The sequence below is a fragment of the Pseudoglutamicibacter albus genome (genome assembly GCF_022346425.1).
GTDB lineage: Bacteria > Actinomycetota > Actinomycetes > Actinomycetales > Micrococcaceae > Pseudoglutamicibacter > Pseudoglutamicibacter albus.
In genome coordinates this window covers 1-56,961 of the sequence record NZ_JAKRCW010000011.1, presented here as the reverse complement: position 1 = coordinate 56,961, position 56,961 = coordinate 1, and the positions used below count along the sequence as shown (strand labels likewise).

The following is a 56,961-nucleotide window of genomic DNA, read 5'->3' as shown; positions in this document are numbered from 1 at the left end:
GATACTTGCGAAGGATGAATCGCTATGTCCCTGACCCACACCATCGACCAGGCAACCCTGCGTTCGGCATTCGACCGTTTCCCTGTAGGCGTAGTAGCTCTCTGCTCCCGCGTGGGAGGCCACCACGAAGGCATGGTCTCCTCGAGCTTTGCGGTCGGCATCTCATATGAGCCAGCGCTCGTATCCTTCTCAGTTCGCAACGAATCCCGCACATGGCAGCGCCTCAAGCACGGCTATCGGCTTGGCGTCTCGATTCTGGCCGATGAACACCGCGAGGTCTGCTATCAGCTCGCCTCCCGCGACGCATCCAAGCGTTTCAGCGGCCTCGACGTCACGCTAGCTGACTCCGGTGCTTTGTTCCTGGACCGCGCCGCCCTGTGGCTTGAGACCTCGATCTATGACACGGTCCCGGCAGGCGACCACACCATCGTGCTGTTGAAGGTCCACGCTGTATCTCACGGCGAGGAACACGGAGAGCCGATCGTGCTGCACGGCAAGACGTTCCGCGACCTTGCGCAGCTTCCAGACCGCGCACTCGTAACCGCCTAAAGCCTGCTGTTTGGAAGGCGCTGATCATAGGACAAACGCGGGCAGTTAATCTAGGTTGGCTTAGAGCTGAGCAAAAAAGCAGTGCTATCTGAGTCCCGATCTGCGTATATTGAGGCCATGGAGAAGAAACATGTAGCCCTCACGTCCGTAGCAACCCTCGCGCTGGTTCTTGCCGCTTGCGGTGCTCCAACGGAGGACAAAACCTCCGAATCCACCCAGGACGCCCAGCAGACCCAAACTCAGCAGACTGAGACTCAGCAGGCGCAGAACACTGACGCCGATGACGCTGACGATGCTGATGGTAAGGACTCTGCAGACAACAACGCGCAAGCCCCAACCAAGGGTGGTAGCCAACAGAACGCTCTCAAGGCGATCGAGACCGCTGAAAAGGAAGTTGGCGGCAAGGTCGTTGACCTCGACTGGGATGACGATAAGAGCGGCTGGAGCGTAGATGTTGTCAAGGGCAATAAGAGTCACGAGCTCGAGGTAGCCGCTGACGGATCCAAGGTCACCAACCAGGATGAAGTCGAAGACGTAGACAGCGATGACCGCCGCGAATATGACGCGATCAAGGTAGAAATCGCTAAGGCGATCGAGACCGCGCTCAAGGACACCCCAGGCACCCTCGATGACGTCAGCGTTGACGAGGAGCAAGGCCAGATCATGTGGGAAGTTGATATCTACCCAGAGGGTGGCGGCGCCGACGTGACGGTCTATGTGGACGTCAAGAGCGGACAGGTCCTCAAGAAGGACAAATAAGCACGCAAAAGCATAAGCAATAGTGCAAGGTAGTTTGTGGGGCGGGCCCTTTCGGGCTCGCCCCATGTGCATGTAGCCCCATTTGTGGGGGCGGTCAACCTTCCGCGAGGGTGAGTTGGCGAACCTTCAACCTCTACTCGGGCGAGTCTGTGGGTAACTAGCCCAAACCTGTGGATAACTTAGCGTTTCAGGCATGTATCGCGTGGATATCCCTCTTGTCAACATGACACGTGTGCTTGAAGGTTGGGGAAAAGTTTTTAGAGCATCTTCATAATCCACAAGAAAAAACCGCGGAATCTCGCGGGATACAGCTAATTTTAAGCAAAATCACAGCGCTGTTTTCCCCAGGTTATCCACAGAAGTAGTGGATAACCACCGGTGTGTTCCACAATAGTCCACACACTATCGACAGGGGCTGTGGATAACTCGGGTTGTGTTGTGTTTATTTCGCCCTACACTGAGCCTGAGAACAGTACAGGTTGAAGGAGCACAGTGGATCAGTACAGCGACGCCGACTACAGCGATGCAGGCGCATCTTCCTCGGGTGCGTCCTCACTTGCTGAGCGCGTCCCGCCTCAGGATGTAGCGGCTGAACAGTCGGTTTTGGGTGGCATGTTGCTCTCCCAGGACGCGATCGCCGACTGTGTAGAGATTCTGCGCTCATCGGACTTCTATAAGCCCGCGCACTCGATCATTTTTGACGCGATCACCGATCTTTACGGCCGCGGGGAACCGGCTGATGCGGTGACCGTCTCGAGCCACCTGACCAAGAGCGGTGAGCTCAACCGTGCCGGAGGCGCGGCCTATCTGCACGAGCTGATCCAATCCGTTCCGACGGCCGCGAACGCGAGTTTCTACGCCGAGATCGTGAGGGAGCGCGCCATCCTGCGCCGCCTCGTCTACGCGGGCGACCGCATCACGCAGATGGCCTTCGCAGCCGACGGTGAGGTCGACGCGATCGTCAACGACGCCCAGTCCGAGGTCATGCAGGTTGCTGAACGGCGCACTGCGGAAGACTATGTGCTGCTCTCAGAGATCATGGAGTCCACGGTCGATGAGATCGAGGCCGCAGGGCAGATGACCGGCGACGAAATCACCGGTGTGCCTTCGGGCTTCTATGAGCTCGACGAGCTGACGCAGGGGTTCCAGGGTGGCCAGATGATCGTGGTCGCGGCCCGCCCCGCAGTCGGTAAGTCGACCTTCGCGCTGGATATCGCCCGTTCCGCGGCGATCAAAAACGGCATGACCACCGTGTTCTTCTCGCTAGAAATGGGCCGCACCGAGATCGCGATGCGCATGCTCTCAGCTGAGACCGCCGTCGGACTTCAAAACCTGCGTAAAGGTGACTTACGCGACGAGGACTGGACCAAGATCGCCCGCACCCTCCCACAACTGAATAACGCGCCGTTCTTCATCGACGATTCACCGAACATGACGCTCATGGAGATCCGCGCGAAATGCCGCCGCCTCAAGCAGCAACATAACCTCAAGCTCGTGGTGCTGGACTACCTGCAGCTCATGTCATCAGGTAAACGCGTTGAATCGCGCCAACAAGAGGTCGCTGAGTTCTCGCGTGCGCTCAAACTGTTGGCTAAAGAGCTCGATGTTCCGGTCATCGCGCTCTCGCAGCTCAACCGTGGCTCCGAACAGCGCACCGATAAGCGCCCACAGGTCTCCGACCTGCGTGAATCCGGTTCGATTGAGCAGGATGCCGACATGGTGATCCTGCTGCACCGCGAAGACATCTACGACAAAGAATCCCCACGCGCAGGTGAAGCCGACGTAATCGTGGCTAAGCACAGAAACGGCCCGACCAAGACGATCGTGGTCGCGTTCCAGGGCCATTACTCGCGCTTCAACAACATGGCCTATGAATCCGCCGACGCCGGCATCTAGCAACGCGCTAGAGCGGGAGACATCAGCGCATCAGCGGGCTGACTTTAGAGCGGGGTGACCTCGCGGCGTTCCGGCCGCTTCTGGTTGCCCTCCTGCACCTTCTTCTGGCTTTGGCCCTGATCGCCTTTCTGGGTCTTGTTGCCAGGGGTGCCGTCTTTGCGTTTCTGGTTCTTCTTCCGTGTTGGCCGCCATTTGACGCGGCGGCGAGGCTCGATGCCTGGCATCTTCTTGGACATTGGCGAACGGCCGCGTGGGCGCTCACCGAGTTTGATGAAGACGACTCCGGCGAGGATCGCCGCACCACCCACGAACTGGATGCTCGCCAGCGTCTCACCGAGTAGCCACCACGCCACGACGGCCGCGAAGAGGACCTCGGTGAGGTTCACGAACGAACCCACGCCGGCACCCATGAGCCGCAGGCCCACAACACCGAGGACGTAGGCGGCGACGGTGAAGACGATGATGATGCTGTGGGCGATGTACCAGGGTGCACTCCATTGGCCGAGCGCAACGAGGTCCGTGGTTGCTTTCCACGGGAGCAAACCGAGTGCTATGAACGGGACCGTGCCGATAGCGCCCACCGCGAAACCCAGCCCCGTCAGGGCGGTGGAGGGGATCCGGACCGAGTCGTTCGCAGAAATCATGAAGTACACGGCCAGGCACACCGCTGAGGCCAGCCCCATGACCACGCCGAGCGCGTCAAGGGAACCGGAGCCTTCGCCGATGACCGAGCCCACATCGAGCACCGCAACCAGGCCGATCATCGAGATCGCAAGCCCAAAGAACGTGAGCCCGGAAGGGCGGGCCTTGGTGCGGGCCCACAACCAGAAAACGATCATCATGGGTGCGGTCATCTCAAGCAGGATCGCGATCGTAACATTCAAACGTTCCACCGCGACAAAATACGTAGCTTGAACGCCGGTCATCGAGAACAGGCCGAACGCGACTACAAGCCGCCAGTGCGCACGCACTTCACCCCATTTACCGCGCAACTGAATCAGCGTGGGAACTAGGAGGAAGAGCGCGCAACCGGTCAAACGCACCAACGTGACTGATCCCGGCGACCAGCCGGAACCGTAGAGCGCTTTCCCCACCGGTCCAGGAAGAGCGAATGCAAAGGACGACGCCAAAGCAAAGAGAAGACCGATAAGGAATTTCGGTTGCATAAACACCTCCTAGTGGATGGACGAGCTATAAGTCAGCCTAGAAAATTTATTGCGATCACTGGCAAATTGCGCAAAGGTAGGCAAGGCTAGTGTCTCACTAGAAGCTTGACGATACGTAGGGGCTAGCAATGACTAATAAAACGAAGGCTGTACGACGCGCATTAGCAATGATTGCTGTGCCACCGCTGCTTGCAGCCTCGCTCGTGGCTTGCGGCGATAAGAGCGACGGCAACGAGACGAGCCAACAGGGCGCCTCGAGCGAACAGTCTCAGAGCCAGCAGTCTCAGAGCACTGAGTCCCAGAGCAGTGAGGCGTCAACACCGCAGAACTCGCCGGAACCGCAGGATTCACAAGGCAGTGGATCGGCATCCGGAGCGTCGCCTGCAAGCCCGAAGTTCATGGAGTTCATGAAAGACAATGTGAGCTCCGACTATAGGGTCGTGGATCTTAGCTCGAGGGTGTCGAAACCGGACGTGGGTGCCGGCGCAGCCGCGGATCAATGCCCAGCCACGGTCTATGGCGCAGCGGACCTCGTCAAGTATGGCGCTCAGGTCGTCACTGCTGTGCAGTCGGGCCCAAAGCAGAAGGCCGTCACCGTGCTCATGTTTGGATCGGCTGATAAGGCGAATGCTGCCCTCGATCAGGTCAACTCGGAACTGGATAAGCCGGAATGTAAGGAAACCCCGATCAACGGTAAATCGATCAAGATTGAACCGCTCAAGGATACGCACGGCTTTGATAAGGCCGCGGGGATGACCCTGGATGTCCAGGGTGAAGACATCGACAACCTGTTCGCAACGAAGGGTCAATTCATGGTGATCATGATCGGAGACCTCGACGAGGTAGTTGCTGACGGAAAGAAGGTTTACGACGCGCTCCCAACGCCATAAATCAGTCGGCGTGGGTGAGCTTTAGTAGCCCAGAAAATTTGTTGCGATCGGGAACGATCTACGCAAAGCTAAGCACAGCTAGTGTCCCACTAGACTCCACAAAAATTCTCTGACATGTAGGGATTCTCAAGTGCTCAACAAAACAAAGACCGCGCGGCGTACTCTGGCAATTCTCGCTGTGCCTTCGCTACTCGCGGCGTCGCTAGTCGGCTGCTCCAGCAACGATGGCGGCGACAAGAAGCCAGCCGAAGAGGCCACGCAGGCCGCGCCACAGAACTCGGAAACCCCAACGGAGAGCGCAACCCCGTCGACGTCGGGAAGCTCTGAGAAGACCCCAGACGGCATTGCGGACGTACAGGATGCCGACCGTGACTTCATTCAGCTCGTGAAGAAGAACGTCGGCAAGGACTACCAAGTCGCAGACCTCAAGCCCTACTTGCAGAAGCCTGACCTGGGTAACAGCAAAGCCGGCGAGGAATGCCCAGTTTCCGCCTTCGGTGTAGCAGAGCTCGTTGAAGACGGCTCCCAGATTGTGACTGCCCTGAAGCAACAGTCCTCATCCGAGTCTGGGGTAGCGATGCAGGGCATCAACGTGATGAAATACACTTCCGGTGAGCAGGCGGAGAACGTTCTGGAGCGGGTCCGGAAGGAAAATGAGAACTCGGCCTGCAGCAAGATCGAGATCCAGGGCCAGACCGTGACCAACAAACCGATCGAGGACAAGTTCGGCTTCGACGAGACTGCAGGGTTCGCCACCAACTTCGCAGGTAGGAACGTCGAATACGTCTACGCAGTCAAGGGCGACTACGTCGTATCGATGGTTGGCGACGTTAAGAAGACTGCGGCTGACGCTAAGAAGGTCTATGACGCGCTCCCATAACGGACACAGCGCTTCGCGCCAACGGCCTGTTCACACCCGGTATCCGGTAGATGTGGACAGGCCGTTGGCTTCCCGTACGCCCAAGCGGCGGCGACGCTCGCTCGCGGTAGCGGCGTTCGGGACGGTCGTCGAGTGGTACGACTTCTCGATTTTCTTCTATGTATCCACTTCGCTGACCCGCACGTTCTTCCACGGGGATACCTCCTCGCTCCTGCTCACCCTCGGTGTTGGCGCGGCAGGGTTCCTCTTCCGCCCGCTGGGAGCCATGGTTTTCGGGCACCTGGGGGAGCGCATCGGGCGTAAACAAGCCCTTGTGATCTCCGCGATGCTGATGGCGGTAGCGATGTTCGGCATCGCGGCCCTGCCCGGCTATGACGTGCTCGGGGTGTGGGCAGGCATCCTGCTGGTGGCTCTGCGATGCCTCGCGGGATTCTCGGTGGGCGCTGAATACACCGGGATCATGGTGTACCTCATGGAGTCCGCGAAACAGAACCGGCGCGGGGTCGCCGCGAGCTGGGCAGCAGCGAACTCTGAACTCGGCTCCCTCCTTGCCGTGGGTGGGGCGGCGTTGCTAGCGCAGTGGCTCACCGCTGACCAGATGGATAGCTGGGGGTGGCGGATCCTGTTTGTGGTGGGCGGGCTCTTGGCAGCCGTCATGATTCCGTTGCGGCGGTTCATGGATGAGACCCAGACGTTCGAAAAACTCCAGGAAGCCGGGGTTACACAGCGGCGCAAAGGATCGCCGCTCATCGATGTTTTGAAGCACCAACCTAAAGCGGTGCTGGTCGCTTTCCTGTTTTCCTCGATCGGCTCGGTCACATATTTCCTCAACATCACCAACATCCCCACCTATCTTGAGTCCACGGCGGAGGTTTCGAATCAGCTCGCGTTGAACCTCGGTGCTATTGCGATGGTTGCAGCGATTATCGCGACCCCGTTCATAGGCCTGCTTTCAGATAGGTTTGGGCGCCGCACGATGATGCTCACGCTCGGGCTCGTGCTTGTGGTCACGACGTTGCCGGCATATCTGCTGCTGGCTGGCTCCGGCAACGCAGGTGCAGCTACAGGTGTTGCCTTGCTTGCGGTACCGGCGGCGGGATGGTCCGCGGTCGCGGCGGCAGCGATCCCAGAACAGTTCAGTGCGCTGGGGCGTTTCGCAGGGATGGCGATCGGCTACAACATCGCTGCCGCGGTTTTCGGTGGGTTCTCTCCGATGATCGCTACAGCGTTGATCGAGGCGACCGGCAACCTGTATGCCCCGGCGTACTATGCCACGGCGGTCGTGGTGCTGTTCGGTGCCGTGTTGCTGTGGCTCATGCGGGATATGGCGGGTAAATCGCTGGAGGAAGTGGACCGCGATCCCGCGCTCAAAAAGCCCAGATAGATACCCATGTAGACATTGTTGAACAATCTGGGGCACTATAGGTGGGTAACCCAACCCGAGTGAGCCGAACCGAGTGAACAACCCACCAACCAGCGAGCCATCGCCGAGCGATCTGCCAGCGAGCGATCCCGCACAGCGCAGCCTCGCGGACAGCACAGCCGACAACCGCATCGAGATGGAGCGCGTCTCCGTCGAATACGATGACCGGCGGGTCCTTGACGATGTTTCGCTCACCTTGGATGAGCAGCGGATCGCGATCATCGGGCTCAACGGCTCCGGTAAATCCACGCTCGTGCGCCTCATCAACGGCCTCGTGATGCCCACCTACGGCCGAGTCACGGTGGGTGGGGCGTGCACGATGAAAGAAACCAAGCGGGTGCGCCGCAAAGTCGGTTTCGTGTTCCAGAATCCCGCGAACCAGATCATCATGCCCACCGTGGGCGAAGACATGCTGTTCGGGTTGAAGAACATCGGAATCCCTCGGGGTGAGCGCGTTGAGAGAGCCCGCGACACGCTTGCTGAACTGGGGATGGGGGAGTTCTACGAGCGTGAAACGCATGCGCTCTCTGGCGGCGAGCAGCAGATGATCGCGTTGGCTTCGGTTCTTACAATGCGCCCCGAAACCATCATTTTGGATGAACCGACCACGATGCTGGACCTACTGAACCGGCACCGGATGCGTTCGGTGATCGCCGGCCTTAGCCAGCGCAGCATCGTGGTGACGCACGATCTGGAGCTTGCCGCGGATGCGCAACGGGTTCTGGTGGTGCATGAGGGCCGGATCGTTAAGGATGGGACGCCCGCTGACAGCATTGCGGCCTACCGCAGGATGTGTGAGCTGTGAACAGTTCCTATTCCTTGATCCAGACGGGCGCGGCACCGCACAACCCCGGAGTGCTGGAGCGGCTCCCGGCCGGGTTCAAATTCGCGGCACTGTTCGTTTTGAGCATCGTGACCTACCTGATCCCGTGGATGAGCGTGCAGCTGGGCCTGCTGATCGCAGCGTTCGTGATCGCGTTGCTGCCGCGGGTCCCGTTGATGCGCCTCGTGAAGTCGCTGCTGTTTTCGGTGGTCATTGTGGGGCTCGTGGTGGCGATCATGGCGTGGCAACAGGACCTCGCCCGCGGCGTGCATTTCGGTATGCGGCTGTTGACGCTGGTTTTGCTCGCGTTCGCTGTGACCGCATCGACCACGTTCCCGCAGATGCTGCGGGTCTTCGAGAAGATCGTGTCTCCGCTGCGGTGGGTTGGGGTCAACACGGAGAACATTTCGATGGCGATGGCGTTGACCATCCGCTTTGTCCCGCACCTGATGGGGATGTACCAGGAGGTCCGCGAAGCGCAGATCGCCCGCGGCCTGGAACGCAGACCGCTCGCGCTGATTGTTCCCATGATTTTCCGCACGTTGAAAACATCTGAACAGGTGGCTCAAGCCCTTGATGCCCGCTCGTTCAACACCCGAGAGAGGAACCGCTAACCGATGATGACCACTGCAACAGGTGAGCCTGTACGTAACGCTCGCCGCTCTAACCCGACGCTGGATCTGGTTTTGGTGGCGATGTTCGCCGCGCTGACCGCTGTTTTGGGTCTCATGCCGCCGATTACGGTCGGTATTTTGCCTGTCCCGATCACGTTGCAGACCCTCGCGGTCATGCTCGCAGGCGCGCTCTTAGGCCCTTGGCGCGGCGCGCTTTCGCAGGTCCTGCTGATCGCACTGGTCGCAGCTGGCCTGCCGCTGCTGGCCGGTGGCCGCGGCGGTATGGGTGCCCTATTGGGCCCGACGGGCGGCTACATTTTCGGTTGGGTCCTCGGCGCGCTCGTGATCGGTTTGATCACGGTATCGTTCTATGACCGTGCCCGGGCCGCTTGGATCAACGCCGTGATCCTGTTCGCGGCATGCATCGTAGGTGGCGTGCTGGTCGTCTACCTGATGGGTTCGGGGTGGCTCAGCATGACCACCGGCATGGACATCGGTACCGCTCTGAAAGGCAACGTCGTGTTCATCCCGGGTGATACCGCTAAAGCCGTGATTGCCACCGCAGTAGCGCTTCTGGTGCACCGCTCCTATCGCGGCCTCCTCGCCAAATAGAGAGGCAGGGCCCGGCCGGGCGGAAGGTCTGGCGGCGCAAGCCAGGCCGGTGAGTCCGGCGCGGGCAACCCTGCTTCTTGCCTCGCCGCCGCCAGTGCAAGAATTGCTGTATGCCTGAATTCTCGTTGCCAAACTATGCCGAACCGTTCGCCCAGGTTGTGATCGATAACCTCACAACCGAGTTCCCCTACGCCGCGCATCACGTGCAACGCGACTCAGCGGACCTGTTGCAGCCCCGGCAGATGCATCCCGCGTTCGCGAACTCGTTCGACTGGCATTCAAGCGTGCACATGCACTGGCTTGGCACGCAGCTCATCGAGCATGTGGAGGCGGAGGCCTCCGGCCGCATCGTGGATGTGCTGCAACAGCATCTCAGCGCCGACAACATGCGCGCTGAGGCCGAATATGTGGCCGCGAACCCCTCGTGGGAGCGCCCTTACGGGTGGGCGTGGGCCGCGCAACTGGTCGATGCGCTCCATGACAGTCGCGTGCCGGAGGTCAACGCGCTCGCCGAGGGCGCCCGGCCGCTACTGGATGCGGTCATGGACGCGGTGCGGGCGTGGCTGCCAGCGATGCCGGAGCCGGTCCGCCACGGCGTGCACTCGAATACGTCGTTCGGTTTGCGGCGGCTCCTGTTGGTTGCCCGGAGGCGCGGCTATGCGGATGTCGCGGACCTGATTGTCGAGCATGCTCGGCGTTTCTACAGCGCAGATACCCGGTGGCCGTTCTCTTTCGAACGTTCTGGGCACGACTTCCTCTCCTCCGGGATGTGCGAAGCCGACCTCATGTGCGAGGTACTGGCGCCGAACACAGCCGACCTTGCCGGCTGGTTGCCTGGGTTCATGGCGGAGCTTGCTGAGGACGCCCGCTCGCTTGCTGCCGGCTCGCTTGAAGCCGGTAAGGGTAAGTTGCCGCGGGTTCTGCAGGCGGTCGCGCCGATCGATGCGAGCGACGGTCACCAATCCCACCTGGACGGGCTAGGGCTCACGCTCGCCGCATCGGGCCTGCGCGTGGCGCGGGCGCTGGATGCCCTCGATGCCGAACCCGAGCTAGCGGACACGTTGCGTACCGCCGCCCCGCGGCTCATGCGCAACGGCCTGTCCGCGGCAACCACGGACGAGTTCATGGCCTCCCACTGGCTCGCAACCTTCGGGTGGGAGGCCCTCACCGAGCTGAGTCGGTGAGTAACCCGTTGGCGCGCAGGCTCGCGGCAAGCTCATCGTTGCTTGGTTCCACGAGGTGCGTGCCTACCGCGTAGCACCGCTGTGCTTACGGCGCAGGGCCAGGGTGAGTGCTCCGCCTACCAGCATCGCAGCGGCGGCGAACATCATCCACGAGTTCACATCAGCACCCGTTCGAGCCAGGTCACCGCCACCGGTGTTGGCACCGGCATCCGTGGAACCGCTACCCGGGGTGGTTACGGCAGCGTTATCTGGAACCGGAGTGCTAGGTGCTGGCGAGGATGGTGCTTCAGTGGTTGGGGATGCGCTCGGCTGCTCGGATGGTGCCGGGCTCGATGGCGCCTCGCTCGGTTCATCCGACGGAGCATCCTCGCTCGGTTGCTCGCTCGGCGCGTCTTCGCTCGGTGCTTCCTCTACTGGTGGCTGCTCGGTTGGGCATTTCGTGGTGAGGGTGCCTTCGCGCAACGAGACGTCGTCGGTGTTGTTGTCGTCAGCGTAGAACACCGGGAGCGCGCCGTCTTTGCACTGGCTCATGTCAGCGATCGCGAAGCCTTCGTTAGCGTAGTTCTGGGTTTCGCTTGGACGGTTCAGAACCTGGCTCACAGCGAGCCTTACCGCCGCATCGTCAGCGGACTGTGTGGTGGCCGAGCGAGCGCTCACCTTCTTGACAGCGTTTGTGTTCGTTGCAGCGTCAGTCTCGCTTGCGGTGTCAGCGCCCGCTTCCGGGGTGAGGACGGCGATGCGGCCTTCGCATGCGTCATCGCAGATAGCCCACAGTTGGCTGCGGTGCGCATCGAAGAGGACTCCGGCGACCACGTCGAGGCCGGTTTCGATGTCAGCGATCCGCTGGAAGCCGCCGTCTTCGTTCAGGACGTAGAGGTAGACGTGGCCCGTGCCTTCGATGCCGACCGCGAACACACCGCCGTGGTGGGCGGGGTAAGCGGATGGGTCGTATGGCTTGCCAGTGGAATCGTCGTGGATCTTGTTCTCAACGAGCCAGGAGTCCGGAACCCAGGTGAGGCCTTCGATGCCGGAGTTAGCGCCCAGGCCCGGGAAGTCGGGTGCGAGGTTCCACTCTTTCGCGGCTTTCAGCTCACCGTCGGCATCGTCGATGGATGGCGTGGTGAACGCGAGCACTGACGGGCGGGAGGTGCCCTTCTTGGAGTTGTCGCGTTCGGTGCCCACGAAGATGCTGTTCGGGGCGCCGGCTGCGCGGGTCACGGCCTCGGCATCCGGGGTTCCGGTGCCGTCAGCGTACTTGAGGGTGAACGTCTGCAGTTCAGCCCCGCGGTTAGCTTCGGTGCCGTCCAGGCGCAGCAGCGTTCCGTTGCCGTTTTCGGCAACCCACAGGTATGGCTTGTCGCTACCGAACGCGCCGGCCGCTTCCCAGAACAGGCCGGACCAGTCGCCGCGGGCCTCATCGGCATCGTGCAGTGGCTTGACGGTCTGCCCGCCCGGCCACGCCGACGGGCTCAGCGGGGCAGGGGTGGATGGGTCCGATGGGTCAGCCGACTCGCTTGGCTCTGCCGGGGGTTCTTCGCACTGGTTCGCGGCACCCTTGGTGGATGCGAAGGTATCGATCATCTCGCCGGTGAAGTCTGGGCAGCGGCCGTAGGTGATCGCGGCGTGGCTGGTCCAGCTGTAGGTCAGGACAGGGTCTTTCGCGATCGCGTCCTCGACCGATTCACCCTCAGCGGGTGGGGCGTAGAGGTTCACGGAATCGTCTTTACCGAGCCCGAAATCAAACCCTGGGGTGGAACCCTGCGCTTGGTCAAGCACAAAGAATCCGTTGCTTGGGACCACGGAGCCTTCCGGCAGAACATAGGTGTGGCCGGCCTTCGTGGGTTCATTATCGGTGAAGATGTAGCCGGTGAGGTCCACAGCTTGGCCGCTCGGGTTGCCGAACTCAACCCAGTCCGTGTCATCCCCGTTGGACTCAACCTCATTGACAACCACGGCAAGCTCAGCGGCTTCAGCCGCACCTGTTTCCGGGGCGGCAGACTCTGCTGCCGCGGATTCCGACGCTGGGGCTTCCGGCGCGGCGGTTGCGTACGCAGGGGAGAAGCCGCCGCTGAGTGAGAGCGTGAGGGTGGTTGCCAGAGCCGTTGCGAACGATGCCGCGGTCAGCTTCCGCGCGAACGCCCGCTTTCTGGTGAATGCTTCAGAGGTGTGAGACGTAGCCATGCCACCCAGGATGCTGTAGCGGCGGAAACTGCGGGTTAACGCTGGGTTTCTAAGCGTTGGAGTGGCTAGAAAACGTTAGGTGAAAACCTCGATGATCCCGTGGATCATGAACCACAGCCCCAGCGCGCAAAAGACCAGGCCAGCGAACAGGTCGAGGTGTTGCAGCCATCGTTCCATGCGCGTGCGCAAAGCTGGGGCGCCAGCGATGAACGCGATGAGTGCGAACCAACCGAACGTGCACGCAAGCAACAACACGAGTAGTGCGCTGACCTGCCACAGCGGCCGCTCGACCGCGATGAAGGGCGCGAACATCGCGGTGATGTAGATCAGGAACTTAGGGTTGGCGAGGTTAGTGACACAGCCGCGCCACCACGAACCCCAGAAACCCAGTATTGCCGGCCCGCCCTGGGGCGCTGTACGAGACGGCTGCGCCGTACTGGAAGAGTGCGCTGTATTGGCGGACGGGGCGGCGGTTGACGCTTGATCCGCGGCGTCTTGTTGTTCCTTGGCTCGCTTTTCCCAGTCGCCGCCGGCGTTGATGATGGCCGGGTTGTTGCGGGCTGCATACCAGCCGCTTAGGGCGCCCCAGCCCATCCAGATGAGAACGGCGCCACCGGCGATCTGTAGCGCGGATCCGAGCCACGGGACGGTGCGCATCAATAGACCGAGGCCCGCGAACGCTAACGCGAGATAGAACCCAACGGACGTAGTGATACCGAGTGCCGCGGCGATACCTTCACGCCGCGAGCCCGCCAAGGAACGGTACAGAACCACGAACAGATCCGGCCCAGGGGACATGAGTCCGGCCGCCCACGTCACAAGTAACGGGAGCAAAGAAGCGAGAAATGCCGTAGTTTCCACTTGAGCAAGTCTAGATCCTCGCAACCATGTCCAGCCTCGAAACCAGGTCCAGCCCCGCGACCAAGCCTCGCGACCAGGTCCAGTGCCGCCGCACGCCCGTCATCGTCCCCGCAAAGGTGAACTCGGGGTTAAGGGCAGCGGCCCCGCTCTCGAGGGACGCGGGGCCGGCCGTGAAAGTGATGACGATGCACTGATTCTATGGTGACGCCACGCATTCGTGGGTGCGGCCTGATTCGGCGCTCCAGGCGGGCGTCTATTGTTAGAAGGTGCCCCCTTAGCTTAGGCGGTGTGGGGCATGAGTCGTCAAACTGGCGCATAGTGCACTCACAGAACTCTGTTGATATGGCGCAGTTCTGTTTTGGTATTGCACAGTTCTGTGTTGATGTGATGTGGTCCAGTGTTGGTGTGGCGTAGTGATTAGGTATGGGTGAGGTGATGAGCGTGAGTAGCGAGTATTGGAAGAACGCGTGGGCGGTGTTGAACGGCGCTAAGCCGGAGAGCATCGAGGAAGCATCCTCTGGCGCGAGCCACGTTGTGATGAAGGTTTCGCCGCAGGAGCTTGCCGAGCCTGCCGCGGCATCGAACAGCGTGATCACACACGCACCCATGGGGGACTACGACGTCGTGGAGGTCGCGATCTTCGACCAGCCCGCGGCCCGCATCCGTTGGGTAGCCGACCCCGACGAGGGCGCCGGCATGATCGGCGCCGTCAAAGCCCTGCCCGGCAATCACTTCAGGACAGGCAACACGAGCGATGCGGCGGAGAGCGCTGACAACACGGACGGCGCGGACGGTGGGGAAGGCGCAGACGATGCGGAAGCCGCGCGGCAACAGATGCAGGCCGTGGTGCAGCAACTGCGGTTCGCGGCCGCGGATGAAGCGTGGAACGCCGGCGCAGACGAAGTCTATACAGTCGTGAAAACCAGCGAGAAAGAAGCGCTCGCCGAGGCAGGCTGGGAAGAAGTCGCGGAGGTCAGCATCTCCTAGGGCCAGGCTTGAGGGGGCGGGGTTTAGGGTTAAAGGTATGTCTTCAACCCCACCGCAAGGCCCATCGCCGCACGGTCAACCGCAGTACCACCCTGTCTATCAACCCGGCCCCGCTTATCAACCTGGGCCTGCATACCAGCAGGCGGGCGGTCAGCCGCCGCAACAACCGCAACAGCAGCCGCAACAACCCCACCCGGCACATCAACAGCCGCAGGGTAAGCGTAAGCGTTTCCCGCATCCTGTAGCGCAACTGGATGGGTTCACGTGGTGGGACCTCGGGGCAGCTATCGCCTACGTCCTCCTGCTGTTTATTGGTCTGGGCGCGTTGATCCTGTTCATTCCGGGTGTCGCGCCGCTCTTCAACGGCAACGAGGCGTTAGCGAACGTTGTGGTTTTGCTGTTCACGTACGCGGTGGTTGCGGTGCTCGCGATGATCGCGTTGGGCAACGAGCTGTGGAAGTCCTTCAAGACGTTCCGGTGGTATCCGCTCGTTAAGTATTTGTGCATCCCGGGTTTGTGGCTGGGGACCCAGTTGGTGAACGTCATGATCCAGGCGGTGTGGAACCACATCTCGGGCGAGATGCCAAGGCAATCGCAGAATCAGCAGATCGCTGAAGGCCTCGCTTCCGCGGTTCCGTGGTGGCTCATCGGGCTTGCGATCGTTCCGTTGGGCCCGCTCGTTGAAGAGTATTTCTTCCGGCACCTGATGATCGGCAAACTATCCCGCTGGGTCAACCAGTGGGTTCTGCTGGTGGGCTCCTCCGTACTGTTCATGGGTTTGCACTTTGTGGGTGCCGGCGAGGTCCCGACCGTTTCCACAGGTGCGCCGTACCTGGTGATGGGCCTGGTTTTCGGCACCGCATATATTTTGAGCGGTAAATCGATCGCGTATTCGTGGGTTTTGCACACGCTCAATAACGCGGTTTCTTTAGCGGTCATATACCTCGTGGAGCCCAGCGGCCTCACAGATGTTCCCCCGAGCACGCTGTGGATGGGTTGGCTGATGCACGCATGAGCGCATCTGCCGCCTTTAGTGGGCATCGCCGCGGTTCTTCCGGGTACCGGCGGATGATTATCGCCTTGTTCGCCGCCGGTGTCGCGACGTTTTCGCAACTGTATTCCTTCCAGGGTGTTCTGCCGCAGATCTCTCAAGAGCAGAACGTTTCCGAGGCGAGCGCGGCGCTCACGGTTTCGCTTGCGACGCTCGGTTTGGCTGTTGCGGTGTTGCCGTGGTCGGTTGTGGCGGATAGGCGTGGCCGGCGCGCGACGATGCGTGTGGCGATCGTCGCGGCCGTTGCGTTAGGTCTGTTGGTTCCATGGTCTCCGTCTTTCGAGGTCCTGTTGGGTTTGCGGTTCCTTGAAGGCCTCGCGTTGGGTGGTATCCCCGCGGTCGCGTTGACGTATCTTGCCGATGAGGTTGAGGCGACCGTCGCCTCGGTTGCGGCTGGAACATATATTGCAGGCACAACGCTGGGCGGCCTGTTCGGACGGATGCTCGCCGGGCCGCTGGGCGAAATCTTCGGTTGGCGGGCAGGTAGCTTCTCCGTTGCGTTGAGTGCCGCTGTTGCGGGGCTCGTGTTCTTCCTGACCGCGCCGGAACCTCGCGGTTTCGAACCCGTGCAACGTAAGTCTGCCCGCGATATCCGGCTCATCACTAAACTCGGTTGGGGTTTGAAGAACCCACACCTTCTAGCGCTCTTCGTTCAGAGTGGCTTACTCATGGGCGGGTTCGTTGCCGTCTATAACTACATGGGTTTCCGGCTCGAGGCCCCGCCGTACCTGGTTCCCACATCGTTGGCTTCTCTCGTGTTCCTGACCTATCTCGCCGGAACATACACCTCCGCGTGGGCGGGGCGGCTCGCGAGCCGCAAAGGCAGGTTCGTGGTGCTGGTCGGTGCGGCACTCGTGATGTTCACGGGGCTGCTGATCACTCTGATTCCGTGGATCCCGGGCATCATCGTGGGGCTCGCGATCTTCACCGGCGGGTTCTTCGGCGCACACGCAGTCGCATCCAGTTGGGTTCCGGCTATCGCAACACGCGGTCGAGCCCAAGCCTCAAGCCTCTACAACCTCGTCTACTACACCGGTTCATCCCTGTTCGGGTGGGCAGTTGGGTTCGCGTTCCAAGCCGCCAACTGGGGCGGGGTCGTGATTTTCGTGGGCGTGCTCATCTGTGTCGCCGTGTTCGCCGCCGTCAAGCTTCTGCCACGCGATCTACCGCCACGCGACGGCGCCACTGTCGCCTGACGCGGCGCTAGCGACTCAGCCGCCGCCAACTAAACTGTGCCCGTGAAGGAGGCCGTGCCCGTGAAGAAGACAGTTGAGTTCCCTGGCTTGGCGCGGCAGATTATCGCGCTCGCGCTACCTGCGTTGGGGGCGTTGATCGCGGAGCCGCTGTTTCTTCTGGCTGATACCGCGATCATCGGGCACCTCGGGGTGGGGGAACTCGCCGGCGCAGGTTTGGGCACCACGATCCTGCACACCGCAGTGGGGCTCATGATTTTCCTCGCGTACGCGACCACCCCCGCCGTCGCCCGAGCATACGGCGCACGGAATATGCCGAAGGCGCTCGCCGCGGGCCGTGACGGGATGTGGCTCGGGCTGTTCTTAGGTGTAGGGCTTGCACTCCTGGGTTATGTTTCGGCGCCGTGGCTCACGGGGATGTTCGGCCCGGATCAGGCCACGCACGCGTTCGCGATCGATTATGTGCGCTGGTCCATGCCGGGCGTCCCGGCGATGCTGCTGGTGCTGGCTGCGACCGGTGTTTTACGTGGCCTGCAGGACGGCAAGACCCCGCTGATCGTTGCGAGCGCGGGCTTCGGCTTGAATATTGTCCTGAATTTTTCGCTCGTGTATCTGGCGGGCATGTCGGTTGCGGGCGCTGCGCTGGGGACTTCGATCGCTCAGTGGATCATGGCGGCCGTCTACCTCGTGTTGCTGGTTCCGCGGATCCGCGCAGGCGGGGTAGGGCTGGCTCCATCGGGGGCTGGTTTGCGGGCTTCAGCCCAGGCGGGCGGATGGCTCATGATCCGTACCGCGGCGATGCGGATCGCACTGTTGCTAACGGTGTGGGCTGCCACCGCCCACGGCGCGGTGACGCTGGCCGCGCATCAGCTCGCGTTCACGTTCTTCTCAACGCTTGCGTTCGCGTTGGATGCGATCGCGATCGCCGCGCAGTCACTCATCGGTAAAGAACTCGGTGCAGGCAACACGGACCGGGCGCAGGCGTTGACCACCACGATGGTGCGGTGGGGTTTCTGGTTCGGCGCCATCGTTGGCGCAGTGCTTGCCGCAACAGCCGTGTGGCTGCCGCGAGCGTTCACCCCCTCAAGTGAGGTCGCACACGCCGCAACGATCGCGCTCGTGATTCTTGCGGTGATGCAGCCGATAGCCGGGATCGTGTTCGTTCTGGACGGGGTGCTGATCGGGGCGGGGGACCACCGCTACCTTGCGATCGCATCGTGCATTCAACTGGCCGTATACGTGCCGTTTCTGGCGGTTGCGGCGTTGGTTTCGCTGCCGGGGGTGGTTTTGGCGTGGATTTGGATTGCGTTTGGCATCTATATGGTGGCGCGGTGGGTTACGTTGGAAGTGCGGTCACGTTCAGGTGCGTGGCTCGTGAGCGGCTGACGGTGTGAAGGAGGCAAGGCGTGCGTGTTGATTTGAATGGTGACATGGGCGAGTCTTTCGGCTCGTGGTCGATGGGGGACGATGCCGCGCTGCTGCAGCACGTGAGTTCGGCCAATATTGCGTGCGGTTTCCACGCGGGGGACCCCTCGCATATGCGCGCCACGGCCCGCGCCGCGGTTGAAGCCGGCGTTGCGGTGGGTGCGCATGTCGCGTACCGGGATTTGGCTGGCTTTGGCCGCCGGTTCATGGATGTTTCCCCGGGGGAACTCGCGGATGATGTTTTGTATCAGATCGGTGCGTTGGATGCGATGGTGCGTGCCGCTGGCGGGAAGCTCACGTATGTGAAGCCGCACGGCGCGCTGTATAACACGATTGCGCATCATGAGCAGCAGGCGCGTGCAGTGATCGATGGGGTGCGCGCTTTCTCCGCTGACGTGGCGGTTTTGTTGTTGCCGGGTTCGGTCGCGTTGGATATTGCCGCGCAGAAGGGTGTGCGTGGTGTGGGGGAGGCCTTTGCCGACCGCGGCTATACGCCGGAGGGCCGGCTGGTGTCCCGCCGCGAGCCGGGGGCTGTGATCCATGATGCGCAGGCCGTGGTTGAGCGGGTGGTGGATTGGGCACGCACGGGTGAATTCACTGCCGTGGATGGTTCGCGGGTTCAGGTTGCGGCGGAGTCGCTGTGCCTGCACGGCGATACCCCGGGCGCTGTCGAGATCGCGGCGAAGGTCCGCGCCGGGCTCACCGAGGCCGGCGTGAAGATCGAGGCGTTCGCATGACTAGCTCCGGTGCTAGCCCAGACGCTGTGGCCCGCCCGCGGATGCTGCGGGTGGGGTTCTCGGGCTTGCTGCTGGAGTTTGATGACACGGCCTCCCGGATGGCGTGGAACCGCGAGATCCAGCGCGAGCCCGTGCACGGCATGGTCGATGCGGTCATGGCGGCTGAGTCGATCCTGTTGACGTTTGTTGACCCGGTTTCATTGATGCTCGCCGGGGTAAGCTTGCAGGGCCGGGAACCGGAGCCCTTGGAAGCCGATGCCGCGCGGCTGGTCACGATCCCGGTGGTCTATGACGGCGAGGACCTCGCCCACGCCGCCGAACTTGCCGGTATGAGCGTGGATGCGTTGATCGACGCGCACACCCGCATTGATTGGCTCGCCGATTTTGCCGGATTCGCGCCGGGATTCATGTATCTCAAGCCGCGCGAACTCAACGGCGCACCCGTGATCGAGGTTCCACGCCGAGATTCCCCACGGACCCGTGTCCCAGAAGGATCAGTCGCGTTGGCTGGGCAACAGAGCGCGGTCTATCCGCAACCGACACCCGGCGGCTGGCAACTCATCGGCTCCACTACCGAACGCATGTGGGATGTTTCCCGTGAGCAGCCCTCGCTGCTGGTCCCCGGCGACACCGTCCGCTTCGAGGCCGTCCGCGAACACGCGTCCGCGAGCGAAACGCGCGGCGCTGACGCCGGCGTTGAGGGTGCCGGTGCCGAGGATGCTGTGGCGCGCATCGTGGTGGATGCCCCGGGGCCGCAGGCTTTGATTCAGGACGTGGGCCGGCCAGCGGTCGGTTCGCTGGGTGCGGGGCAGGCTGGCGCGGCTGACGTGTGGGGGCTTGCGGAGGCGAATAACGCGGTGGGCAACCACGCCGGTGCCGCCGCGATCGAGTTCCTGCTCGGTAACGCGAAGTTCACGGCCCGTGACGATGTGACGCTTGCGCTCGGCGGCGCCGTCGGGCCCGCGCAGATCATGCAGGGTGGCGCATCGTCTGGTGAATCGCCGGATGCTGGGCCGCCACCTGATGGTTCGCCGGCGACAGAGGCGCCTGTGGGGGAGGCGTTCGAACTCGCGGCGGGGGAGAGCCTGCACATCGGCTTCACTCCAGAAGGGGTGCGCGGCTACCTCGCGGTCAAGGGTGGCTTCATAGCCGAAGAGGTTCTGGGATCGCGCTCGACTGACACGCTTTCGGGGCTAGGCCCCGCCCCACTCGCCGCAGGCGATGTGCTCGGTGTGCTCGCGGGAGAAGGCGACGGCGGGCCGAATGCAGACCCAGCACCAGACCCCGCCGCCACAGCAGTCCACACCGTTGAGGTGATCGAGCCGATCGATTATCCGGTCGCCGGCGAGGTCACGGTTCTGCGGTATTCGCCGGGCCCACGCGATGATTGGTTCGGGCCCGAGGGGCTTGAGCATCTAGAAGAGACTGTGTGGGAGGTTTCCACGGATTCGAACCGTGTGGGAGCGCGCCTGAAACCGGCAGAGGATGCCCAGCCGCTCAAGCGCGTGCGTTCAGGCGAGCTGGCGACCGAAGGCATGGTCACGGGCGCACTTCAGGTGCCACCGAATGGTGAGCCGGTGCTGTTCCTGGCCGACCACCCGGTCACGGGCGGCTATCCGGTGATCGGCGTGGTGATCGAGGCCGATATCCGCCTCGCCGCCCAACTACCCCCGGGCGCGCTAGTTCAATTCGAGAGGGTTTGACAGTGGCTGGATACGGCGTTTCAGCGGCGGCGTCCGCGGCCGCGCGCTTGCGGGAGTTGATCGCCGCCGGGCAGATGCCGCCGGGGCATCAGCTGCGGGAGGTCGCGTTGGCGGCCGAACTCGATGTTTCACGCAACACGCTGCGTGAAGCGTTCACCGCGCTCGCCGGGGAGGGCCTTGTTGAACGGATACGGAACCGCGGCGTGTTCGTTGCGGTCCCGAAAGCCGACGATGTGCGCCGCATCTTCGCCGCCCGCAGGCTCATGGAGCCTGCCGCGCTCGCGTGGGGCGAGTTCGATTCCGGGCAGCTGGATACGCTACGCATGCATGCCGAACGCGCGGAACTTGCCCAACGCTGGGGGGACCTGGACGGGATGGCGGCCGAAAACCAGGCGTTCCAGACGGTGCTGATGCTCGCTGGCGGCTCAGATATTCTGAATGGCCTCATGGGGCGGATCCAGGCGGCGATGCGGTTGCTTTTCGATTCGATGTCCGCCGTCCCGGCCTTCCATGCCTTGTATGTTCAAGGGCACCGAAAAGTAGCCGAGCTACTCGATGCGGGGGAGCCTTTCGGTGCGGCCCAAGCGTGGCGTGAAGTGCTTGCGAACGCAGAAGCAGAACTCCTCAAGCACCTCACCGCCTAGCTGACCACTTGAGCGTCGTGCGAATGCCGGCGCCCGGCCACGCGAGCCTAGCTTTGGTAGTAGCCGACCTCTTCCAGCTCGGCGCTCGGCAGCTCGACGGCTTCGGGGCTGGCTGGGTCGATGACCATGCCCATCCCAGGTTTCACGGTGGTGCGCAGGCTGGTGAGCGGCACCATCACGGAGCCGGCGTCAGGGTTGTGCCGGAACACCTCAAGCGTTGAGGAGAACACCGGCAGGATCATCTCGCCGGTCTCTTTATTCTTCATGAACGCAACGCCCTCGCGTTCACCCTCACCGGTTTTCTGCGTCATCAAGACCACCTCGCCCTCACCCATGAGGGCCTGGACCGCGTCGTCGTGGCCTGCAAGCACCGCGGCACGTAACCGGCCGTTGCGTAGAGGGAACTGCATGGTTTCGTCTTCGGGACGGATCAGCATCCCGGTGTCCATCGGGTCCACCACAATCCCGGTGATGCCGCTTGCGCCAAAGCTGGTGTCTTTGAACGCGATCTCTGCGAGCTCATCCCCGTACAGGCCCGCGAACTCGGGCACCTCGTCGTCGGGGCGGATCTGCGTCCACAGGCTGCGTGCCTCCTCTTCGGAGAACGCGGCCTCCACCACCCGCAGCTCCTCGAAGCCGTGCGCAACCAGCTGGGTCACAGCCCCCGATGCGCTACGGGCCGCCACCGGAACGTAGAGCTTGGTGCCAAAAAAGTCGGAAACGAACGCGAGCAGAGTGTCCCCGTTGGGGCCCTGATCGTAGGCGATATAAGAACGCAACAGCGCCCCGCCCGGCTGGTCCTTCTCCGGGCGCGGGAACTTCTCTTGATGCGCGATCGCGGCCTCGCTACGGGTATCGCTCATCCGCGGCTGGCTCGGGTTGTTCTCGCCGGGGTTCTGATGGCCGGGGTTCTGATGGCTGTGCTCGTGATCGTGCGTGTGGCTCATGTCCCCAGTATCTCGCACGGGTGGCAGCATCTCGCACAGCTGGCAGCATCTTGCATCGCTGGCGGTGGGTTCCGGGGCGGCAGGAACGATAAGGTTGCACGTAGCAGTAGTGCTATGGCCGTGATGCCGCGTCGGTGGTGTGGCTGGCTTAGATGTTTGGGGCGAGGGGAGCGCAACTCATGAGCTGTGATGATCATGCTGTGTCCCCGGCTGAGCTGGATCAGATTTCACCGGTCGCCCAGGACTATGTCAAGGAGATTTGGGCATCCATCGAGTGGGGTGGGGAACCCATCTCCACGTCCATGTTGGCCTCGCGTTTCCAAACCTCGGCCCCCAACGTGTCTGAGACGTTGCGCCGTTTGGCGAGGCAGGGTCTCATCACGTACGAGCCGTATAAGCCCGTGGCGCTCACGGGGAAGGGGCGCGCGGTTGCGCTCATGATGGTGCGCCGCCACCGCCTCATCGAGACCTACCTCGTCGAATCGCTCGGCTACACGTGGGACGAAGTGCACGAGGACGCCGAACGCCTCGAGCACGCCGCATCGGCGCGGTTCGTGGACCGGATCGACGCCCTACTCGGGCATCCACGCATGGACCCTCACGGGGACCCGATCCCCGGCGCGGACCTCACGATGCCGCCCATGGATGACGTCGCAGCGCTCGCTGAGCTGGGCCCGGGCATGTATGAGGTGGTGCGCATCGCTGACGATGACCCGCAGGTTCTGCGCAGGCTGGAATCGGTGGGTGTCCAGCCGGGTGCCCGCGTCGAGATCAACGATGCGGGAGCCGGCATCGCCGCAGACGGTTCCACATTGTCGGAGGCAGAGCTCACGGCGATGTATGCGCGCCCGCTGCCCGCCGCACATTAGTTCACACTCGAGCGGATGAGGGTTACGGTTCCTTGCCCGGCCCCGTCTTTCCCGCCGCCTTTGCCGCTCCAGGCGATGCTGACTTTCTGGCCGGGTTCCAGCGGCGCTAAGGCGCGTTTGAGGTCGGTGTAGCTTTCGATGGTTTTGCCGTTGAGCTTCGTGATCCGGTCGCCTTTTTTGATGCCGAGCGCCGGTAGCGGCGAATCTTCGAGGAAACTTTCGATGATGAGCCCGGGTGCGCGGGGATTGGGTTTTTCGTCGGTGCGGATCGTGATGCCGAAGGCAGCCGGCCGGCCGATCACGGTGCCGTCTCCGCCGTTTCCGTCGAGGATGCGCTGGGTTTCATCGATCACGGTGTTGATAGGGATCGCGTAACCATAAACCATGCGAGCGTTGGGGCCTTCGGAAGCGGCGACGGTCATACCAACCACGCGGCCATCGCGGTTCATCATCGCCCCACCCGAATAGCCCTGGACCACGTCGGCGCTGGTGGCCAGCAGGTTCTTGAGGGAACCACCCGGCACTGAGCCTTGGGCACGGGTGCTGATGTTGACGCTGAGGTCCGTGATCCTGCCGTAGAGCTGCTGAAGCACGCCTTTGGCTCCGCCGTTACCGATCACGGTGACGCGCATACCGAGCGTGACTTTTTCGTCGTAGCGGGTTGCGATGGTGCGCAGGTTGGAGGCGTTGTTGAGTTTGAGGACCGCGATGTCTTTGAGCGCGTTATGCCCCACGAGTGTGGCTTCGTAGCGTTTCTTTGTGTGGGTGTCTTGGACTGTGATCCCGCTGGAGCCTTGCACCACGTGGTAGTTGGTGATGACGTAGCCGTCCGGTGTCGCGATGAGCCCAGTCCCGCCGCCGGCGAGATAGCCGGGCATGGTGGATTCAACGATGACGAGCCCCGGTACGCCCTTATTCAGTACCGTGCCTTCTTTGATGGGGCCGGTTTCGCGGGGTTCTGGGCCTTTAGGTTCAGGTGGGAAACGAACCGTGGGCGGCTTGGCCTCGCTGAGGCTTTTCGCGAGGTTCCCCGGCTGAGCGGGGACGGCGGCTTCGCCTTGCGCTCCCGGATCAGGCTTTTGTTGCCCTGGCTGTTGCTGTGTGGTGTCAGGCCCGGGGTTACTGATGGTGGATGGGTCCAGCACGATGCTGGGCACCAGCCACGCGGTGATCGCCAGCATGACCACCAAGAGGGCCGCGATGTTGCTTCCGACACGGCCTCGCCTGCGCGCCGGACGCCCGCGGTGAGGCCCGGGGAAGCCTGGATGCTGGCCGTAAGCAGAACCGTGCGGATAAGCAGGGCTGTGACCGTAAGCGGCGTTGTGAGAATAGGCAGGGTGCTGCGGCGCGCGCATGTAAGGGGCGAGCTGCGGGGCGCCACCAGGTGGCGGTGCGTCCCCAAAGACCGGGTGCATGCTTGCCCTCCTACATTGTCGCTTACGTTTATGTGCGTGTTGGCGCGAGCGTGCCTGTTTGGGTTAAAGCCTACTTGCGGGTGCTTTCGTGGGCACGCACAATTTCGTCGATGAGGCGCGCTGCCGTGCGGGCGGTACGGTTATCCACATCCAGGCTCGGGTTGAGTTCGGCCACATCGAGGTGCACGAGTTTCTTGGTGCGCGCCGCGGTGAGGGCCGCGGCGTGGACCGTGGGCAGATCAACACCGTAGGCGGCCGGCGCTGAAACCCCGGGAGCGGTCGCGGCAGGCAACACATCGAGGTCGATTGTGAGATAGAGGTAATCGACGCTACTGCTGAAATCGCGGATGAAACCGGTGACTTCCTCACGGTGGCCGCATTCGGTATCGAGCAGGAACTCAGCACCCATCGCTTTAGCCTGCCGGAACAAAGTAGTGGTGTTGGACGCGGGGCTGATACCTACGACGCCGTAGTGCAGCGCCCTACCCGCAGCGGCTTCCGCTTGATACATCTGGAGGAAACCCGTCCCCGACGTGGGCCGTTCAGCCTCCCGCAGGTCGAAATGGGCATCCAGGTTGAGCACCCCGAGCGTGAACGGCTCCCCGCCATGCACTCGGGCCAGGTGGTCAGCCACCCCCAGATAGCTCGCATACGCGATCTCGTGGCCACCACCCAACCCCACCGTGAAATGGCCAGCGTCCAGAAGCTCCGCGACGCGCTCGCCGAAAGCCGCCTGACCGCTCTCAAGGTCGCTGTTAGTGACGTTGATGTTCCCGGCGTCGTATCTCGGGTAGTTCGGTTGGCCGGACTTAGGGTGCACCGCCATCGAGGCGAGCATCTCGCGGAGTTTCTGCGGTCCTTCCGCGGCACCCACGCGGCCCTGATTACGCCTCACCCCCTCATCCGATGCGAACCCGAGCAACACGGTGCCGGGTTCTACCACGCCGGGCTCTACCAAGCCAGGTTCTTCAGCGCCGGGCGCCCCGGAACCGGGCGGTAGGGTACTGCCCGGCGCTACTGTGCCCGGCGCATCGTGCATGTGGAGCGGCTGGATGGTGGAGTGCCAGCGGGCGTGTTCGGGGCCGTCACCGTCGATGCGGCCGGTCCACGGCTGCGGAGGGATGTGGAACATCGTGACCTGCTCTCTGTATTGACCGACACAGTGGGTTGGCTGACTCAGCGGTTGGCTGACTCACTGGCTGGTTGACTCAGTGGACGGCCTGCTTGTAGGCGGACGGTTGATGGGTGGGCGGTTTATTCTTCCCAGTTGTAGTCCCAGCGGTCGCGCAGTACGCCGTTGGGGTCGCGGACCATGACTTGGTGGCCGTCGGTGTGGAGGCGGTGCATGGATTCGTGGATCATGCGCACACTGATTCGGTCGGCGGAACCGACGCGGGAGACGTCGAGGGTCACGGGTTCCTCGCCGACCGGGAGGGCGGCAAGGGTACGCATGACGCGTTCGGCAGACGAGAACCGCAGCGGGCCTTGGATTTCCACATGGAGTTCGGGGCCGTCGCCTTGGTCGTGGCGGGCCACGGAACGGACCGTGGATTCGCCGGTGGGTGGTAGCGACATGATGTGCAGGCCCAGATCTTGAGACAAGCGCGTGAACGCTTGCAGGCCGCGCACGGAGTTGCCGTAGGTGTCTAGCCGCGGCGAGAACGTCGCGAGCGATGCCTGGCCCGGCAGCACGCCGACGATGCCGCCGGAGACCCCGGATTTAGCGGGGATGCCGACGTCGGTCATCCAGTCGCCTGAGGCGTCATACATTCCGCAGGTCGACATCACGGACAGCACGCGTTGGGCGGTGTCTTCGCTGACCACACGTTCTTGGGTTATGGGGTTGATCCCGCCGTTGCCAAGCGTCATGCCCATCACGGCGAGGTCGTGCGGGGTGACTTTAAGGGAGCAGACTTTGGTGTAGCCGTCCACAACATCGTGCGGTGGCAGCGTGAAGTGCCCGGTTGAACGCACAAGATAGGCGAGCGAGAGGTTGCGCCACGCGTTGGCCATCTCCGATTCATAGACGGGTATGTCCGGTTCGAGATCACGCCCTGCAAAGCGGGACATCCCGAGGCGCACGTTCTCGTAGCGTTCCGCACGTGTGAGGCTGATTGGCCCAGTTAGTGCGTAGGTGGTGATCGCGCCGATGTTGATCATCGGGTTGCTGGGCTTACCCGTTTTAGCGTCAACGGAAGCGGAGTTGAACGCGTCACCGGACGGCTCCACGCCCACGTGCTCTTCGACCCCATCGGGCCCGAGGTGTTCAACAGCGAGCGCGTAAGCGAAAGGTTTAGCGGCGGATTGCAGCGAGAATTCATGCTGATAATCGCCGACCTCATACACGGTGCCGTCATCCATGCACAACGCGATACCGAACGTGTTGGGGTTCGCGTTGGCGAGTTCGGGGATGTAGCCGGCGACTTCGCCGTCGTCGATGCAGGACTCCATGATGTCGTGGAGGTAATCCGGTACGGGGGTACGCATGGTGTCTAAGCTAGCAGTTGTGCAGTGTCAGCGGATCTGCAGTGGCGTGTGCGGCGGCGAAGGGCGTGTAGGTGACGGAACAAGTTGATGGCGGCGCGGTGTGGGAGCCGGGGGATCCAGACACGATCGTATTGGGGGATAACCTCGAGGTCTTGCGGCAGCTACCGGATGAGAGTTTCCGGCTGATCTATGTGGACCCGCCGTTCAATACGGGCCGTAAGCAGACCAGGCAGTCGCTGCGTACTCAGCGAGCGGGTGCGGATGAGGTGGGGGACCGCGTCGGTTTTGGAGGGCATTCGTATGTGACCTTACGTGGGGCGGCGTTGGCTTATGACGATGCGTTTGCGCAGTATTGGGATTCTCTGGGCCCGCGCCTGGCGGAAGCGTACCGGTTGTTGAGCCCGGATGGGACGTTGTATGTGCACCTGGATTACCGGGAGGTGCATTACGCGAAGGTTCTATTGGATGGCTTGTTCGGGCGTGAGGGGTTCCTGAACGAGATCATTTGGGCTTATGACTATGGGGCGCGCACCACTAAACGGTGGCCCGCTAAGCACGACAACATCCTGGTGTATGTCAAGGATCCGTCGCGGTACTGGTTTGATTCCGATGAGGTTGACCGTGAACCGTATATGGCGCCTGGGCTGGTGACTAAGGAGAAGCGGGAACGCGGGAAGCTACCTACTGACGTGTGGTGGCACACGATCGTCTCTCCGATGGGTAAAGAGAAAACGGGGTATCCCACGCAGAAGCCGTTGGGTGTTTTGCGGCGTATTGTCGCGGCGAGCTCCAAGCCGGGCGATACGGTTCTGGATTTCTTTGGCGGTTCCGGAACGACGGGCGCTGCGGCGCGGGAGTTGGGCCGGAAGTTCTTGTTGGTTGACCAGAATCCGGAAGCGATCGAAGTGATGCGCAAGCGGCTCGTGGACACCGCTGAGGAAGGCGCGGTACGCATCGTGACCCTGGACGATTTTTAAGCTATGCGCACCCCAAGAAGTATGGCCGTTTGCTGAGCTGAAGATAGGTCTGAACTTACAAATATCCCCAGATTTTCGCCCCTGTCCGAGATCACGGACACGCCTGGCGTTATGCCTGTTTCGGGTGCTATAGATGATGGCTGTGCTGCGAACTTTTGTGAAGGGGAACAACTGTGGCGATCTCTAAACGCCTTGCTGGCGCGATTACCGCTGGCGTATTGATTGGTGGGGTGGCATTCGGCGGAATCGCCATTGCCGTTTCGAATGGGAACTCGCCTGCTGCGAACACGCAGAAGGCTGACGCTCAGCCGTCGGAGAATGATCTGGTTGAGGCCAAGGAAACACTGGCGGAGGAGACTTCCGCTGAGGAAGCCTCCGAGGCCCAGGCTCAGCGCACCGAGGCGAAGAAGAGCCCGGATGCCGCCGATGATGCCAAGGACGGCGACGCGGCGGAGGGTTCTGAGAAGGCCACTGGGGAAAAGGCTGAGAAAAAGTCTGAGGGCAACGCTGCGAAGAAGTCTGATGAACCGCAGTCGAGTGCCGGTACAACCCAGCAGTCTACGAGCAAGCCGAAGGCCCAGCGTGGCGCTACATGCGATGCGGCTGAGGGTAAGTCTGCGGTAGCTGCCGCGCAGAAGAAGCTCGATAACGCACGTGCGGCGCAGAACTCGCACCAGGTTGCTGTGGGGGCCGCGCAGAAGAGCGCGCAGCAGGCCATCAAGGACGAGAAGCTGGGTACCGCTGGTTTCTTCCGTTGGCTTGGTGCTCAAAAGAACGATGCTGACGCGAATCGCGCTTACCAGTTGCTGACCACCGGCGGGTACACGGACGCCAAAGGCAAGAAGCACAACTTCAACAACAAGACCGACCAAGCGGGCAAGTTCCTCGCAAAGACCGAGCTGAATAAGCCAGGTGACGCCACGACCTTGAAGAACCTCAAGGCCACGTTGCGGCACATCGACCGTGGTAACGCGTTGCGCAGTAGCGACGAGGTCTTCCCGGGCGGGGGTAGCCTGAAGATCAATTCACTGTTGATGGCGGGTTCCCAGGTTCAGACCAACGCCTCCCACGCGCATATGGGCCACCGGGGCCACATCGTCCCTGCCGAGAACCTTTCGTGGGGAAGCAGTGACCCGTTCAAGGGCTGGTACAGCAAGGAAAAAGAGCTGTACAAGAAGAAGAAGAAGGCTGCGTTCCACGACGTCGGCCACTACCTGAACCTCACGGACCGTCGGTACACGGTGACGGGCTTCGCGGTTGTCGATAAGCCGGGAACCACCTACCGCATCGCTCACGGCCAGGTTTTCGACACCAAGAACTACATGAACGCTGACCGCAACGCACCGTCCTACACCACGGGCGAGTACGCCGTGCTGATCTCCGCGTACGAGAACTATCTTGTCAGCGGCAAGGGCAAGGTCGCTGAAGCTCAGAAGGCACTGAACGCGGCTCAGGCCGATGTGGCTGCCGCAGAGAAGTCCCTCAAGGCGGCCAAGGCAGCGGCTTCGAAGGGTTGCTAGTGGTTCGGAGGACTGCTAGCGGTTCTGAGAGCGCTAAAGATTTCGAGGGGTGCCAGATAAGCGCAGAGTCTGCTGGAATATTGAAGACCTATATGTAGGGCTTCGAGAGGGCTTCCAGCATGTCTATGAGTTTTGAACACACCACCTTGGGGCAGCGTGTGCTGTTCGGTACGGGCCAGGCCGCCGAACACTTGGCGGCCGAGCTTGAACGGTTGGGCGCGTTCCGCCCTATGGTGATCGCCGGCGAATTCGAAACCGAACTCGCTAAGGCAGCAACCGCTAAGGTCACCCCCGCCGTGTGGTGGGACGAGGTGGTGATGCACGTTCCGGTTGAGGTTGCTGAACGTGCACGCGCCGCGGCCGGTGAGGCGGATGCGGATGTTCTGGTTTCGGTGGGTGGCGGCTCCACGACGGGGCTTGCGAAGGCTGTCGCGTTGACCACCGGGATCCCTGTGATCGCGATCCCGACCACGTATGCAGGTTCTGAGGCGACCAACGTGTGGGGGCTGACCGAGGACCGCACCAAGACCACGGGTGTGGACGAAAAGGTTCTGCCGGTCACGGTCATCTATGACGCCGAGCTGTCTAAGACGCTGCCGGTGGAGATGTCAGTCGCGTCAGGTTTGAACGGTATGGCTCACTGCGTGGATTCATTGTGGGCACCGCGCACTGACCCGATCAACCAGGCGCTCGCGCTTGAAGGTGCGCGTGCGTTGGCGTTGGCTCTGCGTGGGATTGTGGCCGATGCCGATGACATGGATGCGCGCGAGCAGGCCCTCTACGGCTGTTATTTGGCGGCGGTGTCTTTCGCTGGTGCGGGTTCTGGTCTGCATCACAAGATCTGCCACGTGCTGGGTGGCACGTTCGATCTGCCGCATGCCCAAACCCACGCGACCGTGTTGCCGTATGTTTTGGGGCTCAACGCCCCAGCGGTGCCGCAGCTCGCTGGCCGCTTGGCGGCTGCACTCGGCGGGGAAGTATCTAGTGACCCGGCTGCTGCCGCGGTGAATGCTCTGCGTGAGTTGTATGAGGCAGTGAATGCGCCGACCCGTTTGGCTGACTACGGCTTCACAGCAGAAGGCATTCCGGAGGCCGTGGAGCGCGTGCTCAAGGCGGCCCCGGCATCGAACCCTGTGGCTGTAACCGAACAGAACATGACCGAGCTTCTGACCGCGGCCCTAAACGGCGACCGCACCCAGAGTGAGGCGGCCGAGCTGTCCGGCGGTGGTGTGGTGCTACGTCATTTCCGAGCTGACGATGTAGACGATCTTTTAGCCACATGCCAAGACCCTGCGGTGGTCGAGTGGACGCGGGTGCCGCTGGACTATACCCGCGAGATGGCGCTGGAATGGTGCACCCAGTCGCCGGGAACGCGTTGGGTTATCACCGTCCCCGACGGGCCAGAGTGCGGCCGGTTGATGGGGCAGATCGAGCTACGAGTCCACAACGAGCATTATGTTTCTTTGGGCTACATGACCGCCCCGTGGGCGCGTGGACGCGGCCTCATGACGGAGGCGGTCCGGTTGGTGACGGCATGGGCTCTGGAGCGCGGGGCCGCCCGGGTCGAACTGTGTGTTCACCCGGGCAACCGCGCCTCCCGCAGGGTCGCAGAAAAAGCCGGACTCACTTACGAAGGCGTTCGCCGCAACGGCGAAGTTCTGCGCGGTGACGTCCGCGACCTAGCTGTGTACTCCGCGATCCCCTAAGAGCCCGCGGCCGCGAGCCGGTTGGCGTGCAGCCGCCGTTGCCTCAGGCAGGCCTACTGTTCGGCGTCGAATTCGGCGAGGGCCTCTTTCGCGGTCTTGAAAGCGACGTTGGCGGCCGGTACCGAGCAGTAGATCGCGGTCTGCAACAGGATTTCCTTGATCTCCTCGACGGTGACCCCGTTGCGGCGGGCGGCCTTCACGTGCATCGCGAGCTCTTCCCAGTAACCGCCTGCGACCATCGCGGTCAGGGTCACGGCCGAACGCATGCGCCGATCCAGGCCAGGGCGGGTCCAGATCGTGCCCCACGCATACTTGCTGATGAGGTCCTGGAAGTCCTCGCTGAACTCGTCCTTATTCGCGTTCGCGCGGTCCACGTGCGCATCGGAGAGCACCTCGCGGCGCACCTTCATGCCGTTATCGAAAACCTCCTGCAACGTCGCGTCACCGTTCGTCGCCACGCCATCCTGGGCCGCGCCACCGTTGGATGCCGCACCGTTCTTGCCGGAGCTGAGGAAGTGCTCGCGCAGGGCGGCCGCGGTCTCTTCCGGCTTCTCGAGTGGTGCCTGGTGGGCGGCGTCGTCGATGATCACCGCGGTAGCGTTCGGGACGTTGGCGGCGATGAATTCGATGTCTTCCGGTGGGCACACCGGGTCCACCGCGCCACCCATAGCGAGAACCGGGATCTTGATCTGACCCAAACGGTCACGCACGTCGTAGCCGGCCAAACCGAGGCATGTGTATGCGTAGGAGAACCGGTCAGCGTTCTGCAGGGTGTGCAGCAGGTTGGTGGTCCGCTCCGGATGCTCCTCGATGAAGCCTGGGGCGAACCAGCGCTGCGCGGAACCGGTCACCATCGTCGGGGTCCCGGCCCTAGAAACCAGGTCGGCGCGTTCCTGCCACGCTTCGGCGGTGCCGAGCTTAGCTGCCGAGCAGATCGGTGCGACCGCAGCGAACTTATCGCCGTGCTTCAGGGCGAGCTCGAGCGCAACCGCGCCGGAGACGGAAACCCCGGCGAAGAAAACCTTCCGGCCGCTAGCGGCCTGTTCGGCGATGATCTCAGCGGCGGCGTCCCCGAGTTCTTCGAGGGTGAATTCGTCCGATGCAGCAGGTGAGCGGCCGTGCCCTGGCAGATCGTAGCCGATCACTTCGAAATCGGTAGCGAGTTCTTCGGCACACAGGTTCCAGAGCGCCTCGACGCCCGTACCTAGACCCGGCCCTACCAACAGGAGGGGCTTGTTTTCGTCGGCTTCGGTGAGTTGGACGGCAACGATGTTCGGTGCACTCATGAATGACTCCAGTCAATATAGGTCGAGGTGATCTGGTCAACGAGCGTGGCGGCATCCCCCGTATAGGCCGAAGGGTCCAGCAAGTTGTTCAGTTCTGATTCGGTCACAACTTCCGCCGGCAACTCCGCCAGCAAGAGAGGTTTCAGTTGGGTTTCCCCGGCCGCACCTTCGGTGAGTGCGCGCGAGATCAGCCCCTGCAGGTACTTCTTGCCTTGCCCCGCATCGGCAACACCGCGCTCTTCGAGCCGCGGCGCAAGATGCGCGACCATGCGTTCGGTCGCCAGAAGCTCACCGTGGCGGGCCAAGTTCTGTGTCATACGGTCCGGGAAAACACGCAGGCCAGAGACCAGCTCGTGCGTCTTCTCTACTGCCGCACCACTGGTGCGCACGAGTCCACGCAGCGCCTCCCATTCGGTGTGCCAGCCGCCATCGGCGCGTTCCTCCACGTTGGCGACCGCCCCGGTATAGACCTGGGCGAGCAGCTGCGGGGCGGTGAGGGCCGCGTTCTTGATGAGCACGGACAAAACCGGGTTCTGCTTATGCGGCATCGCTGAGGAGATCCCGCGGCCGGCGGCGAGAGGCTCGCCGAGCTCGCCGTTCTCGCTACGCACGCTGATCAGCACGTCGTTGGCGATCTTGCCGCACGCAGCCGCAACCTGCGCGAACGAGTCCGCCTGCACCAGAACCGGTACCCGGTTCGCTTGCCACGGAGGCGGGTTCTGCAGACCCAGCTTGTTCGCGAGGTCAGCCACCAGCTCATCCGCAGTGACGGTGCTGTTGGTGCGGGTCAGGAAGTCTTGGAGGGAGGCCCGGGTGCCTGCGGCACCGCCCCATTGCAGGGCGGTTTGTGTCAGTGTTTGTTCGAGGTTCTGGCCTGCTTGGGCGAGGGCTTGGAGCCAGTGGGTGACCCGCCAACCGAAGGTCGCCGGTAGCGAGTGTTGGGTCAGAGAGCGGGCCACCATCGGGGTGTCCCGGTACTCGTGGGCTAAGCTCACGAGCGCGGCCGCCGCACTCTTGACCGTCGCCAACGTCTGCTCTCCGGCACGCTTGATGATCAGCATCATCGCGGTGTCCATGATGTCTTGGCTCGTGGCGCCAATGTGGATGCTCGATGCCGCCGCCGGGTTCGTTTCCGCTACGTTGGCTCGGTAGGCGCCCAGCAGGGGGATGAGCGGGTTGCCGCCGCCCACACCTTCAGCGGCGATCGCGGCTAGATCGTAATCGTCAGCGTTAGCGGCGTCGGTGATCGCACCGAGGTGTTCCTGCGGGATGAGCCCCGCCTCAGCCAGCACGGCAGACCACGCGTGTTCGACATCGAGCAGTGCCTGGATGAACGCGTGATCACTCGTGATCGCGGCCGCCTGGCTGCCGGCCCACGCGGGGCTGAGCACTCCGTAATCGCCGTGCAGCACGCGCATCACTCCTCATATCAGGTAGCTCGTATTGGGAGCTGGTTGATTACTTCTAACACTAGTATGTCCGCCCACGGCAGACGTAGGCGGACAGTACTAGTGTTTATTCGAGGCCCCGGTTTACTATGGCCCCGGCTTTATTGGAACCCGGAGGCAGTGTTACTTACCGGCGGCAGTGTTTTTACCGCGGCAGTGTCTCTTACCGGGGGAGCGGGGTTCTAGTTTTCGTTGACCGGGTATTCGATACCTGGGAACTGGAAGAACACCGTTTCCTTCTCACCCTGCAAGTGGATGTCGAAGTGCAAGGACCCGTCCTCGCCGCGGGTGGCGATGAGGGTCTTGCGACGCTCCTCATCCAGGGACTGCAACACCGGGTCATTCGCGAGCGCTTCCTCATCTTCTGGCAGGTAGACGCGGGTGTGCAGCTTGTTCAGCAGCCCGCGCGCGAACACGACAACCGCAATGAAAGCGGCCTTGCCTTCTTCGGTAGGGCCAGGGTTCACGGTCGAGAACGTGTAGGTTCCGACGTTATCGACAATTCCGCGACCCCAACCAGTGAACGTGAAGCCATCACGCACCAGCGAGCCGTCCTTCTGCACAATGTTGCCGTCCTCGTCGGCCTGCCAGATCTCCAGCATCGCGTCCGGAATCGGGTCGCCCGCGCCGTCGTAAACCGTGCCCGTCAGGCGCACAGCCTTAGCGTGGCCCGGCGGAACAAGGTTCTGGCCATCCCACCACGGCAAGTGAACCTGCTCGTGAGGGTGGGCGTAACCGAAGAACGGGCCAATCGTCTGGCCAGGGGTTGGTACAAGCTTCTCTTTAGGCATGGTCTTCTCCGTCCTCCATCCAGGTCCGGTTGGAACCGGTAAGGATGATGTCCCATTGGTATCCGGTGTTCCATTCGTGGCTGGTCACGGAGTGGTCATAGTTAGCGACCAGGCGGTCGCGAGCCTTCTGGTCAGTGATCGCCTGATAGATCGGGTCCAGCGAGAACAGCGGATCCCCCGGGAAGTACATCTGGGTGATCATGCGCTGCGTGAAGTCCGTACCGAACAGCGAGAAATGCACGTGCGCCGGACGCCACGCGTTGTGGTGGTTCTTCCACGGATACGGTGCCGGCTTGATGGTCGTGAACTCGTACGAGCCGTCCTGGCCGGTGATGGCGCGGCCGATGCCGGTGAAGTTAGGGTCGATCGGCGCCGGATGCTGATCCCGCTTGTGCACGTAACGGCCCGCAGCGTTGGCCTGCCAGATTTCGATGAGCTGGCCACGCACCGGGCGGCCGTCGCCATCGAGGACCTTGCCGCGGATCTTGATGCGCTCGCCGATAGGTTCGCCGTTGCCCTGGATGGTGAGGTCGGCTTCGAGCGGGTGAACGTCGCGGTGGCCGAACGCCGGGGACCACAGTTCGATGGTTTCCGGGTCAGCGTGGTGCATGTTCTTGGTTGGGTGGCGCAGCAGCGAGGACCGGTACGGCGGGAAGTTCACCCGCGGCTGGGTTTCTTCCTTGGCCGGGTCTGCCTTTTTGGCGGCCTCGTAGCTGGCGTGGATGTCTGCCATCTCTTGGCTGATCTGCTCTTGCGAGTCGCTGGAGGCCAGCGGGTCAAGCACGGGCAAGTTTTCCTCTGCCATGTTTTGCTCCTTCTCTCGTCTTAATTCCAGACCGTAAGCGGTGAGCCTGGGGCGTGGATTTAGTCTTCGTGTGGCCAGCCGGTGTAGGACTCTGCGAGGTAGGCCTGCCCGTACTTGGAGCTGACGACGGTGTTCAGCTCGCCGAGTGCACGCTTGGCTTCGAACGGGTTGGCGTCCTTGCGGGTGTGCAGCATCTGGGTCATCCAGAACGAGAAGTTCTGGGCCTTCCATACGCGCTTGAGTGCCTTCTCGGAGTAGCCTTCCAGGCCTTCGTTGTTGCCGTCGATGAAGTAGGCCTTCAAGGCGTCGAAGAGCACGCGGACGTCAGCGAAGGCGAGGTTGAGGCCCTTCGCGCCGGTTGGTGGGACGGTGTGCCCGGCGTCGCCGGCGAGGAACATGTTGCCGTAACGCATCGGCTCGCATACGTAGGAGCGGAACTTCAGAACGACCTTTTCGAAGATCGGGCCGCGCTTGAGCTGGAAGCCGTCCGGGCCGTCAACGCGGCGCTGTAGTTCAGCCCAGATGCGTTCCTCATCCCATTCGTCCACGTTCTCTTCTGGGTCGCACTGGAAGTACATGCGCTGAACTTCTTCGTTGCGCTGGGAGATCAGGGCGAAGCCGTGTGGGGAGTTCGCGTAGATCAGCTCTGGTGCGCTCGGTGGGGCTTCGGTGAGGATGCCGAACCAAGCGAACGGGTACTCGATGAAGTTATCGGTGCGTTTCTCTTGCGGGATGGACCACTTGCAGATGCCCTGCGAGCCGTCGGTGCCGACCAGGATGTCGCAGTGGATCTCGTGTTCGCCGCCCTCGCTGTCGGTGTAGCGGATCTTAGGGGTGTCCGTCAGGTGATCGAGGACCTCGGTGACCTCGCACGAGAAACGGACGTCGCCGCCATCGCGCTTGCGGGCTGCAGCCAGGTCAACGAAAACCTCGTTCTGCGGGTAGAGCCACACGGTCGCGTCGATGAGTTCTTTGAAGTTGATGCGGTGGGAGACCCCGCCGAAGCGCAGGTCGATGCCTTCGTGCTCGTAACCGTGGGTCTTCACGCGGGAGTCCACGCCGGTTTCGGTCAGCATCTTCACGGCACCGGTTTCGAGAATGCCGGCGCGGTGGGTGTTGGCGATGGTCTCGTGATCGCGTTTTTCGATCACGATGTTCTCGATGCCCTGCTGGGAGAGCAGGTGGGAGAGCATGAGGCCGGCTGGGCCGCCACCTACGATGCCGACTTTGGTTTTCTCAATGGTTGGTGCCACGAAGTTAGCTCCTGAAAATAACGGAAGAGTGGGAGATTCAGATCTGCGCGGGCCAAGTAGTGGCTCCGGGCAGTGTGTTTCTGTAGTTCTACTAGTGTGATCTAGTAGACACAAACTTCAATAGTTGTTTTCATTGAATGAGAATTCGTGTGGGTCGTTATGGGTCGTTACGGGTTGTCTTCTGGTTCCGGTGCCGATATCGCGCGGGTCAGGCCGCGGCTCGCCGCCAAAAGCACGGGTACGAGTGCGGCGCGTTGTTCGAAATCGATGGGAAACACAACACCGATGGACGCGATCACCTTGGAGCGCTCACGCCCGGTGAGCGCCGCGAAGACGGGCACGGCTGCGCCCGCGGTGTCGTGGTCCACCATGCCGTCCAGTTGCGCGTAACCGCGTTGGCGGATCGCCGCCAACGTGCTGCGCAGGTTCCCGGTATTCGAGTACGCGATGTTTCCGGCCTCCGGATGCTGTTGCACGTAGGCGTCGATGACGGCCGAAGGCTGGAATGCCAGCATCGACAGCCCGAGCGAGACCTGATGGATCGGCATGCGGCCCGCGATGGTGGCCTGGTTGACCACCGAGTTACGGGAGGACAACCGCTCCAAAACGAGCACCTCATCGCCATCCAACACCGCTAGCTGGGTGTGCTGGCGGAACACCGCCTGGACGTCATCGAGGAAAGGCATCGCCGCAACCCGCAAGTCACGCGCGGGTGAGGAACGGGAAGCCAGCTCCCACAGCCGCATTCCGAGGCTGATGTTGCCGTCCGCGTCTTTGCGCAACAGGTCCGCGGCACACATCTGATTGACCAGCCGGTAGCACGTAGCCAGGGGGATCTCGGAGCGGTTGGCTAGGGACGCGACCGAGAGCAAGGAGCGGTCCGCATCGAAAGCAGAGAGGATCCGGATGATCCTCTCCAGCATCGAATCCCCGGAGGGAGAATTAGCCATGCTTTGTAGGCCTAGTGGCCGAACTCGTCGGCGTCGAGGCGTGGGGGATCGTTGCGGTTGAGGGCGTCGATCGCCTCGATCTCAGCGGGGGTCAGTTCAAAGTTGAGGGCGGCCAGGTTCTCTGCTTGGCGTTCCGGGTTGGATGAACGTGGGACGGCGATGCGGCCTTGCTGCAGGTGCCAGCGCAGAATCACTTGGGCGGGGCTCTTGCCGTGTTCTTGCCCGATGCGAGTCAGCGTTGCGTCTTCCAGTAGCTCGCCACCTCGCCCGAGGGGCGAGTAGGCCGCAGTCAGCACGTTGTGCTCGGTGTTGAATTCCTGGATCTCGGTCTGAGCGCCGTACGGGTTGACGGAAATCTGGTTCACCTGCGGAGCCAGGCCCGCATCGAGCACTTTCTGCAGGTGGTGTGGCTTGAAGTTGGAGACACCCCAGTTGCGGATTTTGCCTTCCGTTCGGAGGTCTTCGAGGCCCTGGCAGGCTTCAACGTAGCGGTCCTGGTCCGGGTTGGGCCAGTGCACCAGGTACAGGTCGACAGTGTCGACGCCCAGGCGGGAGAGGGTGCCTTCGAGTGCTTGGCGGACTTCACTGCGGCCGTGCCATTTCTTCTGGAACTTGGTGGTCAGATAGACCTCGTCCCGGTCGAGGCCGCTCGCGCGCAGGCCTGCCCCTACTGCTTCTTCGTTTTCGTAGGCTTCGGCAGTGTCGATGTGCCGGTAGCCGAGCTCGAGGGCGTGGCGGACCGCTTCAGTGGCTTCCGCGCCTTGGAGCGGCCACGTTCCGAACGCGAGCGCGGGGATCAATGTTCCGTTGGCGGTGGTCAATTCCATGAGAGGGCCTCCGTTCGCGTGTGCCTCGGTTCACTTTCGATCATAAAGGCCGAACCCAGAGCGAGAACAGGGTGCTTATCCCGGATCGATGTAGTCTGAGGCTGGATTCGTGCACCATTGGAGCCTCGCATAAGGCCAGAAAACACCTCGGGAAATGACATGCCATCACACGTTTTAGAACTTACCCGCTACTACTCTGAAGTCCAGCGTCGCTCTAACCTTCACGATGTGGACTTCGGCTCGGACGCTCCCCACGTCACTGTCGATGTTGACGAATTCCGAGAGGGCAAACTGAATGAACAGTCTGTCGCTCAGCTTTTCGCACTTGCTCAAGAAACGAAGGGTGCACAACGAAAGAGAAAAGCGAAGTTAAGCGAATCGGCAACCGAACTGGAGTCTCCGGACCCGAAAGCGAAGCCAATCCAAGTCATCATCTCGTGCGTGACTCTACGTCAGAACGCGCAGACAACCGGTCTGTTGTTAGTTCCCGCATCATTGTCACCAGACGGTGGCCTCTCAGCTGATCTGCAAAGCTCAGAACCATGGATTCCCGCCAGGCGTATGCGAACTCCAGGTATGACCGAACGCGAAGTCATGGTCGGCAACTTGTCTTCATTCTGGAAATGGCGAATAGGGGAAGGGCAAGAGTTAACGTCAACAGCTGAGGAGTGGTGCGATGTTGTTGACCTCAGTTTTGATCTCTTTCGTAGCGTCGCTGACGACAACTTTTCGCAAATCAAGCGAAATCACGCGAGCCTCAACACAGATGTTTCGACCGAGATCATCGAGGACAAATGTTTCATATCACCAGGTGAAGTGATTACGGCAAACGGAGCCGTGCTGGAGTTGTACCGATTCCTGGAAAACGGAGCTTATTCTGATGCCCCTGTTTACCAGCAGCTCCTATCAGGGGGCTCGGACCAGCGCATTCAATCTGATGGCATAGACCTTTACATTGACACACTGCAAGAGGCGGCCACGAGGTCAACAGGCAGTATGAGTGATGAGTTCCCTCTGACTGAATCTCAGCGCCGAGCTGTGCATGCTTTTCACCTAGACGGTCCAGCATCTATTACCGCAGTCAGTGGCCCTCCGGGCACCGGCAAAACTACTATGTTGCAATCCGTTGTTGCTAGCCTCATCGTTTCGCACGCACTCGAAGAGAAACCTGCGCCCCTGATCGTCGGCACGTCGACCAACAATCAAGCGGTCACCAACATCATCGATTCGTTTAGCAAAGTCACGAAGAAAAACCCTGGGATACTCGACAAGCGCTGGCTGCCGGTAGCGTCAGAGGGCAGAGCATCAAAAGAGTCGCTCAACGGTATTGCTACGTACTGTCCGTCTCAAGCGAAGGTGCAAGACGCTAAGAAAAAGGGATACCTACTCGAGGACACACGCAAGGGTGGCGTTTATAGCGACTACTCGGAGCAAGAATATGTGCCGGATGCAACGAGCTTTTTCTTGCAAGAATGCGCTGAGTACTTACCTCAGATAACGGTGAGTCCGACTAACGATCTGAAGAAAGCCCTGAAAACGCTACGCAAAGCACTGAGCAAGTGCGAAGCCGCTCGCCGTGACCTCATTCAGAAGCGCACTCTAGCCGATCGCCGAGCTAACACTCAGCTGGGCTCCTTTACTTCCAAGGCCAGCGAGGTGGCCCAGCAACTTGCGGATCATCAACGTCAACTCCAAGCGTGGAGCCAACACCTACATCGTGTAGAAGACGAAGAAAACACCAGCCTCATTGAGCAAGAGTTTGTTATCGACATGCACTACGACGAGGACGAGCCAGCCGAAAGGTTCGGCACGCTCGATGAGTTCGTGGCTTTCTACCGTCGTACCGTGGCGTCACTAACACACGAAATGGCTAGCCTGAACCGGGAGATTGAGCAAGTAAAGCGCGATGCATATCGTGCCCACGAAGAGTACCTGAAGAACATCGCCACCTCGATCTACGCTGTTGAGAGATTCGGCTTGCTGTCGCCTGAGCAGGTTGAGGAATTGAAAAAGGCCACCGACCTATATGAGCTTGATCAGCAGCTTGATGTCACGGTCCGTTACGCTCAGTTCTGGTTAGCTATCCACATTTACGAGGCTGAATGGTTGCTCGCGGCCGCGGGTGACGAACTCATACCGCACGATGAGCGTTATCGCACAACCGCTTCCCACATGGAGAAGTACTGGCAACAAGTCACCGCTTTGACGCCATGCTTTGTCATGACGGTTTATCAGCTACCCAAGTATTTCAAGCTGTGGACTGAGAAGGGCGAAAAGCCGCGGTTTGACCTGAGGCGACCAGACCTCCTGATCGTAGATGAAGCTGGCCAAGTTGATATTTCAGTCGGGGCTTCTGCCTTTGCGCTTCCGAAACGAGCTCTCGTTGTGGGCGATGTCTTGCAACTTGCACCAGTGTGGAGCATTGACCCGGAAAGCGACCGAGAAATGGCATCGACTTTCGGTTTGGGCGACCACTGGGACCACATGGGTGATAGTGGAATAACGTCGTCCGATCATTCTTCAGTGATGGCGGCCGCGAGCTCGGCAAGCCGTTGGTGCTATGGACCAGACTTGGACCCGGGCCTTTTCCTGGCAGAACATTTCCGCTGTCACACAGACATCATCGAATACTGCAATGACCTGCTCTATAAGGGCATGCTCAAGCCGAGCCGTCCTCTGGACGGCTACAAGCTCAAAAATAAGACGGCCAGCCCTTTCCTGTTTAAGACAGTTCCGAATTCTAAGGACCAACGGAAAGGCCCGAGCCGGGTTAACTTCCAAGAAGCTACAGCGATCGCAACGTGGGTTCGCGATAACTTCGATTTCTTCCGCGCAATCTATAATCCCGAAGAAGATGTGCAGAAGGACAAAACAATCGTCGGAGTGGTCACTCCCTTTGCCGCTCAAGCGAGTGTGATTAAGCAACGTATCGCTAGCATTGTGGACCCTAGCGTCCGGGACAAGATTACGGTTGGAACTGCACACACTCTTCAAGGGGCAGAACGCTCAGTTGTTCTCTTCTCTCCGGTGTATGGGGACAACTCAGGCCAAGCGGGCTTCATCGACGGAACGCTCGAACTCATGAACGTAGCGGTGTCGCGTGCGAAAGATCTCTTTATTGTTTTCGGCAGTGTAAAGCGCTGGAATGACGCTGGGCCTGTATTCAGTCTTGTCAAGAAGCATGCTGTTCTAGATGACTGCGACTTCGCGCGACGCCACACAAGCGGTGCTTGCGAGCTTGGTGAAGTTGAGCTGGAAAACGCACAGCCTCGCACATTAGCAGCAGCGGAACTAGAGCTTGGAAGTGAAGTCTCAGGGCCTCGCGAAGCTGTGATTCCGTTCGTTGATCGTCACGCTCCTGGATATCGCATTGCTGCGGAGATACTTAAAGACTGGCGTGAAACTAACGTTCTATCGGCGGATCAAAAGGTCAACGCTTCTCATCTGAATGAAGCGTTATCAAGGTACGGACTTATCACGCGCACCGGCTCAAGTTGGAAGCCCACCCCACGTGGTGTGGACTACGGTATCGCGCTCTACGAAGGTCAAGGGAAGAACGGGCCGTACACGAACCTTATTTACTCGCCGGATGCGCAGGAGAAGCTGACGGAGTTCGCTCGCGACGGGAAGATCGGACCTTCGTAGAACGACGAACCGGCCTGCTTGGTGCACAAAGCCGCCGCTGACAACCGGGTGGTTGTCAGCGGCGGCGGTGCGGCTGGGTTGCGCTGCTTGTGTGCCTAGTGCAGCGTCGCGTCAATCTCATGGAGCGTTGCGTCAACTAGCCCAGCGTTGAATCAACGTTGCTTTGATTCAACCCAGTACGGTTTAGCTCAGCACGCCCTGCTGAGCGGCCGCCTACTTGGCGGCTGGTACTGGCTGGTCGAGGCCGAGCTTGCGGCGGTCGCGCTGCTGGTTGATGCCGAGGCAGCCGATGATGCCGGCGATGACCATCATCGCGCCGGTCAGGAGGAACGAGTTCTCGTAGCCGATCGCCTCGGTTGCTGCCGCGCTGACGAGAAGTCCGACGATCGCTGGGGCTAGCAGGCCGCCCGAGGTCAGGAATGCGTTAGTGATCTGCAGTACGGCGCCGCGCTGGGAGATGCTCGTGGTCTCTGCGGCGACGAGGTAGGTGACAGCGAACAGGGCTGGGGCGGTACCGAACCCGAAGGTGAAGAACACCAGTGCAAGCGTCGGGTTGTCTGCCCACGTGCCGGCCAGGACCATGATGCCGGAGAAGGCTGCTGCAAGGCCGAGCACCCAGCCGCGGGAGAAGCGGGTAGCGATTCCGCGGTTGCCGAGGTATTCGGTGAGCCAGCTCAAACCGACCGTGCAGATGGTTCCCCAGATAGCTGGCAGCGCGATCATCGAGCCGGCTTGCTGGGTGGACATTCCGTACACGGTTTCGAAGTATGCCGGCAGCCAGGTCATTGCCACGGTGAAGGTCCAGTAGCCCAGGAAGGAGCAGAGGACCGCGAGCAGCCAGCTTGGTGTCAGGAAGGACTTGAGGTATTTGACCTTCGAGTCAGCGGCGATGGTGGTTTCGTCAGGGGTGGTACCTTCGATGCGGTGCTCGGCCTCAACCGAGGTGTATGGGCCTTCCTTGCCCAAGAAGAGCCAGAGAACAGCCCAGACAACACCGATGAGGGCGACGAAAACGAAGGCTGCTTTCCAGCCGTGTGCGGCGGTGATCCACGCGATGACTGGCGCGAAAGCGACGATGCCGAGTGTCACGCCAGCCGAGGCCAGTGCCGCTGGGGTCGCGGAACGCTTGGCGGGGAACCACTTGTACACCGCGTGCATCGTGATCGGGGCCAGCGGGCCTTCGCCGGCACCGAGCAGGAGGCGGCTGATCCACAGTGCCGGTAGGGATGCGAACAGGATGACTGGAACCTGGGAGAGCGACCAAACCAGGCACAACACGAGTAGGATCCATTTGGCTTGGATCCGGTTTGCGATAGGTGCTGCCACGAACTGGGCGACACCGAAGAGCATGAAGACGGCGCTACCCAACAGGCCGAACTGTGCTGGCGTGATACCCAGGTCACGCATCAAAGGCATCGCGACGATGCCGAGGATCGCTTTATCCGCCCAGCTGATCATCATCAGGATCAGCAACATGACTGCGATGGACCAGCCGTAAGCGTTGCGTTTGCGTGCGGTCCAGTTGGCTGGGTCCGAGGCATCGAGCGGAGGGAGCGTATTCACCTCGACTTTTTTCGCATCGATTGACATGTCTTTCCTATCTCTACTTTTGGGCAGGGGTGATAACCCGCACGGCTCGCGCAGGTTGTGATGGGGTGAGGGAAAGGCTTACTTAGCCGCGCTGATCTCTACTGGCAGCGATTCGAAACCGCGAAGTACGTTGTGCAGGATCGGTTGTGGTTCTCCTGCCAGGGAGATGGTGTCGACGTGTTCCAGCATTTGCTGCAGCACGATTTCCATTTCTAGTCGCGCAATCGGCTGGCCGACGCACTGGTGCAGGCCCATACCGAAAGCGACGTGTCCAGAGGACGTTCTGTCCAGGCTGAACTTGGTTGCGTCTGGGCCCCACTTCTCCGGATCACGGTTAGCGGCACCCAAGAACACGAGCACTTTAGTCCCGGCCGGAAGGTCCACTCCGCCGAGGGTCGTGTCAGTGCTGACAGTTCGGTGGAACTTCTGGAACGGCGATTCCAGGCGCAGCGCCTCATCGATCGCGAACTTCGCTAGATGCGGCTGCTTGCGTAGCTCTTGCCAGGCTTCTGGTTCGCCGGCGAGCACGGAGAGAACGTTGCCGATCCCGAAGATGGTGGTGTCCACTCCCGCAGACAGCAACGCACGCACCAGCAGGGTTGCCTGCTGCTCGGTAATCAGCCCATCCTCGACGCGTTCCCAAATCTTGGCGCCGAAACCGCCGGGGGAGAGGGACTCGTGCTCGCACGCCTTCATCACGACCGCGGAGTGTTCATCCGCGTGGGCGAAGGCTTGTTCGTAGATGTAGTTCTCCGGGCCGAAAGCGTTGAAAACCATATTGCCGTACGGCAGAAGATGCTCCCGTCCCTCTTCCGGAATACCCACCGCGTCAGGGAAGACCCGGATGGGGTAGAGCTCAGCGAGGTCCTTGATCGCGTCGAAATGGGTACGATGCGCAAGCTCAGAAACCAGTTCCGCCGCTGGCGGGGTGAACGGTTCACGCAGCTTACGTACCGTGCCAGGGTTGATGACCCCGGTCAGCGCTCGCCGCATGAGCGTGTGGATGGGTGGATCGGATTCGAGGATGCTTGGCGGGCGCCAGCCTTCGTCTTTGCGGATGTCGCGAGGGCCGAGGCCGCCGGAGGAAACGTAGGTCTCAAAGTCCTTGAGCACCTCATAGACCTCTTCATAACCGGTGATCGCGTAGATCCCGGTGGCTTCGAGGTAGCTGACAGGCCCTGCTGCTGCGAGCCGTTCCAGGAAGGGGTAAGGGTCCAGCAGCGCTGATTCGCTGTAGGGGTCTTCGGTGAAAACAGGTACGTTCTCTAACGTCTTCATTGCTCTACTCCCAGAGTTTTATAAGTCCAGCACACGGGTAACAAAGCCAGCGCAGGGGCTAAAAGTTCGGCGCGGGTTTATAGGTCTAGAACGAGTCGGTTGCAGCCGGCCGCTGCACGTGAAACGCACACCATCATGACGTCGCCGGCGTCCTTGTCTTCCTGGGTGAGGGCGGCATCGCGGTGTTCAACCTCGCCTGAGATGATGCGGGTTTCGCACGTACCGCACAGGCCAGCGCGGCAACTGGAAAGCACCCGGGTGCCGTTTTCCTCCATGACTTCGAGGATGGACTTCTCAGGTGGAACGGTGAACTCTTTACCGCTGCGGGCAAGCTCCACAGAGAACGGATCCTGGTTTCCGGCCGCACCCAGCGTGCCGGCAACAAACCGTTCGGTGTGCAACGAGCCTGGAGGCCAACCCATGCAGAAATCCTCGATCGCTTCCAGCATCCCGCCCGGGCCGCACGCATAGATCAGCATGTGAGCTCGCGGCAGAGCGAGGATGCTCTCCAGATCCAGGCGGCCCCGGCCATCCTCATCGAAGATGTGCACCTTCTCGGTGCCGTACTGCTCTTCCAGCTGCTCAACTAGCGCCATCGATGCCCGGCTGCGGCCGCCGTAGTACAGCTGCCATTCCCGGCCCTGCTCCTCAACCTGCTGGATCATCGAAACCAGAGGCGTGATGCCGATGCCGCCGGCCACGAACATGTACTTACGGGAATCAACCAGAGGGAAGTTATTCCGCGGCGCTGAGATGCTGAGGCGCTCGCCGGCGCGCAGGTTGTCGTGGATCCATTCGGAGCCGCCGCGTGAATCGAGGGTCCGCAGCACGCCAACGCGTAGCTGGGTCAAATCATCCATAGGTGACCACAGGGAGTACTGGCGGATCAGACCATTGCCTAGATGCAAGTCAATGTGGGAGCCCGGAGTCCAGTGCGGGAACTCTTGGCCATCGCGGCGGCGCAGCACGAGTGACAGAACGCCCTCAGCAATGTCATCGACTTCGTCAACCACAACGTCGATGAGTTCTGGGGTTTCTTCGGTAGCTGTGGGTGTCACTATGAGCTCACTCCTAGAACAAGCCTCGTGGGTCAGTGGGGAACAAGATTCGTCGGGGCTACCCCTTGATACGCGGGGTAGCGGTTACTCGTGAAGCAACCCTAGGACTAGTTGTGTCACACATCACAAAACATTCCATCCAATGGAAACACCGGTGTGGTGTTGCGGTTTGGAGCTGAGAACCCTAGTTTCCGGCTAATGGAAAATCTAGCCTGTTGATGAGTCAACGTGTACATGATTATCATTAGCGGAATAAGATAAGGCGACAATGGTTTGAAAGTGGGTCCATGACAACGATGCGCGGGCAGAGTTCTTCTCACAGTGAGACTGCTTCATGGCTGTGCGTGGTCCTGATGGGCATCATCAGCGCCGTCCACGTCTGGAAGCTGCCGCCAGCGCTTGGGTCGCTGAGCTCAGAGCTTGGTATCCAGCTGGTGCAGGCGGGAGTCCTTATCGGAATCATTCAGGTGGCTAACATCATTGGTGGCTTGCCAACGGCGTGGATGGGGGAGCGGCTTGGGCTACGCAGAGTCATCCTGGCCGGGATGGTCCTGTTGAGCTTCGGCTCCATACTGGGCGCGTTGGCGTCCTCGCCCGCGATGATCTTCATTTCGCGGGCCGTCGAGGGGATCGGCTTCCTGTTTTGTGTGGTTTTGGGGCCACCGCTACTTCGGGATCGGTTCGAACCGCCGCACGTGCATCGCGCTCTGACTGCGTGGGCGACCTTTCAGGGCCTTGCGGCGTTCATCGGTTTCACGGTGGGTACGTTCATGGTTCCGGAGTTCGGGTGGCGGCCGATGTGGATTGGCGCGGCCTGCATCACCCTGCTTTTGATCCCGTTCGTGATCTTCCTGGTGCCGAAAGACCCGGCGGGCAGCGTCGGCGATGCGGCGGCTGGTTCAGCTAAGATGTGGCCGCTGGTGCGCGTCACCATATCGCGTCCGGGGCCGTGGCTGGCCGGCGTAATTTTCGCTTGCTACAGCAGTCAATGGTTGGCGGTTCTGGGCTTCTTGCCGCGCATCTATGAACAGTACGGGATCCAGCAGCCCGGCGCGGGTCTGATGTCCGCGTTCGTGGGCGGGGCCAACATCCTCGGCGCGCTGGGGGCTGGCGTGCTGGTGCACAAGGGTATCAAGGAAAAGTACCTGCTGATCATCGCTTTGGGTGCCATGGCGGTGACGTCCTTCGGGCTTTTCGCGATCCCGTGGCAACAGACAGCCCACCCGGCGTTGGCGACCTTCCTCTTCGCGGTCGCGTTCTCCGCGATCGGTGGCGCAGCACCCATGTTGTTGACGCGAATGATCGGCGAACTGGCTCAACCGGACGGATCGAGTGCCGTGGTGATGGGGCTCATGCAACAGATTTTCAACCTCGGCAGCTTCCTCGGGCCGTTCCTCATCGCGTGGTTCGCGGTCCAAACCGGCGGCTGGGAAAGCTCCTGGATGCTCACCGGCGCGCTCAGCCTGCTCGGCATTGTGGGCACCATGATCTTGCTGAAAGAGAAGCCGGAACGCGAGAGCTAGTCGCCGACTTCGAGTGTTCGGGAGATGCCGCGCGCCGCGATCTTCAGCACCGGCACCACGTTGCCGATGGGCGCCATCGCATCCTGGGTCACGATCCCCAGCCCCGCGATGATGTGCCCGGTGGCCGGCGAGAAAACCGGCACCGCGATCGCGAAGTTGTTCTCCCCGCTTTCCCGTTGCGTGGTCGCGAACCCTTGCGAACGGATCCGGGCGATGTGCTGGATCAGTTCCGTTTTCCGCCCGATCGTGTGGCTCGTGTGCCGCGGTAGTTCGGCCGGCAACTCCTCCAGTAGGTGTGGGGAGCCGTAGGCGAGCATCAACTTACCGGCCGCGCTCGAATGCAGGTCCATGCGCTCGCCGACCCTGCGGAACGGGGCACCCGTGTTGGTACCGGAGATACGTTCCACCAGCAGCACTTCTTGCTGGTCCAGGATGAACAGGTTCACCACATTGTGGGTCACAAACAGCACATCCTGCATGTAGGGGGAGGCGACTTCGGCCACATCCCGCTGGGCGGAAGCGAGCAGGCCGATGCGCCACAGCTTTTGGCCGATGCGGTAGCGGCCTGATTTCTTTTCCAGGCCGCCCCACATCGTGAGTTGGTTGACGAGCCGGTGCGCGGTCGCCAACGGTAGGTCTGCGCGGCGGGCGATACCGCTGAGGGATTGTTCGCGTTGCGTGCTGTCGAAGGTGTCGAGGATCCGTAGCGCCCGCGAGGTCACCGAGATGGACGGTGCCTCCGAGTTTTGTGAAGTCGAACGGCTGGCCGGGTTGCCTCGCCGCTGCGGTGCACGGTTAGCCATGGTTAGAGGTTTCCACTCCGGCGGGACGCCACAAGGCCGCCGTCGACGCGGATGTCGGTTCCGTTGACCCATCGGGCGGAGTCGCTGAGGAGGAATTCGATGACGTCAGCGATTTCGGCTACTTCACCGAATTTGCCGAGCAGTTTTGAGGCGCCTTCGACTTTCTCGCGGCCGTGATCCTTCTTGAAGTCTTCCAGGATTGGGGTCGATACGGGGCCGGGGCTCACGCTGTTGACCCGGACTTTCTGCGGCAGGAGGGAGGTGGCGAGCTTCTCGGTCAGGAGGCGGACGCACTGTTTCGAGAACAGGTAGGACTCATCCTGAACCAGGGCCCACACCTGCTCATCGGCTTTCAGCTCCTCGATGCTGCCGGCCTGGATGGCGCGGTTGGCTTGCGTGAGGTGGCTCCGCCAGTCGAAGGCCACGGAGGAAGCGAGGTTCACGATCCCGGCACCAGTTGCTAGCTGCGGCAACAGCGCCTGGGTGAAGTCGCGCAGGCCGAGCACATTCACCGCCATGACCACCTCGGCCGGTGCGGTGCCGGGGACGCCGGCGATGTTCGCCAGTCCGTCAATGGGGCCGCCAGCCAGCTCGGTGATCTGCGCGACGCCAGCCTGAATGGACTCGGCCGAAGAGAGATCCAGCTGCACAAAGTCCTGGCCTGCATCGGCGTTGGTCTGGGCTGCGTCGGCCGGCGCAGCGCCGGACTGGGTCGCGGCGCCGGTATCGGCGTTGGCTGGTGGGTTGCGGTCCACGCCGATCACGCGGTGGCCGGCCTCGCGTAGCTGCGCGGCGGTCTGGGCACCGATTCCGGAGGAAGCGCCGGTGACAACAAGGGTCTTTTTCATTGGATAGAACCTTTCATGTGAGCTGGATCATGCGTTTGGTTCTATGGTCACCATTCTGCCTCATTGGCGCAGAGTTTTTTCCAATGGTTGGAAAGTTAACGCCATTGGGTGGCTCGAATCTTCCATGATGTAGAGAAATTACGGCGGCGCTGGCGGCGCCAACGCCAATTCCGCCTCTAGTCCCGTCCAACCCTAGTCCCGTCCAACTCTAGGTCCATGCAACTCTAGTCCCGTCCACTTCTTACAACCGTCCAGTTCTAGCCCCGAAGGTAGGTACACGTGAGCAGCCAGTACGAGGTTTTTGACCCGGCAACACTGGAAGTTGTTGCGCAGGTTCCGGAAAACACGGCCGAAGACACGCGGCAGGCAGCAGTCCGCGCCCGTGCGGCGTTGCGTGGTTGGCGGCGTGACCGTGGGGCGCGTGCTGAGGCGCTGGTGAAGATCGCGGAGAAGATCGAGGCGAACCTCGATTCTTTGGGTGAGGTGCTCTCGCGTGAGCAGGGTAAACCGGTGGGTGAGGCGAAGATGGAGTTCACGGTCGCGGCCGGCCTGTTCCGTTACTACGCAACCTTGGACTGGGATGAAGTGATCAGCCTCCCGGAGCGCGATGGCCGCAACGTCGAGGTCCTGAACCGCCCGGTGGGGGTGGTGGGGACCATCACTCCGTGGAACTTCCCGATCTCCCTGCTGTGCGTCAAGCTGGCTCCCGCGCTGATCGCCGGTTGCACGGTGCTGACGAAGCCGGCTCCGACCACCCCGGCTTCAGCTATCGCGTTGATTGAGCTGATGAACACCGTGCTGCCCGAGCATGTTGTGCAGGTCCTGACCGGATCCAACCGCACCGTGAGCGTTGCATTGGCTTCCGAGCCGCTGGTCAACAAGATCTCCTACACCGGCTCCACCAAAGTGGGCACCTCGTTGATGCAGCAGGCCGCTGAAAACGTCACCCGCGTGACCATGGAGCTCGGCGGTAATGACGCCGCCATCGTGCTGGAGGATGCCGACATCGAGGTGACCGCACGCGGCATCGTCGGCAGTGCTTTCCGAAATGCCGGACAAGTGTGCATGGCGGTCAAGCGCGTGTATGTGCCGGAAGCGTTGCGCGCGGACTTCACTGACGCTGTGCTGGCTGAGGTCAATAAGTTTGTGCTCGGCCACGGAATTGATGCGGCAACCACGCTGGGCCCGATGCATAACGCGAGCCAGCGTGACTATGTGCGGGAACTGGTCGATGCGGCCGCAGCCGACGGTGCCACTGTTCTTGCCGGGCATCAGCGGTGCGAACTTCCAGGCTATTTCCAGACCCCGACCATCGTGGCGGGTGCGGAACAGGGCATGCGTATCGTGCGGGAGGAACAGTTCGGTGCCGCCTTGCCGATCGTGACGTACAGCTCGGTTGATGAAGCGATCGAGCTTGCGAACGATTCCGAGTTCGGGTTGGGTGCTTCGATCTGGACGCCGGATGTGGAGCGGGCGCGGCAGCTCGCGCCGGAGCTGGAGGCCGGCACGGTCTGGATCAATCAGCACACGGTCGTTGAGCTGGATGCGCCGTTTGGTGGCTGGAAGCAGTCCGGGGTTGGTCGCGAGCGCGGCCGTTGGGGCTTGGACGCCTACCTCGAGCCGACCACCGTCAACTGGCGTGCACATCAATAACGGGCACATAACTAAAAGGACATTGACATGAGCGTTGAACTGATCACCCTTGGCACGGCTGCAGGCCCGGCGATCCGCGGGAGCGAACCCGGTATTTGCTCCGCGGTGTGGGTGGGGGACAGGTTTTATTTGATCGATTTCGGGCTGGGCTGCACACGAGCTGCCGCTGAGGCCGGGTTGAAAGGCAAACATTTCACGGCTGGTTTCGTGACTCACTTGCACTCTGACCACGTGGTGGAGCTACCGGGTTTCCTGCTGTGGAACTGGGGTAAACCGGTTGAGGGGTTCACGGAGCCGTTCCGGATTGTGGGGCCAGGTAAGGACCCGCAGCGCGAGGGCGGCGAGGAGCTGGCCGGGACCGCGGAGCTGGTGGGCAAGACTCTCGAGGGGTTCTCCTACGATATCGACATCCGGATCCAGGATGAGGCCCGCCCCAACCTGCACGAGCTGGTGCAGACCGAAGAAATCACGGTCCCTGAGGAGCCGATCTTCGAGGTGTACCAAGACGACGCGGTGAAGGTGACGGCGACGTTGGTGGACCACCCGCCGGTCTACCCGGCGTTCGCGTTCCGATTCGACACCGCCGAAGGCTCCATCGTGTTCTCGGGAGACACCGCTAAATCCGAGGCCCTCGTCGAATTGGCGCGGGGTGCGGACATTCTGGTGCATGAGGCCGTGAACCTTGACTTCTATAAAGAACAAGGTTTCTCTGGCGCGTTCCTGAACCACCAAGCCTGCTCCCACACCTCACCGGCCGATGCCGGAGCAGTGGCGCAGGAAGCCGGCGTGGGCCGCTTGGTGTTGTCCCACCTCGCCGGAGTCGCGCCCGAGCAGTGGTGGGCAGAACAAGTCGCAACCCAGTTCCACGGCCCCATCTCAGTGGCGCGCACAGGCAACCGCTACGCGCTCGCCGAGCAGCCGGTGCTGGGGTGAGTGGGGTTTAGATCCAGGCAGGGAAACGGGGCCGTTTTGCGCGGTTGAGTGACGGTGTCAGTGCGGGGTCGAGGTACGGGCGACAGATTCAGTGGAGACCGTAGCGTGTGCGGACGCGTGCCACTAGCTCGTCGCAGTCTATGCGGCCGGCGATGTACTCGTCCGCGTCTGCGCGCGTGGGATCCGTTACCGTCAGGCCTTCCATTTCGCTGCTGTGGATCGCTTCGGAGACACGACGAGCACGTTCAGTCTTGGTTACGGTGTTGCAATCCGGTGCGGCCATGCCAGCTTCCTCTCGCTTGGTCAGGATCGTGCGACGGAAGAGGAAATCTTGTTCCTCTGACCATCACTGTCTTGGCTCACGCGCCCGCCGCAGCGCACAGCTCAGGGAACCGACTCTCCCACAACTCGCGTACACGCCGTGGCAACAGCAACTCCGACCACACAGCCACGAGCCGGTCCCGGTTCACAATCGCTACCTGATCTGCAACGGTGCCATCAGCCAACACCGCCCGATATGCCAGGCCTACCCCGCCTTCAGTATCAAGATCGACACGGCCGCCACCCGGTGCCCACAGCACTGTGTGAGGTAACTCGACTACACCGCCGCTTGGTCCTTGCAAATCATCCAGACTTCCGGGGATTTCATACGGCTTCACATCGCGAAAGAACACGCGCCGCTCGGGCCAGCGTTCCTCAATGTCGAACTTCGTAGCCACAGTGCCGCTCTCCCTCCTGAGGCTCGGGTCATTCTACCGGAGTAGCCGAAAATGATCGTTAGTGGGTGTTATTGCCCCATCGGTCGCTCCGGAGTGGCCGGGCGGTGTGGTTTTGCTTTAGAGCTCGCCGATGACGACGTTCCATTCCGCGATCGCGCGGTGGGTGATGATGCCGTGATGGTTGAAAGGGTCGGCGTCGAGGACTCGGCCGGCTTCGTCGGCGGTGTCGGCGCGGACGATGATGAGGGCGCTACCTGGTTCGGTTACCTTGGGGCCGGAGAGGAGTACGGTGCCGGCTTTGCGTTGTTCGGTGAGGAACGCACGGTGTTCGGGCCGGTGTTTCTGGATGAGTTCGGCGTCGTCGATGTAGGTGTATTCAACCGCGAAAATAGCCATGAAGCGCTCCCTTAAGGATTGTGTGGGCCGTTCATTTCAGCATAGTTGAAGCGGTGCATCGAGCGGCAGGCGGGCGCTCACAAAATAGCAGTATAACTCTGGTTATATTTTCGGTAGGCTAGAAGTGGAGGTAGACACTATGACGATGAAAAACGTTCCCCCTGAAGTACTCGCTGCACGGAAAGCACAGTATTTGCGGAACATCGCAGAGCTGGATTACCGGCGCAATCTGCTACGGCTGCAACAGCTTGGATTGCCTCAGACGGAGATTGCCAGCCTGTTGAGGGTTTCGCAACCGAATGTTCAGAAGATCTTGCAGCGGTCTGCGTCAATCTCGATGCCTTGTGAAGGTTTTTCTGGCGCAGATCCCTATGAGATTTGTGAACGATATGCCGCTGGCCTGATTGATCGCGCGCAGCTTGTGGATGAGTTGACGCGTTGGGAGTACGTACCGCAGGCACAAACCAACGATTTGTTCGACGATTTGCTGATGGACGCTCCGGGTTCGGTTGATGACCTGGACCGCGCGTTGAGCTGTGGATTGATCGACGACGAGCTGTACGACGAGATTGCCGATCGCAACGAAGCACGGAAGACGGCAGAGTGACCCCAGAGTAGAGGCACATCCAGGTCGGGATCATCCCCGCAGGTGCGGGGAGCTCAAGAACAACCCAGCCCCGACGCCGCCACGCCACGGGCCATCCCCGCCAGCGCGGGGAACTCAAAGCTACGCACAGATCGGCAAGATTCTAGGTGTTAGCGCAGCGAGCATTCATAGAGCTTTGAACCTACATCCCTAGTAATCGCCTATAACACATATTATAATTGAAATGCAAGGATTCTGATTTCCCGTCTTAGGAGGTAGTCATGAACCAGGTTCTTGAATCGCCACGCGATAGTGAGATAGCAGCTGATTTGCTGCGCGCCAGAGAGCTATCGGAGGTTGCGCTGCTGGACTATAAGCGGAAGCTGAGGGCGGCCGCTAAACAAATGACACAGAAGCAAATTGCGGAAATCGTGCGCTTGTCGCAGCCAGCAATTGCTACAGCTTTGAAGCGTGCTGCAAAGGTTCCTGATGCTGTTGCGGACTTCAAAGCTGCGTCACCGCATGAGGTGTGCCAGCGGTACGCTGCTGGGCTGATTAGCCGCGAAGAAGTTGTGCGCGAGCTGGTAGCGTGGCCGTACAACGATACGCCGAAGTTCAATGAATTTGGCGAAGTCCAGGGCGTCACCTCCGGTACGTTTACGGACGTGGAGAACGCTGTCATGTTTGGTTTGATTGATGACTCAATCTATGAGGAAGTGTTCAACCAACTGGCCGACTAGTCGCGCACCCTAAAGGAGAAAAGTGTGAGTCTAGACGAGACAGTTGCATGACACTACGAAGCACTACAGAGCGTCAACGCAGACCCTGCAATGGACCCTAACGGGCCAAACGCGACCAAATCTAACCCGGCCAATTTTCGGACGCTCGGTAACTCGTCTAGAGCTACCCCTGAACGGAGAAAGGGATCATCCCCGCAGGCGCGGGGAACTCAGAACACCCGCCGAGGTTTAGCGCATGCGCGCCCAGGGGAAAGTCGGAGGGCGGCCGCGCGTCATGGATGCAGACCGCACCGCGACGGCGCGGCAGCTGCGCGAGGAAGGGAAAAGCTATGCGCAGATCGGCAAGATTCTAGGTGTAAGCGCAGCGAGTATTTACCGGTCACTATCGAGTGAAAACCCTTGATCCACAATGATAACTAATGTTATATTTGAAGTGAAGGAATGTTTGTTTCGAGGTTTAGGAGGTTGTTATGAGCCAGCTGATGGAACGTCCGCAGCATGATGAAATGCGTGCGCAGTTGTTGAAAGCTCGGCAGCGTTTAGAGGTTGATGCGCTGGACTACAAGCGCACTTTGAAGGCTGCTGCTGGTGGGATGACTCAGCGTGAGATGGCGGCGTTGCTGGGTATGTCTCAGCCAGCGGTGGCGAAGGCGTTGCAGCGTGCTCAGGCTGTACCGGCTGTGGTTGGTGAGTTCAACGCTGCAAGCCCTTATGAAGTGTGCCAGCGGTACGCGGCCGGGTTTATCGACCGTGAGGAACTGGTGCGCCAGTTGGTTGCATGGCCGTATAAGCCGACTCCTTGGGCGAACGAATACGGCGAGTATGAAGAGAGCCTGGACGGAACTTGGGAAGAAGTAGGTGACGCGCTGCGGCATGAGCTGATTGACGCTGCTACTTACGATGAAGTTTTGATGAAGACGGCTGATTAGGTAGCGAGCAACCGAAGGGTGAATCGTTGGCTAACGACGAATCGATAGAACGACATTACGCGGCGCTGCGTCAGGTGATGGCTGATCCTGATATGAACCCTCGCGGGGCATACTCGACCATCAAACAAGAACAGTATTTTATTCAAAGCGGATCGCGGCCACGTGCTACAGCCGAACGAGAGCTTTTGCATAAGAAGTGGATGCAAGAGGTGATTGATGATTCGGCTAAGCGCGGTGAAATCAAGCACGAGGGACGAGCCATTGTGATGGCTGGACCGCCCGGTGCTGGTAAGGGAACCGTGCAGCGGGAACGCTTGAATGATGTTCCTGGTTATGTGCAGTGTGACCCGGATATGTTCAAAGAGAAGATCATTCAGCATGAGCTGGACAGTGGTAATCTGGATCGTCTGAAAACTCCATTGGTGAAAGAACTTGAAGCCCAAGGGTACACGTTCGCACCAATGGAGTTTGCTGCGTTAGTGCATGAAGAATCGTCCATGCTCAGCCGTAAGCTACAGACGGACTTGCGCAAGGATGGCACGAACTATGTCATTGATACGGTGCTGAAATCGCAAGGTTCGGCGCAGGAGGTCGCTGCTACTTTGGACGAAGGCGGCTACACCTATGATGTGGTGAGCGTGCAAGCTACCTTCGAGGAATCCAAGGCTGGAATTTATGGCCGTTGGAAGGCAGGGCGTGAAGCATTTGAGTGCGGAGAGAGTCAGCTTGGCGGCCGTCCAGTGCCATCGGACTTTGCCAACAATCTGATCACGGCAGATGGAGAGTCAGCTACTGAGGATTCGGCTAAGTGGTTGGCAGAAAGCGGTAAGGGTGTTGTGAGCTTTACGCAATTCCGGCGAGGATCGAGCACACCGGAGATTGACCAGGTGAAGCATGACGGCAAGCTTGCCGCGCAGCGTTGCTACAGCGCGGCAAGCTTTCCCCAAAGCTAATGAAACACAATCAAGGGTACCGAAAATTCATCGCCCAGGTGCGGATAAGGGAAACGGGATAGGCGACTAACTGCACACCGGAGCATCCCCGCAGGCGCGGGGAACTCCGCGCCGCGGTGAGGTCGCCGTCGGTGGTGTCGGGATCATCCCCGCAGGCGCGGGGAACTCATGCGAAGAAGAACGACGTGAAACCGAACCTTGGGATCATCCCCGCAGGCGCGGGGAACTCAGACGATTATCGCGAAGCGTGGTGACGGTGGGGGGATCATTCCCGCAGGCGCGGGGAACTCCGCTTCGGTTTTGGTGGGTCGACGTCTTTGATGGGATCATCCCCGCAGGCGCGGGGAACTCCGCGCCGCGGTGAGGTCGCCGTCGGTGGTGTCGGGATCATCCCCGCAGGCGCGGGGAACTCATGCGAAGAAGAACGACGTGAAACCGAACCTTGGGA

The 56,961-nt window shown here is 61.2% G+C and carries 52 protein-coding genes; 30 read left to right on the top strand and 22 right to left on the bottom strand.

Going from position 1 to position 56,961, the window contains the following annotated elements:
- Positions 1-24: 24 nt before the first annotated feature.
- From MHJ63_RS07610 to dnaB, 3 genes are all read left to right on the top strand, one after another.
- The gene (locus MHJ63_RS07610) at positions 25-549 is read left to right on the top strand and encodes a flavin reductase family protein (RefSeq protein ID WP_035755769.1); all 525 of its coding nucleotides are present in this window, start codon (positions 25-27) and stop codon (positions 547-549) included.
- Between the two features lie 117 nt (positions 550-666).
- Positions 667-1,308 carry a PepSY domain-containing protein gene (locus tag MHJ63_RS07605; protein ID WP_035755771.1) on the top strand — a complete coding sequence of 214 codons (642 nt, stop codon included), beginning with the start codon at positions 667-669 and terminating at the stop codon, positions 1,306-1,308.
- 492 nt (positions 1,309-1,800) lie between these two features.
- The gene (dnaB, locus tag MHJ63_RS07600; protein ID WP_052048389.1) at positions 1,801-3,204 is read left to right on the top strand and encodes a replicative DNA helicase; all 1,404 of its coding nucleotides are present in this window, start codon (positions 1,801-1,803) and stop codon (positions 3,202-3,204) included.
- 44 nt (positions 3,205-3,248) lie between these two features.
- Here dnaB and MHJ63_RS07595 read toward each other — a convergent pair whose 3' ends face one another.
- Positions 3,249-4,370 (bottom strand): EamA family transporter, encoded by a 1,122-nt coding sequence (locus MHJ63_RS07595; RefSeq protein ID WP_239446842.1) that lies wholly within the window; start codon positions 4,368-4,370, stop codon positions 3,249-3,251.
- 128 nt (positions 4,371-4,498) lie between these two features.
- Here MHJ63_RS07595 and MHJ63_RS07590 point away from each other — a divergent pair, with 128 nt between their 5' ends.
- From MHJ63_RS07590 to MHJ63_RS07560, 7 genes are all read left to right on the top strand, one after another.
- On the top strand, positions 4,499-5,260 hold the full coding sequence (locus MHJ63_RS07590; RefSeq protein WP_156961790.1) for a hypothetical protein: 762 nt from the start codon (positions 4,499-4,501) through the stop codon (positions 5,258-5,260).
- 130 nt (positions 5,261-5,390) lie between these two features.
- Positions 5,391-6,140 (top strand): hypothetical protein, encoded by a 750-nt coding sequence (locus tag MHJ63_RS07585; RefSeq protein WP_035755775.1) that lies wholly within the window; start codon positions 5,391-5,393, stop codon positions 6,138-6,140.
- Positions 6,124-7,524: an MFS transporter gene (locus tag MHJ63_RS07580; RefSeq protein ID WP_239446840.1), complete on the top strand. Its 1,401-nt coding sequence runs from the start codon at positions 6,124-6,126 to the stop codon at positions 7,522-7,524. Before MHJ63_RS07585 ends, MHJ63_RS07580 begins: the two co-directional genes overlap by 17 nt.
- Positions 7,525-7,597: 73 nt before the next feature.
- Positions 7,598-8,368: an energy-coupling factor ABC transporter ATP-binding protein gene (locus tag MHJ63_RS07575; protein ID WP_239446838.1), complete on the top strand. Its 771-nt coding sequence runs from the start codon at positions 7,598-7,600 to the stop codon at positions 8,366-8,368.
- Positions 8,365-9,000, top strand: coding sequence for an energy-coupling factor transporter transmembrane component T family protein (locus MHJ63_RS07570; RefSeq protein WP_083285460.1), 636 nt, complete (start codon positions 8,365-8,367; stop codon positions 8,998-9,000). The genes MHJ63_RS07575 and MHJ63_RS07570 overlap by 4 nt, the downstream gene beginning before the upstream one ends.
- A 3-nt stretch (positions 9,001-9,003) precedes the next feature.
- Entirely contained in the window at positions 9,004-9,612 is a 609-nt protein-coding gene (locus tag MHJ63_RS07565) for a biotin transporter BioY (protein ID WP_239446837.1), read from the top strand.
- 110 nt (positions 9,613-9,722) lie between these two features.
- Positions 9,723-10,796, top strand: a complete 1,074-nt coding sequence (locus MHJ63_RS07560; protein ID WP_239446836.1) for a DUF2891 family protein — start codon at positions 9,723-9,725, stop codon at positions 10,794-10,796.
- A 63-nt stretch (positions 10,797-10,859) separates the two neighbouring features.
- On the opposite strand, the gene MHJ63_RS07555 is transcribed toward MHJ63_RS07560, so the two are convergent.
- Positions 10,860-12,977 (bottom strand): lamin tail domain-containing protein, encoded by a 2,118-nt coding sequence (locus MHJ63_RS07555; RefSeq protein ID WP_239446835.1) that lies wholly within the window; start codon positions 12,975-12,977, stop codon positions 10,860-10,862.
- Between the two features lie 75 nt (positions 12,978-13,052).
- Positions 13,053-13,775, bottom strand: a complete 723-nt coding sequence (locus MHJ63_RS07550; protein ID WP_239446834.1) for a LysE family translocator — start codon at positions 13,773-13,775, stop codon at positions 13,053-13,055.
- 504 nt (positions 13,776-14,279) lie between these two features.
- Here MHJ63_RS07550 and MHJ63_RS07545 point away from each other — a divergent pair.
- Genes MHJ63_RS07545 through MHJ63_RS07515 form a run of 7 tightly spaced genes read left to right on the top strand, consistent with a single transcriptional unit; the run spans position 14,280 to position 21,578 of the window.
- Entirely contained in the window at positions 14,280-14,825 is a 546-nt protein-coding gene (locus MHJ63_RS07545; RefSeq protein WP_239446832.1) for a hypothetical protein, read from the top strand.
- Positions 14,826-14,862: 37 nt separating this feature from the next.
- Positions 14,863-15,840, top strand: a complete 978-nt coding sequence (locus MHJ63_RS07540) for a CPBP family intramembrane glutamic endopeptidase (RefSeq protein WP_239446831.1) — start codon at positions 14,863-14,865, stop codon at positions 15,838-15,840.
- Positions 15,837-17,072, top strand: a complete 1,236-nt coding sequence (locus tag MHJ63_RS07535) for an MFS transporter (protein WP_239446830.1) — start codon at positions 15,837-15,839, stop codon at positions 17,070-17,072. Before MHJ63_RS07540 ends, MHJ63_RS07535 begins: the two co-directional genes overlap by 4 nt.
- Positions 17,073-17,126: 54 nt before the next feature.
- A complete protein-coding gene (locus MHJ63_RS07530; protein WP_420876144.1) occupies positions 17,127-18,455 on the top strand; it encodes an MATE family efflux transporter in 1,329 nt (442 codons plus the stop codon).
- A 20-nt stretch (positions 18,456-18,475) separates the two neighbouring features.
- Complete coding sequence (locus MHJ63_RS07525) at positions 18,476-19,231, top strand: LamB/YcsF family protein (protein WP_338110386.1); 756 nt, start codon at positions 18,476-18,478, stop codon at positions 19,229-19,231.
- Entirely contained in the window at positions 19,228-20,934 is a 1,707-nt protein-coding gene (locus MHJ63_RS07520; protein ID WP_239446828.1) for a 5-oxoprolinase subunit B/C family protein, read from the top strand. The genes MHJ63_RS07525 and MHJ63_RS07520 overlap by 4 nt, the downstream gene beginning before the upstream one ends.
- A gap of 2 nt (positions 20,935-20,936) precedes the next feature.
- Positions 20,937-21,578: a GntR family transcriptional regulator gene (locus MHJ63_RS07515; protein ID WP_218078891.1), complete on the top strand. Its 642-nt coding sequence runs from the start codon at positions 20,937-20,939 to the stop codon at positions 21,576-21,578.
- Between the two features lie 47 nt (positions 21,579-21,625).
- Here the strand turns inward: MHJ63_RS07515 and MHJ63_RS07510 are convergent, their stop codons facing one another.
- Positions 21,626-22,525, bottom strand: a complete 900-nt coding sequence (locus MHJ63_RS07510) for an SseB family protein (RefSeq protein ID WP_239446826.1) — start codon at positions 22,523-22,525, stop codon at positions 21,626-21,628.
- Between the two features lie 179 nt (positions 22,526-22,704).
- Here MHJ63_RS07510 and MHJ63_RS07505 point away from each other — a divergent pair, with 179 nt between their 5' ends.
- Entirely contained in the window at positions 22,705-23,394 is a 690-nt protein-coding gene (locus MHJ63_RS07505; protein ID WP_239446825.1) for a metal-dependent transcriptional regulator, read from the top strand.
- Here the strand turns inward: MHJ63_RS07505 and MHJ63_RS07500 are convergent.
- The 3 genes from MHJ63_RS07500 to glsA form a co-directional block, all read right to left on the bottom strand.
- The gene (locus MHJ63_RS07500; protein WP_239446824.1) at positions 23,391-24,809 is read right to left on the bottom strand and encodes a S1C family serine protease; all 1,419 of its coding nucleotides are present in this window, start codon (positions 24,807-24,809) and stop codon (positions 23,391-23,393) included. The two genes, MHJ63_RS07505 and MHJ63_RS07500, sit on opposite strands and share 4 nt — an antisense overlap.
- A gap of 70 nt (positions 24,810-24,879) precedes the next feature.
- On the bottom strand, positions 24,880-25,941 hold the full coding sequence (gene hutG, locus MHJ63_RS07495) for a formimidoylglutamase (protein ID WP_239446823.1): 1,062 nt from the start codon (positions 25,939-25,941) through the stop codon (positions 24,880-24,882).
- Between the two features lie 122 nt (positions 25,942-26,063).
- Positions 26,064-27,296, bottom strand: coding sequence for a glutaminase A (glsA, locus tag MHJ63_RS07490; protein ID WP_239446821.1), 1,233 nt, complete (start codon positions 27,294-27,296; stop codon positions 26,064-26,066).
- Between the two features lie 71 nt (positions 27,297-27,367).
- Between glsA and MHJ63_RS07485 the strand changes: the two genes are divergently transcribed.
- The 3 genes from MHJ63_RS07485 to MHJ63_RS07475 all read left to right on the top strand — a co-directional run bounded on the left by MHJ63_RS07485 (position 27,368) and on the right by MHJ63_RS07475 (position 31,499).
- Complete coding sequence (locus MHJ63_RS07485; RefSeq protein ID WP_239446818.1) at positions 27,368-28,273, top strand: DNA-methyltransferase; 906 nt, start codon at positions 27,368-27,370, stop codon at positions 28,271-28,273.
- A gap of 173 nt (positions 28,274-28,446) precedes the next feature.
- A complete protein-coding gene (locus MHJ63_RS10065; protein ID WP_239446817.1) occupies positions 28,447-29,793 on the top strand; it encodes a CAP domain-containing protein in 1,347 nt (448 codons plus the stop codon).
- A 119-nt stretch (positions 29,794-29,912) separates the two neighbouring features.
- Entirely contained in the window at positions 29,913-31,499 is a 1,587-nt protein-coding gene (locus MHJ63_RS07475) for a GNAT family N-acetyltransferase (RefSeq protein WP_338110385.1), read from the top strand.
- Between the two features lie 53 nt (positions 31,500-31,552).
- On the opposite strand, the gene pcaDC is transcribed toward MHJ63_RS07475, so the two are convergent.
- From pcaDC to MHJ63_RS07430, 7 genes are all read right to left on the bottom strand, one after another.
- On the bottom strand, positions 31,553-32,785 hold the full coding sequence (gene pcaDC, locus MHJ63_RS10135; protein WP_477742913.1) for a bifunctional 3-oxoadipate enol-lactonase/4-carboxymuconolactone decarboxylase PcaDC: 1,233 nt from the start codon (positions 32,783-32,785) through the stop codon (positions 31,553-31,555).
- On the bottom strand, positions 32,782-34,203 hold the full coding sequence (locus MHJ63_RS07455) for a lyase family protein (protein WP_239446814.1): 1,422 nt from the start codon (positions 34,201-34,203) through the stop codon (positions 32,782-32,784). Before MHJ63_RS07455 ends, pcaDC begins: the two co-directional genes overlap by 4 nt.
- A gap of 212 nt (positions 34,204-34,415) precedes the next feature.
- Entirely contained in the window at positions 34,416-35,024 is a 609-nt protein-coding gene (gene pcaG / locus MHJ63_RS07450; RefSeq protein ID WP_035755806.1) for a protocatechuate 3,4-dioxygenase subunit alpha, read from the bottom strand.
- Positions 35,017-35,829: a protocatechuate 3,4-dioxygenase subunit beta gene (gene pcaH / locus MHJ63_RS07445; RefSeq protein ID WP_035755809.1), complete on the bottom strand. Its 813-nt coding sequence runs from the start codon at positions 35,827-35,829 to the stop codon at positions 35,017-35,019. Before pcaH ends, pcaG begins: the two co-directional genes overlap by 8 nt.
- Before the next feature lie 59 nt (positions 35,830-35,888).
- On the bottom strand, positions 35,889-37,082 hold the full coding sequence (locus MHJ63_RS07440) for a 4-hydroxybenzoate 3-monooxygenase (RefSeq protein WP_338110384.1): 1,194 nt from the start codon (positions 37,080-37,082) through the stop codon (positions 35,889-35,891).
- A gap of 167 nt (positions 37,083-37,249) precedes the next feature.
- Positions 37,250-38,032, bottom strand: coding sequence for an IclR family transcriptional regulator (locus MHJ63_RS07435; RefSeq protein ID WP_239446809.1), 783 nt, complete (start codon positions 38,030-38,032; stop codon positions 37,250-37,252).
- 11 nt (positions 38,033-38,043) lie between these two features.
- Positions 38,044-38,859: an aldo/keto reductase gene (locus tag MHJ63_RS07430; RefSeq protein ID WP_239446808.1), complete on the bottom strand. Its 816-nt coding sequence runs from the start codon at positions 38,857-38,859 to the stop codon at positions 38,044-38,046.
- 159 nt (positions 38,860-39,018) lie between these two features.
- Here MHJ63_RS07430 and MHJ63_RS07425 point away from each other — a divergent pair, with 159 nt between their 5' ends.
- Positions 39,019-42,504 (top strand): DEAD/DEAH box helicase, encoded by a 3,486-nt coding sequence (locus MHJ63_RS07425; RefSeq protein ID WP_239446806.1) that lies wholly within the window; start codon positions 39,019-39,021, stop codon positions 42,502-42,504.
- Positions 42,505-42,717: 213 nt separating this feature from the next.
- Here the strand turns inward: MHJ63_RS07425 and MHJ63_RS07420 are convergent, their stop codons facing one another.
- The 3 genes from MHJ63_RS07420 to MHJ63_RS10060 form a co-directional block, all read right to left on the bottom strand.
- Entirely contained in the window at positions 42,718-44,094 is a 1,377-nt protein-coding gene (locus MHJ63_RS07420; RefSeq protein WP_239446804.1) for an MFS transporter, read from the bottom strand.
- Between the two features lie 78 nt (positions 44,095-44,172).
- Complete coding sequence (locus MHJ63_RS07415; RefSeq protein WP_239446803.1) at positions 44,173-45,372, bottom strand: cytochrome P450; 1,200 nt, start codon at positions 45,370-45,372, stop codon at positions 44,173-44,175.
- 77 nt (positions 45,373-45,449) lie between these two features.
- The gene (locus MHJ63_RS10060; protein ID WP_070507473.1) at positions 45,450-46,430 is read right to left on the bottom strand and encodes a PDR/VanB family oxidoreductase; all 981 of its coding nucleotides are present in this window, start codon (positions 46,428-46,430) and stop codon (positions 45,450-45,452) included.
- 353 nt (positions 46,431-46,783) lie between these two features.
- On the opposite strand from MHJ63_RS10060, the gene MHJ63_RS07405 reads away from it, so the two are divergent.
- A complete protein-coding gene (locus MHJ63_RS07405; protein ID WP_239446800.1) occupies positions 46,784-47,953 on the top strand; it encodes an MFS transporter in 1,170 nt (389 codons plus the stop codon).
- Here MHJ63_RS07405 and MHJ63_RS07400 read toward each other — a convergent pair.
- Complete coding sequence (locus MHJ63_RS07400) at positions 47,950-48,756, bottom strand: IclR family transcriptional regulator (protein ID WP_239446798.1); 807 nt, start codon at positions 48,754-48,756, stop codon at positions 47,950-47,952. The genes MHJ63_RS07405 and MHJ63_RS07400 overlap by 4 nt on opposite strands.
- A gap of 2 nt (positions 48,757-48,758) precedes the next feature.
- Positions 48,759-49,604, bottom strand: a complete 846-nt coding sequence (locus tag MHJ63_RS07395) for an SDR family oxidoreductase (protein ID WP_239446796.1) — start codon at positions 49,602-49,604, stop codon at positions 48,759-48,761.
- A 279-nt stretch (positions 49,605-49,883) separates the two neighbouring features.
- Here MHJ63_RS07395 and MHJ63_RS07390 point away from each other — a divergent pair, with 279 nt between their 5' ends.
- Positions 49,884-51,257 (top strand): aldehyde dehydrogenase family protein, encoded by a 1,374-nt coding sequence (locus MHJ63_RS07390; protein WP_239446794.1) that lies wholly within the window; start codon positions 49,884-49,886, stop codon positions 51,255-51,257.
- A gap of 27 nt (positions 51,258-51,284) precedes the next feature.
- Entirely contained in the window at positions 51,285-52,190 is a 906-nt protein-coding gene (locus MHJ63_RS07385) for an MBL fold metallo-hydrolase (protein WP_239446793.1), read from the top strand.
- A gap of 88 nt (positions 52,191-52,278) precedes the next feature.
- Here the strand turns inward: MHJ63_RS07385 and MHJ63_RS09965 are convergent, their stop codons facing one another.
- The 3 genes from MHJ63_RS09965 to MHJ63_RS07370 all read right to left on the bottom strand — a co-directional run bounded on the left by MHJ63_RS09965 (position 52,279) and on the right by MHJ63_RS07370 (position 53,305).
- Positions 52,279-52,473 carry an antitoxin VbhA family protein gene (locus MHJ63_RS09965; RefSeq protein WP_275436123.1) on the bottom strand — a complete coding sequence of 65 codons (195 nt, stop codon included), beginning with the start codon at positions 52,471-52,473 and terminating at the stop codon, positions 52,279-52,281.
- Between the two features lie 76 nt (positions 52,474-52,549).
- Positions 52,550-52,909 carry a transcriptional regulator gene (locus tag MHJ63_RS07375; protein ID WP_239446791.1) on the bottom strand — a complete coding sequence of 120 codons (360 nt, stop codon included), beginning with the start codon at positions 52,907-52,909 and terminating at the stop codon, positions 52,550-52,552.
- A 117-nt stretch (positions 52,910-53,026) separates the two neighbouring features.
- Complete coding sequence (locus MHJ63_RS07370; RefSeq protein WP_239446789.1) at positions 53,027-53,305, bottom strand: YciI family protein; 279 nt, start codon at positions 53,303-53,305, stop codon at positions 53,027-53,029.
- A gap of 139 nt (positions 53,306-53,444) precedes the next feature.
- Between MHJ63_RS07370 and MHJ63_RS07365 the strand changes: the two genes are divergently transcribed.
- The 5 genes from MHJ63_RS07365 (at position 53,445) to MHJ63_RS07345 (ending at position 56,513) form a co-directional block, all read left to right on the top strand.
- Entirely contained in the window at positions 53,445-53,912 is a 468-nt protein-coding gene (locus MHJ63_RS07365) for a hypothetical protein (protein ID WP_239446787.1), read from the top strand.
- Between the two features lie 260 nt (positions 53,913-54,172).
- Positions 54,173-54,631 carry a hypothetical protein gene (locus tag MHJ63_RS07360; protein WP_239446786.1) on the top strand — a complete coding sequence of 153 codons (459 nt, stop codon included), beginning with the start codon at positions 54,173-54,175 and terminating at the stop codon, positions 54,629-54,631.
- Positions 54,632-54,866: 235 nt separating this feature from the next.
- Positions 54,867-55,034 carry a helix-turn-helix domain-containing protein gene (locus tag MHJ63_RS07355; protein WP_275436122.1) on the top strand — a complete coding sequence of 56 codons (168 nt, stop codon included), beginning with the start codon at positions 54,867-54,869 and terminating at the stop codon, positions 55,032-55,034.
- Between the two features lie 67 nt (positions 55,035-55,101).
- On the top strand, positions 55,102-55,560 hold the full coding sequence (locus MHJ63_RS07350) for a hypothetical protein (protein ID WP_239446785.1): 459 nt from the start codon (positions 55,102-55,104) through the stop codon (positions 55,558-55,560).
- Positions 55,561-55,586: 26 nt separating this feature from the next.
- Positions 55,587-56,513, top strand: a complete 927-nt coding sequence (locus MHJ63_RS07345; RefSeq protein ID WP_239446784.1) for a zeta toxin family protein — start codon at positions 55,587-55,589, stop codon at positions 56,511-56,513.
- Positions 56,514-56,961: the final 448 nt, after the last annotated feature.

Excerpts from the sequence above, each read along its gene's own strand:
- MHJ63_RS07610 (WP_035755769.1), top strand. The coding sequence starts at position 25 with ATGTCCCTGACCCACACCATCGACCAGGCAACCCTGCGTTCGGCATTC.
- MHJ63_RS07605 (WP_035755771.1), top strand. The coding sequence starts at position 667 with ATGGAGAAGAAACATGTAGCCCTCACGTCCGTAGCAACCCTCGCGCTG.
- MHJ63_RS07595 (WP_239446842.1), bottom strand. The coding sequence starts at position 4,370 with ATGCAACCGAAATTCCTTATCGGTCTTCTCTTTGCTTTGGCGTCGTCC.
- MHJ63_RS07590 (WP_156961790.1), top strand. The coding sequence starts at position 4,499 with ATGACTAATAAAACGAAGGCTGTACGACGCGCATTAGCAATGATTGCT.
- MHJ63_RS07580 (WP_239446840.1), top strand. The coding sequence starts at position 6,124 with ATGACGCGCTCCCATAACGGACACAGCGCTTCGCGCCAACGGCCTGTT.
- MHJ63_RS07565 (WP_239446837.1), top strand. The coding sequence starts at position 9,004 with ATGATGACCACTGCAACAGGTGAGCCTGTACGTAACGCTCGCCGCTCT.
- MHJ63_RS07560 (WP_239446836.1), top strand. The coding sequence starts at position 9,723 with ATGCCTGAATTCTCGTTGCCAAACTATGCCGAACCGTTCGCCCAGGTT.
- MHJ63_RS07555 (WP_239446835.1), bottom strand. The coding sequence starts at position 12,977 with ATGGCTACGTCTCACACCTCTGAAGCATTCACCAGAAAGCGGGCGTTC.
- MHJ63_RS07550 (WP_239446834.1), bottom strand. The coding sequence starts at position 13,775 with ATGTCCCCTGGGCCGGATCTGTTCGTGGTTCTGTACCGTTCCTTGGCG.
- MHJ63_RS07540 (WP_239446831.1), top strand. The coding sequence starts at position 14,863 with ATGTCTTCAACCCCACCGCAAGGCCCATCGCCGCACGGTCAACCGCAG.
- MHJ63_RS07535 (WP_239446830.1), top strand. The coding sequence starts at position 15,837 with ATGAGCGCATCTGCCGCCTTTAGTGGGCATCGCCGCGGTTCTTCCGGG.
- MHJ63_RS07520 (WP_239446828.1), top strand. The coding sequence starts at position 19,228 with ATGACTAGCTCCGGTGCTAGCCCAGACGCTGTGGCCCGCCCGCGGATG.
- MHJ63_RS07510 (WP_239446826.1), bottom strand. The coding sequence starts at position 22,525 with ATGAGCCACACGCACGATCACGAGCACAGCCATCAGAACCCCGGCCAT.
- MHJ63_RS07505 (WP_239446825.1), top strand. The coding sequence starts at position 22,705 with ATGAGCTGTGATGATCATGCTGTGTCCCCGGCTGAGCTGGATCAGATT.
- MHJ63_RS07500 (WP_239446824.1), bottom strand. The coding sequence starts at position 24,809 with ATGCACCCGGTCTTTGGGGACGCACCGCCACCTGGTGGCGCCCCGCAG.
- hutG (WP_239446823.1), bottom strand. The coding sequence starts at position 25,941 with ATGTTCCACATCCCTCCGCAGCCGTGGACCGGCCGCATCGACGGTGAC.
- glsA (WP_239446821.1), bottom strand. The coding sequence starts at position 27,296 with ATGCGTACCCCCGTACCGGATTACCTCCACGACATCATGGAGTCCTGC.
- MHJ63_RS07475 (WP_338110385.1), top strand. The coding sequence starts at position 29,913 with ATGTCTATGAGTTTTGAACACACCACCTTGGGGCAGCGTGTGCTGTTC.
- pcaDC (WP_477742913.1), bottom strand. The coding sequence starts at position 32,785 with ATGAGTGCACCGAACATCGTTGCCGTCCAACTCACCGAAGCCGACGAA.
- MHJ63_RS07455 (WP_239446814.1), bottom strand. The coding sequence starts at position 34,203 with ATGCGCGTGCTGCACGGCGATTACGGAGTGCTCAGCCCCGCGTGGGCC.
- pcaG (WP_035755806.1), bottom strand. The coding sequence starts at position 35,024 with ATGCCTAAAGAGAAGCTTGTACCAACCCCTGGCCAGACGATTGGCCCG.
- pcaH (WP_035755809.1), bottom strand. The coding sequence starts at position 35,829 with ATGGCAGAGGAAAACTTGCCCGTGCTTGACCCGCTGGCCTCCAGCGAC.
- MHJ63_RS07435 (WP_239446809.1), bottom strand. The coding sequence starts at position 38,032 with ATGGCTAATTCTCCCTCCGGGGATTCGATGCTGGAGAGGATCATCCGG.
- MHJ63_RS07430 (WP_239446808.1), bottom strand. The coding sequence starts at position 38,859 with ATGGAATTGACCACCGCCAACGGAACATTGATCCCCGCGCTCGCGTTC.
- MHJ63_RS07425 (WP_239446806.1), top strand. The coding sequence starts at position 39,019 with ATGCCATCACACGTTTTAGAACTTACCCGCTACTACTCTGAAGTCCAG.
- MHJ63_RS07420 (WP_239446804.1), bottom strand. The coding sequence starts at position 44,094 with ATGTCAATCGATGCGAAAAAAGTCGAGGTGAATACGCTCCCTCCGCTC.
- MHJ63_RS07415 (WP_239446803.1), bottom strand. The coding sequence starts at position 45,372 with ATGAAGACGTTAGAGAACGTACCTGTTTTCACCGAAGACCCCTACAGC.
- MHJ63_RS07405 (WP_239446800.1), top strand. The coding sequence starts at position 46,784 with ATGGGCATCATCAGCGCCGTCCACGTCTGGAAGCTGCCGCCAGCGCTT.
- MHJ63_RS07400 (WP_239446798.1), bottom strand. The coding sequence starts at position 48,756 with ATGGCTAACCGTGCACCGCAGCGGCGAGGCAACCCGGCCAGCCGTTCG.
- MHJ63_RS07395 (WP_239446796.1), bottom strand. The coding sequence starts at position 49,604 with ATGAAAAAGACCCTTGTTGTCACCGGCGCTTCCTCCGGAATCGGTGCC.
- MHJ63_RS07385 (WP_239446793.1), top strand. The coding sequence starts at position 51,285 with ATGAGCGTTGAACTGATCACCCTTGGCACGGCTGCAGGCCCGGCGATC.
- MHJ63_RS09965 (WP_275436123.1), bottom strand. The coding sequence starts at position 52,473 with ATGGCCGCACCGGATTGCAACACCGTAACCAAGACTGAACGTGCTCGT.
- MHJ63_RS07370 (WP_239446789.1), bottom strand. The coding sequence starts at position 53,305 with ATGGCTATTTTCGCGGTTGAATACACCTACATCGACGACGCCGAACTC.
- MHJ63_RS07365 (WP_239446787.1), top strand. The coding sequence starts at position 53,445 with ATGACGATGAAAAACGTTCCCCCTGAAGTACTCGCTGCACGGAAAGCA.
- MHJ63_RS07360 (WP_239446786.1), top strand. The coding sequence starts at position 54,173 with ATGAACCAGGTTCTTGAATCGCCACGCGATAGTGAGATAGCAGCTGAT.
- MHJ63_RS07355 (WP_275436122.1), top strand. The coding sequence starts at position 54,867 with ATGCGCGCCCAGGGGAAAGTCGGAGGGCGGCCGCGCGTCATGGATGCA.
- MHJ63_RS07350 (WP_239446785.1), top strand. The coding sequence starts at position 55,102 with ATGAGCCAGCTGATGGAACGTCCGCAGCATGATGAAATGCGTGCGCAG.